54 protein-coding genes (2 of these 54 running past the window's edge) are annotated in these 56,359 nt (G+C 68.3%); 29 read left to right on the top strand and 25 right to left on the bottom strand.

The features are described 5' to 3' along the window. Positions 1-192 carry the 3' portion of a PH domain-containing protein gene (locus B9Y70_RS06785; protein WP_085549510.1) on the top strand. The gene continues 258 nt to the left of window position 1, outside the view, so the window shows 192 of its 450 coding nt (coding positions 259-450); the start codon falls outside the window, past its left edge; it ends in the stop codon at positions 190-192. Next, on the top strand, positions 189-1,520 hold the full coding sequence (locus B9Y70_RS06790; RefSeq protein WP_085549511.1) for a PH domain-containing protein: 1,332 nt from the start codon (positions 189-191) through the stop codon (positions 1,518-1,520). Before B9Y70_RS06785 ends, B9Y70_RS06790 begins: the two co-directional genes overlap by 4 nt. Here B9Y70_RS06790 and B9Y70_RS06795 read toward each other — a convergent pair. Further along, complete coding sequence (locus B9Y70_RS06795; RefSeq protein WP_085549512.1) at positions 1,493-1,963, bottom strand: tRNA (cytidine(34)-2'-O)-methyltransferase; 471 nt, start codon at positions 1,961-1,963, stop codon at positions 1,493-1,495. The genes B9Y70_RS06790 and B9Y70_RS06795 overlap by 28 nt on opposite strands. Positions 1,964-1,987: 24 nt before the next feature. Between B9Y70_RS06795 and B9Y70_RS06800 the strand changes: the two genes are divergently transcribed. Next, positions 1,988-2,842 carry a bifunctional methylenetetrahydrofolate dehydrogenase/methenyltetrahydrofolate cyclohydrolase gene (locus tag B9Y70_RS06800; protein WP_085549513.1) on the top strand — a complete coding sequence of 285 codons (855 nt, stop codon included), beginning with the start codon at positions 1,988-1,990 and terminating at the stop codon, positions 2,840-2,842. Further along, positions 2,835-3,155 (top strand): DUF3017 domain-containing protein, encoded by a 321-nt coding sequence (locus B9Y70_RS06805; protein ID WP_205410421.1) that lies wholly within the window; start codon positions 2,835-2,837, stop codon positions 3,153-3,155. The genes B9Y70_RS06800 and B9Y70_RS06805 overlap by 8 nt, the downstream gene beginning before the upstream one ends. A gap of 79 nt (positions 3,156-3,234) precedes the next feature. Here the strand turns inward: B9Y70_RS06805 and metX are convergent, their stop codons facing one another. The 3 genes from metX to B9Y70_RS06820 all read right to left on the bottom strand — a co-directional run bounded on the left by metX (position 3,235) and on the right by B9Y70_RS06820 (position 8,266). Beyond that, a complete protein-coding gene (gene metX / locus B9Y70_RS06810) occupies positions 3,235-4,371 on the bottom strand; it encodes a homoserine O-acetyltransferase MetX (protein WP_085549514.1) in 1,137 nt (378 codons plus the stop codon). A 149-nt stretch (positions 4,372-4,520) separates the two neighbouring features. Further along, positions 4,521-5,843 carry an O-acetylhomoserine/O-acetylserine sulfhydrylase gene (locus B9Y70_RS06815; RefSeq protein ID WP_085549515.1) on the bottom strand — a complete coding sequence of 441 codons (1,323 nt, stop codon included), beginning with the start codon at positions 5,841-5,843 and terminating at the stop codon, positions 4,521-4,523. Between the two features lie 206 nt (positions 5,844-6,049). Further along, positions 6,050-8,266, bottom strand: a complete 2,217-nt coding sequence (locus B9Y70_RS06820) for an NADP-dependent isocitrate dehydrogenase (RefSeq protein WP_085549516.1) — start codon at positions 8,264-8,266, stop codon at positions 6,050-6,052. 98 nt (positions 8,267-8,364) lie between these two features. Between B9Y70_RS06820 and B9Y70_RS06825 the strand changes: the two genes are divergently transcribed. The 6 genes from B9Y70_RS06825 (at position 8,365) to B9Y70_RS06850 (ending at position 13,666) form a co-directional block, all read left to right on the top strand. After that, on the top strand, positions 8,365-9,273 hold the full coding sequence (locus tag B9Y70_RS06825; RefSeq protein ID WP_085549517.1) for an exodeoxyribonuclease III: 909 nt from the start codon (positions 8,365-8,367) through the stop codon (positions 9,271-9,273). A gap of 7 nt (positions 9,274-9,280) precedes the next feature. Then, positions 9,281-10,111, top strand: a complete 831-nt coding sequence (locus B9Y70_RS06830) for a trimeric intracellular cation channel family protein (protein ID WP_085549518.1) — start codon at positions 9,281-9,283, stop codon at positions 10,109-10,111. 56 nt (positions 10,112-10,167) lie between these two features. Continuing rightward, positions 10,168-10,356: a hypothetical protein gene (locus B9Y70_RS06835; RefSeq protein WP_085549519.1), complete on the top strand. Its 189-nt coding sequence runs from the start codon at positions 10,168-10,170 to the stop codon at positions 10,354-10,356. A gap of 81 nt (positions 10,357-10,437) precedes the next feature. Continuing rightward, positions 10,438-11,469, top strand: a complete 1,032-nt coding sequence (gene trpS / locus B9Y70_RS06840) for a tryptophan--tRNA ligase (protein ID WP_085549520.1) — start codon at positions 10,438-10,440, stop codon at positions 11,467-11,469. Positions 11,470-11,592: 123 nt separating this feature from the next. After that, positions 11,593-12,672, top strand: a complete 1,080-nt coding sequence (locus tag B9Y70_RS06845; protein ID WP_085549521.1) for a YhjD/YihY/BrkB family envelope integrity protein — start codon at positions 11,593-11,595, stop codon at positions 12,670-12,672. A gap of 109 nt (positions 12,673-12,781) precedes the next feature. Then, positions 12,782-13,666, top strand: coding sequence for an RDD family protein (locus B9Y70_RS06850; protein WP_143337557.1), 885 nt, complete (start codon positions 12,782-12,784; stop codon positions 13,664-13,666). On the opposite strand, the gene B9Y70_RS06855 is transcribed toward B9Y70_RS06850, so the two are convergent. Next, positions 13,608-14,870 carry a serine hydrolase gene (locus B9Y70_RS06855; protein WP_085549523.1) on the bottom strand — a complete coding sequence of 421 codons (1,263 nt, stop codon included), beginning with the start codon at positions 14,868-14,870 and terminating at the stop codon, positions 13,608-13,610. The genes B9Y70_RS06850 and B9Y70_RS06855 overlap by 59 nt on opposite strands. A gap of 26 nt (positions 14,871-14,896) precedes the next feature. On the opposite strand from B9Y70_RS06855, the gene B9Y70_RS06860 reads away from it, so the two are divergent. Continuing rightward, a complete protein-coding gene (locus tag B9Y70_RS06860) occupies positions 14,897-15,835 on the top strand; it encodes an adenosine deaminase family protein (protein WP_159449793.1) in 939 nt (312 codons plus the stop codon). Between the two features lie 121 nt (positions 15,836-15,956). Here B9Y70_RS06860 and B9Y70_RS06865 read toward each other — a convergent pair whose 3' ends face one another. Genes B9Y70_RS06865 through B9Y70_RS06875 form a run of 3 tightly spaced genes read right to left on the bottom strand, consistent with a single transcriptional unit; the run spans position 15,957 to position 18,356 of the window. Further along, positions 15,957-17,186 (bottom strand): hypothetical protein, encoded by a 1,230-nt coding sequence (locus B9Y70_RS06865; protein ID WP_085549525.1) that lies wholly within the window; start codon positions 17,184-17,186, stop codon positions 15,957-15,959. Positions 17,187-17,208: 22 nt separating this feature from the next. Next, positions 17,209-18,090 (bottom strand): C40 family peptidase, encoded by an 882-nt coding sequence (locus tag B9Y70_RS06870; RefSeq protein WP_085549526.1) that lies wholly within the window; start codon positions 18,088-18,090, stop codon positions 17,209-17,211. Next, positions 18,087-18,356, bottom strand: coding sequence for a hypothetical protein (locus tag B9Y70_RS06875; RefSeq protein ID WP_085549527.1), 270 nt, complete (start codon positions 18,354-18,356; stop codon positions 18,087-18,089). Before B9Y70_RS06875 ends, B9Y70_RS06870 begins: the two co-directional genes overlap by 4 nt. 52 nt (positions 18,357-18,408) lie before the next feature. Between B9Y70_RS06875 and upp the strand changes: the two genes are divergently transcribed. From upp to B9Y70_RS06895, 4 genes are all read left to right on the top strand, one after another. Then, positions 18,409-19,044, top strand: a complete 636-nt coding sequence (upp, locus tag B9Y70_RS06880) for a uracil phosphoribosyltransferase (RefSeq protein WP_085549528.1) — start codon at positions 18,409-18,411, stop codon at positions 19,042-19,044. Positions 19,045-19,113: 69 nt separating this feature from the next. Then, positions 19,114-19,545 (top strand): helix-turn-helix domain-containing protein, encoded by a 432-nt coding sequence (locus B9Y70_RS06885; protein WP_085549529.1) that lies wholly within the window; start codon positions 19,114-19,116, stop codon positions 19,543-19,545. A 48-nt stretch (positions 19,546-19,593) separates the two neighbouring features. Then, the gene (locus B9Y70_RS06890; protein ID WP_085549530.1) at positions 19,594-20,802 is read left to right on the top strand and encodes a M20 family metallopeptidase; all 1,209 of its coding nucleotides are present in this window, start codon (positions 19,594-19,596) and stop codon (positions 20,800-20,802) included. A 68-nt stretch (positions 20,803-20,870) separates the two neighbouring features. Beyond that, on the top strand, positions 20,871-22,280 hold the full coding sequence (locus B9Y70_RS06895) for an NAD(P)H-quinone dehydrogenase (RefSeq protein ID WP_143337558.1): 1,410 nt from the start codon (positions 20,871-20,873) through the stop codon (positions 22,278-22,280). A gap of 165 nt (positions 22,281-22,445) precedes the next feature. On the opposite strand, the gene B9Y70_RS06900 is transcribed toward B9Y70_RS06895, so the two are convergent. Next, positions 22,446-23,768, bottom strand: coding sequence for a short-chain fatty acyl-CoA regulator family protein (locus B9Y70_RS06900; RefSeq protein WP_085549531.1), 1,323 nt, complete (start codon positions 23,766-23,768; stop codon positions 22,446-22,448). A gap of 171 nt (positions 23,769-23,939) precedes the next feature. Between B9Y70_RS06900 and prpD the strand changes: the two genes are divergently transcribed. The 4 genes from prpD to B9Y70_RS06920 all read left to right on the top strand — a co-directional run bounded on the left by prpD (position 23,940) and on the right by B9Y70_RS06920 (position 31,311). After that, positions 23,940-25,454: a 2-methylcitrate dehydratase PrpD gene (gene prpD, locus B9Y70_RS06905; RefSeq protein ID WP_085549532.1), complete on the top strand. Its 1,515-nt coding sequence runs from the start codon at positions 23,940-23,942 to the stop codon at positions 25,452-25,454. Continuing rightward, the gene (gene prpB, locus B9Y70_RS06910) at positions 25,454-26,383 is read left to right on the top strand and encodes a methylisocitrate lyase (protein ID WP_085549533.1); all 930 of its coding nucleotides are present in this window, start codon (positions 25,454-25,456) and stop codon (positions 26,381-26,383) included. The genes prpD and prpB overlap by 1 nt, the downstream gene beginning before the upstream one ends. A 39-nt stretch (positions 26,384-26,422) precedes the next feature. Continuing rightward, positions 26,423-27,595, top strand: coding sequence for a bifunctional 2-methylcitrate synthase/citrate synthase (locus B9Y70_RS06915; protein WP_420838437.1), 1,173 nt, complete (start codon positions 26,423-26,425; stop codon positions 27,593-27,595). A 302-nt stretch (positions 27,596-27,897) separates the two neighbouring features. Beyond that, positions 27,898-31,311 carry a pyruvate carboxylase gene (locus B9Y70_RS06920; protein ID WP_085549535.1) on the top strand — a complete coding sequence of 1,138 codons (3,414 nt, stop codon included), beginning with the start codon at positions 27,898-27,900 and terminating at the stop codon, positions 31,309-31,311. A gap of 215 nt (positions 31,312-31,526) precedes the next feature. On the opposite strand, the gene B9Y70_RS06925 is transcribed toward B9Y70_RS06920, so the two are convergent. Together B9Y70_RS06925 and B9Y70_RS06930 are read right to left on the bottom strand one after the other, a co-directional pair. Continuing rightward, positions 31,527-33,299, bottom strand: coding sequence for an acetyl/propionyl/methylcrotonyl-CoA carboxylase subunit alpha (locus B9Y70_RS06925; RefSeq protein ID WP_085549536.1), 1,773 nt, complete (start codon positions 33,297-33,299; stop codon positions 31,527-31,529). A gap of 274 nt (positions 33,300-33,573) precedes the next feature. Then, complete coding sequence (locus tag B9Y70_RS06930; RefSeq protein ID WP_085549537.1) at positions 33,574-34,455, bottom strand: sulfurtransferase; 882 nt, start codon at positions 34,453-34,455, stop codon at positions 33,574-33,576. A gap of 250 nt (positions 34,456-34,705) precedes the next feature. Here B9Y70_RS06930 and B9Y70_RS06935 point away from each other — a divergent pair, with 250 nt between their 5' ends. Continuing rightward, positions 34,706-35,770 carry a Cj0069 family protein gene (locus B9Y70_RS06935; protein ID WP_085549538.1) on the top strand — a complete coding sequence of 355 codons (1,065 nt, stop codon included), beginning with the start codon at positions 34,706-34,708 and terminating at the stop codon, positions 35,768-35,770. Between the two features lie 83 nt (positions 35,771-35,853). On the opposite strand, the gene B9Y70_RS06940 is transcribed toward B9Y70_RS06935, so the two are convergent. Beyond that, complete coding sequence (locus B9Y70_RS06940; protein ID WP_085549539.1) at positions 35,854-36,273, bottom strand: DUF3151 domain-containing protein; 420 nt, start codon at positions 36,271-36,273, stop codon at positions 35,854-35,856. Positions 36,274-36,354: 81 nt separating this feature from the next. On the opposite strand from B9Y70_RS06940, the gene B9Y70_RS06945 reads away from it, so the two are divergent. After that, positions 36,355-38,439 (top strand): acyltransferase family protein, encoded by a 2,085-nt coding sequence (locus tag B9Y70_RS06945; protein WP_085549540.1) that lies wholly within the window; start codon positions 36,355-36,357, stop codon positions 38,437-38,439. Positions 38,440-38,502: 63 nt separating this feature from the next. On the opposite strand, the gene B9Y70_RS06950 is transcribed toward B9Y70_RS06945, so the two are convergent. The 6 genes from B9Y70_RS06950 to B9Y70_RS06975 all read right to left on the bottom strand — a co-directional run bounded on the left by B9Y70_RS06950 (position 38,503) and on the right by B9Y70_RS06975 (position 44,385). Beyond that, entirely contained in the window at positions 38,503-39,099 is a 597-nt protein-coding gene (locus tag B9Y70_RS06950; RefSeq protein ID WP_085549541.1) for a Maf family protein, read from the bottom strand. After that, positions 39,099-39,317, bottom strand: a complete 219-nt coding sequence (locus tag B9Y70_RS06955; RefSeq protein WP_085549542.1) for an acyl-CoA carboxylase subunit epsilon — start codon at positions 39,315-39,317, stop codon at positions 39,099-39,101. The genes B9Y70_RS06950 and B9Y70_RS06955 overlap by 1 nt, the downstream gene beginning before the upstream one ends. A 10-nt stretch (positions 39,318-39,327) precedes the next feature. After that, entirely contained in the window at positions 39,328-40,866 is a 1,539-nt protein-coding gene (locus B9Y70_RS06960; RefSeq protein WP_085549543.1) for an acyl-CoA carboxylase subunit beta, read from the bottom strand. Positions 40,867-40,910: 44 nt separating this feature from the next. Beyond that, positions 40,911-41,501 carry a hypothetical protein gene (locus tag B9Y70_RS06965; protein ID WP_085549544.1) on the bottom strand — a complete coding sequence of 197 codons (591 nt, stop codon included), beginning with the start codon at positions 41,499-41,501 and terminating at the stop codon, positions 40,911-40,913. A gap of 4 nt (positions 41,502-41,505) precedes the next feature. Then, a complete protein-coding gene (locus B9Y70_RS06970) occupies positions 41,506-42,636 on the bottom strand; it encodes an AAA family ATPase (protein ID WP_240309159.1) in 1,131 nt (376 codons plus the stop codon). A 117-nt stretch (positions 42,637-42,753) separates the two neighbouring features. Continuing rightward, complete coding sequence (locus B9Y70_RS06975; RefSeq protein ID WP_085549546.1) at positions 42,754-44,385, bottom strand: acyl-CoA carboxylase subunit beta; 1,632 nt, start codon at positions 44,383-44,385, stop codon at positions 42,754-42,756. Positions 44,386-44,539: 154 nt separating this feature from the next. Between B9Y70_RS06975 and B9Y70_RS06980 the strand changes: the two genes are divergently transcribed. The 8 genes from B9Y70_RS06980 to B9Y70_RS07015 all read left to right on the top strand — a co-directional run bounded on the left by B9Y70_RS06980 (position 44,540) and on the right by B9Y70_RS07015 (position 50,271). Then, a complete protein-coding gene (locus B9Y70_RS06980; protein WP_240309160.1) occupies positions 44,540-45,310 on the top strand; it encodes a biotin--[acetyl-CoA-carboxylase] ligase in 771 nt (256 codons plus the stop codon). A gap of 24 nt (positions 45,311-45,334) precedes the next feature. After that, a complete protein-coding gene (locus tag B9Y70_RS06985) occupies positions 45,335-45,808 on the top strand; it encodes a PH domain-containing protein (RefSeq protein WP_085549548.1) in 474 nt (157 codons plus the stop codon). 64 nt (positions 45,809-45,872) lie between these two features. Then, positions 45,873-47,090: a 5-(carboxyamino)imidazole ribonucleotide synthase gene (locus B9Y70_RS06990; RefSeq protein ID WP_085549549.1), complete on the top strand. Its 1,218-nt coding sequence runs from the start codon at positions 45,873-45,875 to the stop codon at positions 47,088-47,090. Positions 47,091-47,099: 9 nt separating this feature from the next. After that, positions 47,100-47,600, top strand: a complete 501-nt coding sequence (gene purE / locus B9Y70_RS06995) for a 5-(carboxyamino)imidazole ribonucleotide mutase (protein WP_085549550.1) — start codon at positions 47,100-47,102, stop codon at positions 47,598-47,600. 48 nt (positions 47,601-47,648) lie between these two features. Then, positions 47,649-49,031: an NAD-dependent succinate-semialdehyde dehydrogenase gene (locus B9Y70_RS07000; RefSeq protein ID WP_085549551.1), complete on the top strand. Its 1,383-nt coding sequence runs from the start codon at positions 47,649-47,651 to the stop codon at positions 49,029-49,031. 58 nt (positions 49,032-49,089) lie between these two features. Next, entirely contained in the window at positions 49,090-49,356 is a 267-nt protein-coding gene (locus tag B9Y70_RS07005) for a hypothetical protein (protein ID WP_085549552.1), read from the top strand. Beyond that, entirely contained in the window at positions 49,353-49,793 is a 441-nt protein-coding gene (locus B9Y70_RS07010; protein ID WP_143337559.1) for a hypothetical protein, read from the top strand. The genes B9Y70_RS07005 and B9Y70_RS07010 overlap by 4 nt, the downstream gene beginning before the upstream one ends. A 4-nt stretch (positions 49,794-49,797) precedes the next feature. Further along, complete coding sequence (locus tag B9Y70_RS07015; protein WP_085549642.1) at positions 49,798-50,271, top strand: YdcF family protein; 474 nt, start codon at positions 49,798-49,800, stop codon at positions 50,269-50,271. Here B9Y70_RS07015 and B9Y70_RS07020 read toward each other — a convergent pair. From B9Y70_RS07020 to B9Y70_RS07050, 7 genes are all read right to left on the bottom strand, one after another. Beyond that, a complete protein-coding gene (locus B9Y70_RS07020; RefSeq protein WP_085549554.1) occupies positions 50,249-50,896 on the bottom strand; it encodes a DUF4352 domain-containing protein in 648 nt (215 codons plus the stop codon). The two genes, B9Y70_RS07015 and B9Y70_RS07020, sit on opposite strands and share 23 nt — an antisense overlap. A gap of 124 nt (positions 50,897-51,020) precedes the next feature. Then, the gene (locus tag B9Y70_RS07025) at positions 51,021-51,230 is read right to left on the bottom strand and encodes a hypothetical protein (protein WP_085549555.1); all 210 of its coding nucleotides are present in this window, start codon (positions 51,228-51,230) and stop codon (positions 51,021-51,023) included. Positions 51,231-51,233: 3 nt separating this feature from the next. After that, complete coding sequence (locus tag B9Y70_RS07030; protein ID WP_085549556.1) at positions 51,234-52,061, bottom strand: carbohydrate ABC transporter permease; 828 nt, start codon at positions 52,059-52,061, stop codon at positions 51,234-51,236. After that, entirely contained in the window at positions 52,058-53,068 is a 1,011-nt protein-coding gene (locus B9Y70_RS07035) for a carbohydrate ABC transporter permease (protein ID WP_085549557.1), read from the bottom strand. Before B9Y70_RS07035 ends, B9Y70_RS07030 begins: the two co-directional genes overlap by 4 nt. A 102-nt stretch (positions 53,069-53,170) precedes the next feature. Next, the gene (locus B9Y70_RS07040) at positions 53,171-54,484 is read right to left on the bottom strand and encodes an ABC transporter substrate-binding protein (protein ID WP_085549558.1); all 1,314 of its coding nucleotides are present in this window, start codon (positions 54,482-54,484) and stop codon (positions 53,171-53,173) included. 103 nt (positions 54,485-54,587) lie between these two features. Next, positions 54,588-55,592: an ABC transporter ATP-binding protein gene (locus tag B9Y70_RS07045; RefSeq protein WP_085549559.1), complete on the bottom strand. Its 1,005-nt coding sequence runs from the start codon at positions 55,590-55,592 to the stop codon at positions 54,588-54,590. Positions 55,593-55,724: 132 nt separating this feature from the next. After that, positions 55,725-56,359 carry the 3' portion of a TIGR03089 family protein gene (locus B9Y70_RS07050; protein ID WP_085549560.1) on the bottom strand. The gene runs 13 nt beyond the window's last position, so only the last 635 of its 648 coding nucleotides appear in the window; the start codon falls outside the window, past its right edge — the gene reads right to left on this strand; its stop codon occupies positions 55,725-55,727.

Raw genomic sequence — 56,359 nt, forward strand, 5'->3', positions numbered from 1 at the left:
CCCTACGGCCGTATCCAGTTCGTCGACGTCAGCGCCGGGCCGATCGAGCGGGCGCTGGGGATGAAGACGCTTAAGCTGCACACGGCGTCGGCGTCCTCGGATGCGACGGTGCAGGGCCTGCCCGCGGATACCGCCGACGCGCTGCGTGACCGCCTGGCTGTCCAGGCCCGGGAGAGGATGAGCGGGCTGTGAGCGCCGCGGAGTTCCGCCCGGTCCACCGTCTCACCCCGCTGTTGAAGTTCTGGACGGTCATCCTCGCCGTGCTGGCGGTGGTGGCGGTCAACATCAACCTCACGGTGCTCACCCGCGCCTGGACCTGGTTGGAGCAGGGGCAGTTTCTCCCGCTCCTCGGTGCGGCGGGTGCCTTCGGGCTGGCCTGCGCCCTGGTGTGGTTCGCCTCCCAGGTGTGGTGGAGGGCGATGGGGTTCCGCCTCGACGACGAGGAGGTCTCCCTGCGCCACGGCGTCCTGAGCCGGAATCTGCGCACGGCCCGCTACGACCGCATCCAGGCGGTCGACGTCGTGGAGTCCGTCATCGCGCGCCTCTTCGGGCTCGCGGCCGTCCGCGTGGAGACCGCCGGCGGCGGCAACTCCGTCATCGAGATCGCCTACCTGCCGAAGGCGGAGGCCGATGCCGTCCGCCGGGAGGTGCTGGCCCGCGCCCGCCGCACCCCTGACACCCCTGACGCCCCTGACACTCCTGCCCCCGTGCAGCCGGAGCCCGGGCGGGCCATCGTCCCGGAGATCCCCATCGGTCGTTCCCTGGCCGCCGCCGCCCTGCAGGGGAGCAGCATCGGCGGTGTCGTCGCGGTCGTCGCGATCCTGCTCTCCCCGCTGAGCTGGGCCACGCTCGTGCCGGTCCTCTTCGGTTTCGTGCCGGTCATCTGGAATCAGATCGACCGGGCCTGGCGTTTCACCGCGCGTCTCGACGACGACACCCTCCACCTCTCCTACGGTCTGGCGGACCGTCGGCGACAGTCCATCCCGCTGGAGCGTATCCACGGCGTCCGCCTCACCCAGCCGCTGCTGTGGCGGGCGACCGGCTGGTGGTTCATCTCCGTGTCCGTCGCGGGGTACGGCGTGACCGCGGGCCGCAACGCCGCGACCACCACCGTCCTGCCCGTCGGCTCCCGCGGGCAGGCCGATGCCCTCCTCGCCGTCATCGCCCCCGCCCCGCTTATCGACGCCCCCACCTTCACCTCCCCGGACCGAGCCCGGTGGGTCTCCCCCGTCGACCTGCGGCAGCAGTCGGTGACGGTGCGGGAGGACGCCGTGATCACCCGGCAGGGACGTCTGAACCGCCGGATCAGCATCATCCACCCGAGCCACATCCAGGAGCTCTCCCTTACACGCGGGCCCCTGCAGCAGCTCGTCGGCCTGTGCACCGTGCGTTTCGACCTCGTCCCCGGGCCCGTCCGCATGGCCGGCGAGGATCTCACCCCGGAGGACGGCCACGCCCTGCTCAACCGGCTGCGTCAGCGCAGTCTGCCCGCCTACACCCCGCCGGGGAACCCCAGCTGACGCCACGCCTCATACGTCGCGACGGCCGCCGAGTTCGAGAGGTTCATCGAGCGTCGCCCCGGCACCATGGGGATGCGTACCTCGTGTTCGAGGCGCGGATGGGCGAGGTGCTCCTCCGGCAGGCCCGTCGGCTCGGTGCCGAAGAGCAGGGCGTCACCCGCGCGCCACGCCACGTCGGTGTGCCACACGGTGGCGCGGGTGGTGAAGGGGAAGATGCGGGAGGAGGGGAGCGTCGATAAGCATTCCTCGAAGGAGGCATGGACGGTGACCTCGGCGAGGTCGTGGTAGTCCAGGCCGGCGCGGCGCAGTTGTTTCTCCGTGAGGTCGAAGCCGAGCGGTTCGACGAGGTGCAGATGCGCCCCGGTGCCCGCGCACATGCGGATCGCGTTGCCCGTGTTCGGGGGAATGACGGGATTATCGAAGATGACGTGCAGTCGGGCCATGCAGGAGAGTCTAGGATGAGGGGCGTGACTGCGATCAAACTTGACGGACAGCTGTATCGGAACGAGATCTTCGAGGATCTGGGCAAGCGCACCGCCGCGCTCAAGGAGAAGGGCATCGTGCCCGGCCTGGCGACGGTGCTGGTCGGCGACGACCCGGCCTCCCACTCGTATGTGAAGATGAAGCACCGCGACTGCGAGCAGATCGGCATCAACTCCATCCGTAAGGATCTGCCGGCCGACATCTCCCAGGAGGACCTGCTCGCCGTCATCGACGAGCTCAACAACGACGACGCCTGCACCGGCTACATCGTCCAGCTCCCGCTGCCGAAGCACCTCGACGAGAACGCCGTGCTCGCCGCCATCGACCCCGACAAGGACGCCGACGGCCTGCACCCGGTCAACCTGGGCAAGCTCGTCCTCAACGAGCCCGCCCCGCTGCCGTGCACCCCGAACGGCTCCATCCACCTGCTGCGCCGCTTCGGCGTCGAACTCGACGGCGCGAAGGTCGTCGTCATCGGCCGTGGCGTCACCGTCGGCCGCCCCATCGGCCTCATGCTCACCCGCCGTTCCGAGAACTCCACCGTCACCCTGTGCCACACGGGCACGAAGGACCTGGCCGCGGAGACGAAGAACGCGGACGTCATCATCGCCGCCGCGGGCGTGCCGCACATGCTCACCGCCGACATGATCAAGCCGGGCGCCGCGGTGCTCGACGTCGGTGTCTCGCGTCTCGACGGCAAGCTCGCCGGCGACGTCCACCCGGATGTCTGGGAGGTCGCCGGTTTCGTCTCCCCGAACCCGGGTGGTGTCGGCCCGCTGACCCGCGCCTTCCTGGTGTCCAACGTCGTCGAGAGGGCGGAACTGCTCGCAGGTGAGTAGACCGCTGGACAATCCCCACGACCTGTCGGTGGCACCCTCGCGGCTGCCCCGCTGGGTGCAGTGGGGATTCCTCGGGTGGTTCGTGCTCGGGGTGATCGTGGCGAGTGTCTTCGCCCTCACCGAGCACTGGCGCCGCGCCACGTTCGTCCTCGGGGCCTCGCTGCTGTGGCTGGCCGTCGTGCGCTACACGTGCGACTCCCGCATCGTGGGCGTGTTCGCCGTGCGCTCCCGGCGTTTCGACGCCGCCTTCTGCACCGTCCTCGGGGGGACGATGGCGTTCCTGGCGGCGTCGGTGGACGCGCTGGGGTCCTAGTGCGGCGCAGGCCCGGCGAAAGATACCTCGAAGGGGGGTCCGGGTGCCTCCGGACCCCCTTCGGAGTATGAAATGCCGCCTAGATGAGGTAGCCGTCGTCCTCGTGGTCGTCGTCGTTCAGCACGCTGAGGACGAAGAAGCGGCGGATGATGCGGTCCATCTGCCGGAACTCGGCGAGGAACGCGTCGTGGCCGACGGGGGAGGAGATCCGGGCGATGCCCATGAGCTCCGGGATGTTGCGGGAGAGGTGCTCCTGCTGGTGGTACGGGTAGAGGATGTCGGTGTCGACGCCGACGATCATCGTCGGCACCCGGCAGGCGCCGAGGGCCTTGTTGAGTCCGCCGCGGCCGCGGCCGATGTTGTGGCGGTTGAGGGACTCGGTGAGGACGACGTAGCTGCCGGCGTCGAAACGCTCGACCAGTTTCCTCCCGTGGTACTGCAGGTAGCTCTCCACGGCGAAGCGCTGCTCCGGGTCCCGGAACTCGCCGTGGGGGTTCTCCCCGTCCTGGCGGCCGGCACCGAAGCGCTCGTCGAGCTCCTGCTCGCCACGGTAGGTGAGGTGCGCGATGCGGCGGGCGGCGGCGAGGCCGGCGTCGGGGGAGGAGCCGGTGTCGTAGTAGTCGCCGCCCTGCCAGGCCGGGTCGCGTTCGATCGCGGAGATCTGCGCGGTCTGGATGCCGATCTGCCAGGCGCTCGCCCGGGCGGAGACGGCGATGACGCACGAGGCGTTGAGCTTGTCCGGGTACATCAGCGCCCACTCGAGCGCGCGGGCACCGCCCATGGAACCGCCGAGGACGGCGTGGAAGCGGGAGACGCCGAGGGCGTCGAGAAGCATTTTTTCGGCGGAGACCTGGTCGCGGATGGAGATCGCCGGGAACCGCGAACCCCAGCGGCCGCCGTCCGGGTGCTCGGAGGCGGGGCCGGTGGAGCCCTGGCAGCCGCCGATGACGTTGGTGCACACGATGCACCAGGCGTCGGTGTCGAGCGCGCGGCCGGGGCCGAGGAGGTCGCCCCACCAGTCGGCGACGTTGGTGTCGCCGGTCAGGGCGTGCTCGATGAGCACGAGGTTGTTGGTGCCGTCCGGATCGCCCCGGAACTCGCCCCAGCGCCGGTAGGCGATGGTGGCGTCACGGACGACGCCGCCGGCCTCCGTGGGGAGGTCACCGATGCGGATCTGCGCGAGTTCGCCCTGCGGGGCCAGAGTGAGGTTAGCGATGGGAGGTCACCTTCCTGGTGCGCTGGGGGAAACGGCGGGCATCTTGTTGAAAGACTAGATATCCGTGCCCGCCCGCGCAAACAGCAAAGGCGCCAGAATCCACGTCCCCGCAGTTCAAGGACGTGGATATATATGGACCAAGCTGTCTTTTAGACGGCGTCGAGGGCGCGCTCGAGGTCGGCGATGATGTCGGTGACGGCCTCGATGCCCACCGACAGGCGGATCGTCTTCTGCGTCACCTGTGCCCGCGCCAGGCCCGCCTCATCCGACTGGGAGTGGGTGGTGGACGCCGGGTGTACGACCAGGGAGCGCACGTCGCCGACGTTCGCCAGGTTGGAGTGCAGCTGCAGCGAGTCGATGAAGCGCCACGCGTTCTCGCGGTCGTCGCCCGGGGCGTCGAGCTCGAAGGTGAACACGGAGCCGGTGTACTCCAGGCCCAGCTTCTCCTTGACGGCGCGGTAGGGGGAGTCGGCGGCGCCGGCGAAGTTCACCTTCGACACCTTCGGATGATTCCGCAGGAACTCCACCACCTGGACGGCGTTGGAGTTGTGGCGCTCGATGCGCAGCGGCAGGGTGTCCAGGCCCTGCAGCGTCACCCACGCGTTGAAGGGGCTTATCGACGCCCCCGTGTCACGCAGCAGGCCCACCCGCGCCTTGAGACCGTAGGCGGCCGGGCCGAGGTCGGCGTACTTCAGGCCGTGGTAGGCCGCGTCCGGGGTGACGAACTGCTCGTGGACCGGCTGGCCGTCGCGCTCGACGGCCCAGTCGAAGGAACCGCCGTCGACGAGGATGCCGCCCAGGGCGGAGCCGTTGCCGGTGTAGAACTTGGTCAGCGATGCGACGACGACGTCGGCACCCAGCTCCAGCGGGCGGACCAGGGCGGCGGTGGCGATGGTGTTGTCCACGATGAGCGGGACGTGGTTGCGGTGGGCGACCTCGGCGACGGCCGGGATGTCGAGGATGTCGGCGGCCGGGTTGCCGAAGGTCTCGCCGTAGAAGGCCTTCGTGTTCGGCTGCACGGCGGCCTGCCAGGACTCCGGGTCATCCGGATTCTCGACGAAGGTGACCTCGATGCCCAGGCGCTTCAGGGTGACCTGGAAGAGGGTCTCGGTGCCGCCGTAGAGGTGCGGGGAGGTGACGATGTGGTCGCCCGCGCCCGCGACGTTGAGGATCGCGGCGGTCTCCGCGGCCTGGCCGGAGGCGAAGGCCACGGCGTGGACACCACCCTCGAGGGAGGCGATGCGGTTCTCCAGGGCCTCCACCGTCGGGTTCGTCAGGCGGGTGTACACCGGGCCGAGGTCCTCCAGTGCGAAACGCTGCTTCGCGTGTTCGGCGGAGTCGAAGACGTAGGAGGTGGTGAGGTGGATCGGCTGGTTGCGGGAGTTGTTGTCCGAGTCCAGGGTGGAACCGGCGTGGATGGAGCGGGTGGCGAAGTCCCACTGGGCGGCTGCGGAGTTGTCGTATTTAGTCATGCGCGGAAGAGTAGAACGGATTCGCCCTGGAAGTAAACCGAGTGGTCTGTGGCAGGGATGTTTCCGCTGCTGAGTTGCGTTGAATAAAAATAATCCACCGCTAGACCAAGTGGTCCACTCCAGGGGGTGTGGTGAGGGGGACGACAACACCGCCCTGGCCCGGAAATCCGGGCCAGGGCGGCGTCGTCAAGCGGCGGAAGCGGAGGTTACTTCTTCAGACCGTCGATGATCTCGTTGAACTTAGAGGACGGACGCATCACGTCGGAGGTCTTCTCATCGGACGGGTTGTAGTAACCACCCAGGTCCACGGCGGAACCCTGGTTGTCGATGAGCTCCTGGTCGATGGTCGCGGCCTCGGCGGCGAGAGCCTCGGCGACCGGCCGGAAGGTCTCGGCCAGCGCGGCGTCCTCGGACTGTGCGGCCAGCTCCTCGGCCCAGTAGGAGGCCAGGTAGAAGTGGGAACCGCGGTTGTCGATCTCGCCGACCTTTCGGGACGGGGACTTGCCCTCGGCCAGCAGCTTCTCGGTGGCCTTGTCCAGGGCGTCGGCCAGGATGGCGGCCTGGGCGTTGTCCTGGGTGCGGGACACGTGGCGCAGGGACTCGGCCAGGGCGAGGAACTCACCGAGGGAATCCCAACGGAGGTGGTTCTCCTCCTGGACCTGCTGGACGTGCTTCGGGGCGGAGCCACCGGCACCGGTCTCGAACAGACCGCCGCCGGCCATGAGCGGCACGACGGAGAGCATCTTGGCGGAGGTGCCCAGCTCGAGGATCGGGAAGAGGTCGGTGTTGTAGTCACGCAGGACGTTACCGGTCACGGAGATGGTGTCCTCGCCGCGGCGGATGCGCTCGACGGAGAGCTTGGTCGCCTCGATCGGGGAGAGGATGCGGATGTCCAGGCCCTCGGTGTCGTGGTCGGCCAGGTACTTCTCCACCAGGGTGGTGAGGTTGCGGTCGTGGGCGCGCTCCGGGTCCAGCCAGAAGACGGCCGGCATGCCGGAGATGCGGGCGCGGTCGACGGCCAGCTTGACCCAGTCCTGGATCGGGGCGTCCTTGGTCTGGCAGGCGCGCCAGATGTCACCTGCGGAGACCTCGTGCTCGAGGAGGACATCACCCGCGGCGTTGCGGACCTCGACCTTGCCGTCGGACTCGATCTTGAAGGTCTTGTCGTGGGAGCCGTACTCCTCGGCCTTCTGGGCCATGAGGCCGACGTTCGGGACAGTGCCCATGGTGGTCGGATCGTAGGCGCCGTTGGCCTTGCAGTCCTCGATGACGGCCTGGTAGACGCCGGCGTAGGAGGAGTCCGGGATGACGGCCAGGGTGTCCTGTGTCTTGTCGTCCTTGTTCCACATCTGGCCGGAGGTGCGGATCATGGCCGGCATGGAGGCGTCGACGATGACGTCGGACGGGACGTGGAGGTTGGTGATGCCCTTGTCGGAGTTGACCATGGCCAGGTCCGGGCCGTTCGCCAGAGCCTCGTCGAAGGCGGCGCGGATCTCTGCGCCGTTGTCCAGGTCCTCGAGGCCGGAGTAGATGGCGCCGAGGCCGTTCTCACCGTCGAGGCCCGCGGCGAGCAGCTCCTCGCCGTACTTGTCGAAGACGTCGGAGAAGAAGGAGCGCACGACGTAGCCGAAGATGATCGGGTCGGAGACCTTCATCATGGTGGCCTTGAGGTGGACGGAGAAGAGGATGCCCTCCTCCTGGGCGCGCTTGACCTGCTCGTCGAGGAAGGACTGCAGGGCGGAGGCGCGCATGACGGTACCGTCGACGACCTCACCGGCCTGGACCTTGAGGTCGTCGCGCAGCTTGGTCTCGGTGCCGTCGGCGGCGACGTGGATGAAGGAGAGGGTGTCCTCGGCCGGCAGGATGACGGACTGCTCGTTGTGGCGGAAGTCGTCGGCGTCCATGGTGGCGACGTTGGTCCTGGAGTCGGCGGACCACTCGCCCATGCGGTGGGGGTTCTTCTTGACGAAGTTCTTCACGGCCTCCGGCGCACGACGGTCGGAGTTGCCCTCACGGAGTACGGGGTTCACGGCGGAACCCTTCACTACGTCGTAGCGCTTCCGGGCGTCCTTCTCCTCGTCGGTCTGCGGGGAGTCGACGTACTCCGGGAGGTCGTAGCCCTGCTCCTGCAGCTCCTTGATCGCGGCCTTGAGCTGCGGGACGGAGGCGGAGATGTTCGGGAGCTTGATGATGTTGGCTTCCGGGGTCTTCGCCAGCTCGCCGAGCTCGGTGAGAGCGTCATCGACGCGCTGCTCCTCGGTGAGGCGGTCCGGGAACTGCGCCAGGATGCGGCCGGCGAGGGAGATGTCGCGGGTCTCGACATCAATTCCCGCGGTGCCGGCGAAGGCCTCCACAATAGGCTTGAACGAGTAGGTCGCGAGCAGCGGGGCCTCGTCGGTGCGGGTCCAGATGATCTTTGCCATGTAACTCCCTAACGCTTTCTTCAATTTCGGCAGTGTCAACGGCTAAGGATACCTGCCTGTACCTAACCACTGCCACCGTCGGGGATATGGTGGTCCCTATGAGTCTGACCATCACCTCCGTCAACGTCAATGGAATCCGCGCCGCCGTGAAGCAGCGGAACGAGGACAATCCGGGCATGCTCGCCTGGCTCGCGGAGTCCTCCGCTGACGTGGTGCTGCTCCAGGAGGTGCGCGCCACCGTCGAGGAGTCGATCAAGGCCCTCCAACCCGCCCTCGACGCGGGCTGGCACTACGTCGGCGCTCCGGCGGCCGCCCGGGGCCGGGCGGGGGTGGGCATCCTCTCCCGCGCCCCGCTTGACGACGTCCGCGTCGGCGTCGGTTCCTTCCTCGATTCCGGTCGCTGGATCGAGGGCACCTACGAGGGCGTCCGGGTGGCCTCCCTCTACCTGCCGAGCGGCTCGGCGGGTTCCGCCAAGCAGGACGAGAAGTACGCCTTCCTCGACGAGTTCGGCCCCTACCTCGACACCCTCGCGGCCGAGTACCCGGACATGGTCATCGGTGGTGACTGGAACATCTGCCACCGCCGGGAAGACCTGAAGAACTGGAAGGGCAACATGAAGAAGTCCGGCTTCCTCGCCGACGAGCGGGCCTTCATGGACTCGGTGTTCGGGTCCTTCCCGGACGACGCCCCGCAGGACAAGCCCGGACTGGGGGAGTACTTCGGAGTGGTCGACTACGCAGGGCGTACCATCCGAGGTGCGGCCACCGAACCGAGGTGGTTCGACGTGGCCCGTCGCCTCCAGCCGGAGGGGGATGGACCGTACACCTGGTGGACCTACCGCGGGCAGGCCTTCAACAACAACGCCGGCTGGCGCATCGACTACCAGGCGGCCACGCAGAGCATGCTCCACCGGGCCGAGCGCAGCTGGGTTGACCGCGCACCCACCGTGGAGACCCGCTGGTCCGATCATTCCCCCCTGAATGTAACCTACTCCACCGACTCCTAGGACGCCCATGGATGCCGTCGATACCGCGCAGCTGCTCGTCGTCACCTTCGTCATCGGCATCACCGCCGAGGCCATCACCGCCGCCCTGGCCGCCGGCAAGCAGAAGATGGATCTCTTCGGCGTCGTGGCACTCGCCGCGCTCACCGCGCTCGGCGGCGGCACCATCCGCGACATGGTGCTCGACACCTACCCCCTGACGTGGGTGGAGCAGCCGATCTACCTCATCATCGTGGTCGTCACCGCGCTGGTGACCGTGTCGTTGTCCTTCCTCATGCACCACTTCCGGAAGGTGTTCCTGCTCGCCGACGCCGTCGGCCTGGCCACCTTCTCCGTCATCGGCACCCAGATGGCCCTGGGGCTCGGGCACGGCTTCGTCATCGCCTGCGTGGCGTCGGTGGTCAACGGTGTGTCCGGCGGCGTCCTCCGTGACCTCATGAGCGACCGCGTGCCGCTGGTGTTCTCCAAGGAGCTCTACGCCACCATCTCCATCTTCGTCACCTGCATCTACATGGGGCTGCTGCAGATCGGAGTGGGGGAGAACTGGACCATCGTCATCACACTCGTCGCGGCCTTCGTCATCCGCGTCATCGCCATGTACTTCGGGCTCTCCCTGCCGGTGTTCGAGTACCAGACGGAGGGGGCGTCGAAGAACCCCCGGTCCTCCCTGCACTACCAGTCCACCCGCCGCAGCCTGCGTCGGTCCCGCAACCACGTCAGCTTCGACATCTCCCGCTATACCCTGCTGGGGAAGAAGCGGGCGAAGGGCCAGAAGAAGCAGCGTTGGGCGCTGCCGGAGGACGAGGAAGGCCCGGATCCGCAGGACAGCCCCCGGGCCTAACCCCGGGTGCTACAGTGTTGCACGACTGTCGAACTTTCAAGAGAAGTGGAACTCACATGCGCGCTCTCATTTACCTGGTCCTCGGTGCCGTCATCCTCGCCGCAGGCATCTTCTGGTACATGGCCGTCGGTTTCTCCGTCATGGCCATCATCGCCGCTCTCGTCATGGGTGCCGGCGGCGCCCTCATGACGGCCGGCATTGCCGACGCCCTGGACAAGCACAGCCCCACCTCCCGCAAGCTCTGAGCGGATTCCGTGGGGAGAAGGCGGCGTCGATAAGCAGGTGATCGACGCCGCCTTCGGCGTTGCGGGCTACACTCAACATCCATGAACGAGCAGAACCCGTCGACCGACTCCCGCCAGCGCGTCCTCTCCGGCATCCAGCCGACCGCGGACTCCTACCACCTGGGCAACTACCTCGGCGCCCTCAAGCAGTGGATCGATCTGCAGGACAACTACGACGCGTTCTACTTCATCCCCGACCTGCACGCCATCACCGTCGAGCAGGACCCGGAGGAGCTGCGCCAGCGCACCATCGCCGGCGCCGCCCAGCTCATCGCCCTGGGCATCGACCCCGCCAAGTCCACTCTCTTCGTGCAGTCGCACGTGCCGCAGCACGCCGAACTCACCTGGGTGCTGGGCTGCCTCACCGGCTTCGGCGAGGCCTCCCGCATGACCCAGTTCAAGGACAAGTCGGCCAAGCAGGGCGCGGACCGGGCCACCGTCGGCCTGTTCACCTACCCGGTGCTCATGGCCGCCGACATCCTCCTCTACAAGCCGCAGCTCGTGCCCGTCGGCGAGGACCAGCGCCAGCACCTCGAGCTCACCCGCACCCTCGCCGAGCGCTTCAACTCCCGCTACGGCGAGACCTTCGTCGTGCCGGAGAGCTTCATCCCGGAGGGCTCCGCCAAGATCCAGGATCTGCAGAACCCCACCGCGAAGATGTCCAAGTCCGGCGAGAACCCCAAGGGCTGCGTCAATCTTCTCGACGATCCGAAGACCTCCGCCAAGCGCATCCGCTCCGCCGTCACCGACAACGACGGCATCATCGCCTACGACAAGGACAACAAGCCGGGCGTGTCCAACCTGCTCGTCATCCAGTCGGCGCTCACCGGCACCCCGGTGGAGCAGCTGGTGGCCGGCTACGAGGGGGCCGGTTACGGTGCGCTCAAGGCCGACACCGCGGATGCCCTCGAGGCGTTCACCACCCCGCTGCGCGCGCGTTTCGACGAGCTCATGGCCGACCGCGGCGAGCTCGAGCGCATCCTGGCCGTCGGCGCCGAGCGCGCCCGGGAGGTCGCCGAGCCGCTCGTCCAGGACATCTACGACAAGGTCGGATTCCTCCGCCCCCTGCGCTAGCCGGCCCGGGGCGGGTGCCCACAGGTAACGGTTCAGCCGCAGCAGGTGCACTGCGCCACGATTTTCCCTACCGTTGAAGTCATATCAACACTGTGATGGTTTCAACGTTATCGAGGAGATCCCGTGGCTACGAGCACACATTCCGACCAGCGGTACACCGACGAGTTCGGCATTGAACGGGTCCGCGACGACGAGCCGGGCGCCGTCGACAAGGTGCGGGACAGATCCGAAGCGGTCGACCACCTCATGCGCATGCAGGACCGTTACTCCTCCATGGGCGGCAACCAGTACTCCGCCGGCATCACCTACTTCTCGGTGCTGGCGATCTTCCCCATCCTCATGCTCGTGGTCGCGGGTATCGCCACCTTCCTGGCGAACCGCCCCGAGGTGCTCTCCCAGGTGCAGGAGCAGATCGCCGGCTCCGTCGACGGTGAGGTGGGCACCCTCCTCAACGACATCCTCGAGACCGCCATCGAGCAGCGTGGTGCCGTCGCCGGCATCGGTGCGCTGACCGCCCTGTGGTCCGGGCTCGGGTGGATGAACAACCTCCGCTACGGCGTGTCCAAGATGTGGAAGGTCGACCCGACGGCGGTGGGCAACTTCGTCAAGAACAAGGCCTCCGACCTGCTCGGCCTCATCGGCCTGCTGCTCGCCCTCGTCCTCGCGTTCGCCATCACCGCGATCTTCAACTCGGGGCTGACCACCTACGTCCTCGAGTTCTTCGGCCTCGGCGACGTCCCGGGTATCCGCTTCGTCACGTTCCTCGTCTCCATCGTCGTCGGTGTCCTGGCGAACTTCCTCGTCATGGCGTGGTTCGTGTTCTACCTGCCGCGCACCAAGGTGCCGCGCCGTTCCGGCCTGCAGGCGGCGCTCATCGGCGCCATCGCCTTCGAGGTGATCAAGCAGCTCGGTTCGCTGTTCGCCTCGAACGCCCTGTCCAACCCGGCGGGTGCGACCTTCGGCCCGATCATCGGTCTCATGGTCCTGCTCTACCTGGTGTGGCGCCTGGTGCTCTACGTGTCCGCCTGGGCGGCGACCTCCGAGGAGTCCATGGCACAGGCCCAGATGCCGGCCCCGGAGCCGGCCGTCATCCGCGTGCGCCAGGAGGTCAACCGGGGACCGGGGGCCGGCACCGCCGCCGGCCTGGGTGCGGCGGCCGCGGCGATCGGTGCCGGTGCCATCGCCCTGCTGCGTCGGAAGTAGACCTTCCGGTCATCAGGGTCAGGATCAGGGCTTCACCCGATGTGGTGGGGCCCTTCCCTTTTCTATCCTGGGCCTAACAAGAGACAACACACAGGATAAAGTGACCGTCATGAACTCGATGCCCAACCTCTACGAGATCCACAACCTCGACCGTTCCGCCTCCTCCGAGGACCTCGGCTACGCACTGGTCCAACGCGACCTGGAGATGGAGCAGCAGTTCATCTCCGAGACCGATGATCGTCGTCGCCGGCTGCAGACGGCTTTCGCCGTGCTCGCCGACGACCAGCGTCGCGCCACCTATGACGATGCGCTCAACGCCTCCCTCCGGATGTCGTGGAGCGACCTGGAACACCTGGGCAACTTCGGCACGTTCCCCGACGCCAGCCTGCGCCCCGAGCCGTACCCGGAGCCGCAGCAGCAGCCGGGGGCGAACGCGTACAACTACCCGACCTACACGCCGGATTCCCCGCAGTCGGGCCCGGTGGGCAACCCCTTCGGACACCCGTCCCCCTACACCGCGTCGGTACCGGCCCCGCAGGGCTACGGTATGACCGGTGCCGTGCCGGGGGCCTACGTCGACCGCCCCTCGGCCCTCAAGCGCCTGGGCCTGCTCATCATCGACGGACTGGCCTTCTCCCTGGTGGCCAGCGTCGTGCTCGTCGGCATGGACACCGAGGCCGCACTCGGGGCCATGCTCTACGCCCTCCTCGGCGCCGCATGGTTCGTGGGCTTCGAGGTTCTCACCGGTGCCTCCCCGGCGAAGCACCTGTTCGGCTACGAGGTCCGGGACCGGGAGACCGGTGACAAGCTCAGCTGGGAGCAGTCGGCGAAGCGCCAGTGGTGGCGCCTCATCAACATCGTCCCGGGCATCGGTTCGCTCATCAGCTTCTTCGGCATGATCGCCATCGGCATGTCCATCAAGCAGGACAACGGCTTCATCGGTTCCCACGACCGCTGGGCCGGCGCCGAGGTCGCCCGGAAGTCCGGACGCTGATCACGGCCGCCACCAGCGCGAGCAGACTGACCACCACCACCGCGATGATCCCCGGTTCCTCCCAGGGCCGGGGATCGTCCGCGTCGTGGACACCCGGGACCTCTGCCGGGTCCTGCTCCGGGGCCGGGGTGGGGGCGGGCTCCTCCTCGTCGACGACCACCGGTTCCAGCAGGCCGACGCCCTCGCCGGCGGGGACGGGCAGGGCGGCGTCGATGAGCAGGCGGGCCTGCTCCCATGGGCGGGCCTTCTCCGTGGTGGTGTCGAGGATGACGGTGAACACCCGGCGGCCGTCCTGCTCCTTCGCGCCGACGAAGGTGTGGTTGGCGTCGTCGGTGAAGCCGGTCTTGCCGCCGAGTCCGTGCTCGTCGTTCATGAGCAGTCCGTTGTCGTTCCACACCTCGAACCCGGGCAGGTCGTCGAAACCGGGGAAGGGGATGTGGTCGGTGTTCATGATCTCCGCCAGCCGCGGGGTGGCGTAGGCCGCGCGGTAGATGAGTCCCATGTCGAAGGCGGAGGTGGACATGCCGGGGGCGTCGAGGCCGGAGTAGCTGGCCGCGCGGGTGTCCGTGGTGCCCAGCTCCCGGGCCAGCCTGTTGACCTTCTCCAGCGTCGCCTCGTCGCCGCCGAGCTCCTGCGCCAGGGCGTGGGCGGCGTCGTTGCCGGAGGCCAGCATGAGCCCGTGGAGCAGCTCGTCGACGGTGTAGGTGCCGCCCTCGCCGATGCCTACGGCGGAGCCGATCTGCTCCGCGGACGCCCGGTCGATGACGACCTCCCGCGCCGGGTCGAGTTCCTCGAGCGCGACCATCGCCAGCAGGACCTTGATGATGCTCGCCGGACGGTAGCGCCCGTGCGGGTCCTTCGCCGCGATGACCTCGCCGGTGTCCATGTCCGCCACGAGCCAGGCGCTGGCGTGGACTTCCTCGGGCACGTCGAAACCGCGCGGCGCGGTGACCCCGCAGGGCCCGTCGACGACGACGGGCAGGGGAGTGGGGTCCGCGCCGGGCTGCGGCACCTCGGAGGTGGTCCGCGGTTCCGGTGGGGTGAGCACGTTCGGGCAGTTGTCGGTGTCGGGGGCGTGCTCGCGCGTGGTGATCTCCGGTTCCGTGGATTCGGGGGTCTCCGGCGCGTCGGGGGCGGGCATGGGCGGCAGCGTGAGCGCAACCGCCAGCGTGAGTGAGGCGAGCATCTTCATGACGAAAGACATCGTATGCCCCCGTTAGGATGGTCCCCATGAGCGACATTTCCGACCTTCCCAAGGTCCTCCTCCACGACCACCTCGCCGGCCCGCCCGCGCAGACCCCCGCCGAGCTGACCGCCCAGGTCAGGGCGCATCTCGAGCGGCTCGTGGAGGACCACGTGGTCTACGTCGAGCTGCGCATCTCGCCGCACCTGCACACCACCGGTGGGCTGACCCTCCAGGAGGTCGTCGACTGCGCCGTCGCTGGCCTCGACGTCCCGCTTATCGACGCCCGCCTGATCCCCACCGCCCACCCCGGACAGGATCCCACCGCCCTCGCGGAGCTGGTGGTGCGCAACCACGGCCCCCACATCGCCGGTTTCGACGTGGCCGGCGAATTCACCGGTCTGTCCGAGTTCGCGGACGCCTTCCTTCTGCTCCGCGAGAACTACGTGCCCTTCTCAGTCCACGCCGGCCTCCACGGCGGCATCGACGAGATCGGCGAGGCGGTGCAGGCCGGTGCGGTGCGCCTCGGGCACGCCGTGGCGCTCATCGACGACTTCCACATCGACACCGAGGGCTTCGAGGGCGTGCTGCCCGGGAAGATCTCCGGCTGGGTACGCGACCGCCACCTCACCATCGAGACCGCCCCGTCTCTCGAGGTCTCCCTCGGCGTCGTCGACGAGTACTCCGAGCACCCGCTCACCCTGCTGCAGCAGCTCGGTTTCACCTGCACGGTCAACACCGCGCAGCTCGAGGCGGCGGGCAGCCTGAGCGCCGAGTTCGAGCGGCTGGAGCAGATCTTCGGCTACGGGCTGGAGGAGTTCTTCGACCTCACCGTCAACGCCGTGCGTGGTGCCTTCCTCACGGAGGTCGAGCGTCAGGACCTCCTCGAGCGCGTCATCCTCCCCGCCTACGAGTCCCAGGATCTGCAGGCCGGGCTCGATGAGTTCGCCGGCGCCGACACTGACGCTGACACGGACGACTCGTAATTACGTGAGGTCGGACCTCCGTTAGGTCGGAGGCGGCACACGTGAAACGCCACCCTCCTCCCGTAAATACGAGCGACGTATTTACGAGAGGAGCGTGGCGTCGATAAGCGACCGTCGGCCGTCAGAACTTCGAGAAACGCTTGACCAGCATCTCCTCCAGCTCCTTCCACGCGTTCGCGTGATCGGAGTAGGGCTTGGAGGGCACGTAGCCGGCGGTCTCGGTGGAGCCGAGCATGTAGGACAGGTAGTCCTGGGTGCGCGGGTTGGCCAGCAGGTAGGAGTTGAGCGAGTCGTCGGCGGCCCAGTCGGCGGCGTCGGCGAACAGCTCGTAACCGCGGCCCATCTGGGCCGTGTCGACGGCGTCCGGTCCCTTGCCGATGTCGGAGACCAGGCCCTGGAAGGAGTACTGGTTGTCCGGGTGGACGGTGACGTCGAGTTCACCGGCGTTGGCGTGGGTCATGACGGTCTCCCATGTGGCCAGACCCGCCATGTCGTGCTCGTCGTTCTCCACCAGCCAGCGGGCGAGCTGACGGGTGGTGGGGAAGGTGAAGATCTCGCCGTGGCGGCCGAGGAACACGGGCGCACCGTCGACATAGGTGCGCAGGGTGTAGACGGACTTGCCGTCGAGGGTGATCTTCACCGGGTCGATGCCGGCGACGCCCCACACGGAGGAGTCGTACGGGTCGGCCTGCTCCTCGGCCTCCTTGGCGGCGGCCTCCGCGGCAGCGCGGGCCTCGGCGGTGCGGACGCGGGCGTCGTCGATGAGCTTCTGTGCCTCGGTGGTGGCGGCGTCGTCGACGTCGATGACGCGCACCTGCTCGTCGAGGGAGGCGACGACCTTGTCCCAGTTGCTCAGCACCGCGCGGCCGACGGCGGACCACTCGCCGAGACCGTGCTCACCGGCGTAGTGGTCGGCGCCGCGCTGGACGTTGCCGAGGACGGAGTGGGAGGCGAAGAAGAGGACGGCGTCGTCGGCGCCCGTGACCTCCGCGAGGGACTTGGACACCTGGAAGACGCGGCCCAGGGTGGAGACGTTCTCGTAGGAGGGGCGCCCGGCCAGCACCGCGGGGGCGCCGATGATGTCGAAGGACTCCTTCTTGTCCGGCACGATCTGATCCGCCGGCTGCGCGTCGAACGCGCCCCACTTCGGGTGGGAGGTGAGGTCGTGGCGCTTCCCGGAACGCAGGAAGGCGTACATCTTCGCGGGGGAGGTGAAGAGGAACAGCCCGGCGTCGTCGCCGAGGAAGGCCTGCCACTCGGCTCCGTGCTCCTTCCAGGTCGGTGCCCACAGGGTGTAGAAGTCGCCCTCGGTCAGAGACAGTTTCACGGGGATGATCGCACGGGAGGTCATGGGGCGGGATTCTACCGGAGACCTACCCTGTCGGCCGCCAGAAGCCCTTGAACGCCATGCCCATGTTCGTCGTGCGCACCGGATTGAGCGACACCGGGTCACCCGCCTCGATGAGCTGCCCGTCGCCGGCGTACATGGCCACGTGCCCGTCCCACACCGCGAGATCCCCGGGTTGCAGCTGGTCCGCCGATACCTGCACGCCGACGTTCTGCTCCTGCGCCAGGCGCGGCAACTCCACCCCGGCCTGGCGGTACGCCCACTGGGTCAACCCGCTGCAGTCGAAGCCCGCCGGCGTCGTGCCGCCCCACACGTACGGGGTGCCCAGGGCGCTCATCGCCGCCGCGACGGCGGCCTCACCGGCCTGCTTATCGACGCCCCCGTCCGTCCCCGCCTCCACCACCGGCACCGGTGCCTCCGGGTCGGCGGGGGCCGTCGGCAGCGCGGCCGCGTGATGGGTGGCCGTCACCCGGTCGAGGTCGTCGGCCAGCGGATCGAGCACCGCGTCGAGGTCGGTGATCCGGCCGGTGGCCTCCCCTAAGAACGTCGCCGCCAGGTGCTGCAGTTCCAGGAGGGCCCCGAGCTGCGCGCCGGGCACCGGGGAGAAGAACCTCGGCAACACCCCCACCGCCTGCTGGAGCAACCCCTGCGTCAGATGGGTGAGCTCCGCACGGGTCGCCTCCACGTGCGCGGCGGCGTGGTCGCTGATCCGGGAGACCAGATCCCGGTCCCCGCTGAGATGCCCCGCCACCTCCACCAGCGTCGTCCCGCCGGGGGAACCGTGGGCGATCATCTCCGCCAACGGCACCGCCGCCCCGAAATCCGGCAACGGCGGGAGGTGAACCGGTGAGACCTCCGCCGGGGCGAGGTCCACGATGTGCTGCACGGCCTGGACGATCTCCCTCATGACAGCCCCGCCAACTGTGCCGCCAGGGCACGGTCCTCGTGATCGACCGCCTCGATGACGCGCCGGGAACGCTCACCGAGTACGTGGGCGCGGGCGTGGACCTGCCGGGTCTGGTCGTCGAGGTGGTGCAGGGCGTCGACAAGTGAGGTCGCGAAGCGGCCCGGACCGGAGACGGTGACGGGGGTGAGGGGCGGGCGGGAGGCGGCGTCGAGAAGCTCGGTGGCCAGGAGACGGGCATGGGCGGGATCGAGGCGGAGAGTGCTCATGCCTTTATTGGACTGTGAAAACGGGCGAAAGGTTCCCGCTATTCTGGGGCGCATGGAGATCACCATCGTCGACCACCCGCTCGCCGCCTCACGACTGACCATCATGCGTGACGCACGCAGCGACAACGCCGCCTTCCGCGCCGCCCTTGCCGACCTGGGCACCATGCTCGTCTACGAGGCGTCCCGCGACCTGCCCGTGGAGCACTTCGACTGCCAGACCCCGGTGGCCGTCGCCGACGGCACCCGCCTGCAGGACCCGCCGATCGTCGTGCCGGTGATCCGCGCCGGGCTGGGCATGATCGACCCGGCGCTGTCGATGATCCCGGACGCCCAGGTCGGTTTCATCGGCCTGGCCCGCAACGAGGAGACCCACGAGCCGGTGCCGTACCTGGAGGCGCTGCCGCACGACCTGACCGGACGCACCGTCTTCGTCGTCGACCCGATGCTGGCCACCGGTGGTTCCCTGCTGCACGCCATCCGCCTGCTCGCCGATCGTGGCGCCACCGACATCACGGCGATCTGCATGGTCTCCGCACAGCCGGGTGTCGACGCCCTGGCCGACTCCGGGCTGCCCGTCCGCCTGGTCACCGCGTGCGTGGATCCCTCCCTCAACGAGGACGCCTACATCGTCCCTGGTCTCGGCGACGCCGGTGACCGTCTCTACGGCCCGCGCAACATCGACCTCTAGGATCCTCCCCGCCTTCTCCGCCCACTGCAGTGGGCGGAGTTTTCCTATTGCAGTGGGCACCGTGGAGGAATGTCGCACGAGGAGGAGTGGAAGGGGTGGCCGAGTTTCGGCCTCTGCCTCGGCCGTACCCTCCGCGCGGTGCGCAAGAAGCGGGGACTCACCCAGGATGATCTGGCGGCGTTGACGGGCCTGGCCCGGAACACCATCTCCAACATCGAACGTAACCTGGGCAACTCGGACACCCCGGCCGATCCGCAGCTGTCGACGCTCTACCGCCTGGCCCGCGCCCTCGACGTCCCGCCCGCCGTGCTGCTGCCCGCGGGTGGGGAACCGGTGGCCGACATCTGCCCGCCCTCCGACCTCGGCCTCCACCTGGAATCCTTCCGCGACGCCTATGTCCTGCACGGACAGTTGCCGCGTTATGAATCCGAGGTGGCCCGGGAGATCCGCCCCGGGCAGCCCCGCCACGCGATCGAGGGGGAGGGGACTGCGAGCGAGTAGGATCGATAGGCGTTGACCCCCGGTTGTGGTCTGCGGAAAGGACAGTTCGTGAAGGGAATCGCCGCGCGCGTCGATGAGTGGCTCATCGCCCACAAGGAGGAGGTGCTCGGCTGGCGCCGTCACCTTCACTCCCACCCTGAGCTGTCGCACATGGAGTACGAGACGACCGAGTTCCTCGAGGAGACGCTCCGTGCCCACGGGCTCACCCCGACCCGCTTCCCGGGCACCGGCCTCATGGTGGACATCGGCCCGGAGACCCCCGACCGTCTGGCCTTCCGTGCGGACATCGACGCCCTCGCCGTCACCGAACTGACGAAGCTGCCCTTCGCCTCCGCGGTGCCGGGCGTCTCGCACTCCTGCGGCCACGACGTCCACACCACCATCTCCCTCGCCCTGGCCTGCGCCTTGGCCGACAGCGCCGACACCCTCACCCACGGCATCCGCGTCCTGTTCCAGCCGGCGGAGGAGGTCATGGACGGCGGTGCCACGGACGTCATCGCCTGGGGTGGCCTGGAGGGGGTCGGGTCGATCTTCGCGGTGCACGTCGAGCCGAAGCTCAAGGTGGGCAAGATCGGTGTGCGCACCGGCGCGATCACCTCGGCCGCCGACGTCCTGCGCATCAAGGTCTCCGGCCCCGGCGGGCACTCCTCGCGTCCGTACCTGACCAACGACGTCGTCTACGCGCTGTCCTCCCTGGCCACGCAGCTGCCGGCGCTGCTTTCTCGCCGCATCGACCCGCGCACGGCGACGGTCCTCGTCTTCGGTTCCCTCAACGCCGGTTACGCGCCCAACGCCATCCCGGAGTCGGGCCAGCTCACCGGCACGATCCGGACGGCGGACATCGCCACGTGGCGCATCCTGCAGGAGCTGCTCGAGGAACTCGTTGCCCAGGTCCTCGCCCCGACCGGATGCACCCACGAACTCGCCTACCAGCGGGGTGTCCCGCCGGTGCTCAACGACGACGTTGCCACCGCGCTGCTTGCCGACGCCGCCCGCTCCATCGACCCCCAGGCCGTCGTCCAGGCCCCGCAGTCCTCCGGCGGCGAGGACTTCTCCTGGTACCTCGAGCACGTGCCGGGATCGATGGCCCGTCTGGGCTGCTGGTCCGGCGAGGGGCGCATGGGTGATCTGCACCAGGGGGACCTGCTTGTCGACGAACGCGCCATCGGCGTCGGCGTCCGCCTCTTCGCCTCCGTCGTCGAGCAGTACGGCGAGGGGACCGGAACGGGTGCAACCACCGGCGGCTTCCTCTCCTAGCGACTAAACTCGGGGACCAGTTGTTCACGGAACCTGTGGACGGTCCAATCGCGCGTGGAGGAGACCCCTTGAAGAATCGCATCGTCATCATCGGCGGAGGCCCCGCCGGCTACGAGGCAGCCCTGGCCGGAGCCAAGTACGGAGCGGATGTGACGATCATCGAGGAACGCGGCATCGGCGGTTCCTCCGTCCTGCTCGACTGTGTGCCCTCGAAGTCCTTCATCGCCGGCACCGGCATCAAGACCGACCTCCGCCGCGCCGACGACATGGGCCTCAACTCCCTCCTCGGCCGCGCCCGCATCCACCTGCCCGCCCTCAACCAGCGTGTGAAGAACCTGGCGGAGGAGCAGTCCGACGACATCGCCGTGCAGCTCGAGCGCGCCGGCGTGAAGTTCGTCAACGGCCGGGGCCGCTTCGCGGAGTCCCAGATCGACCAGGTCCACCACGAGATCACCGCCACGCTCGCCGACGGCTCCGAGGAGGTCTACGAGGCGGACCTCGTGCTCATCGCCACCGGCGCCACCCCGCGCATCCTGCCCAACGCCAAGCCGGACGGTGAGCGCATCCTCACCTGGCAGCAGGTGTACGACCTGGAGGAGACCCCGGAGCACCTCATCGTTGTCGGTTCCGGTGTCACCGGTGCGGAGTTCGTCTCCGCCTTCGCCGAACTGGGCGTCAAGGTGACCATGGTAGCCTCCCGTGACCGCATCCTCCCGCACGACGACGCCGACGCTGCGGACGTCCTCGAGCACGTCCTCTCGCAGCGCGGTGTCTCCCTGGAGAAGCACGCCCGCGTCGAGTCGGTCACGCGCACCGACGACGGCGGTGTCTGCGTCCGCACCTCCGACGGCCGGGAGATCTTCGGCTCCCACGCCATCATGTCCATCGGCTCCATCCCCGCCACCGAGGGCCTGTGCCTGGAGAACGTCGGCGTGAAGACCGCGGACTCCGGCCACATCAAGGTCGACCGCGTCTCCCGCACCAACGTCGCCGGCATCTACGCCGCCGGTGACTGTACCGACCTGTTCCCGCTGGCCTCCGTCGCCGCGATGCAGGGCCGCATGGCGATGTACCACGCCCTCGGCGAGGGTGTCACCCCGATCCGCCTCAAGACCGTGGCCACCGCCGTGTTCACCCGCCCGGAGATCGCCGCCGTCGGCGTCACCCACGCGCAGGTGGAGAACGGCGACGTCTCGGCCCGCGCCGTCGTCCTGCCGCTGCAGTCCAATCCGCGCGCCAAGATGCGTTCGCTCAAGCACGGCTTCGTCAAGCTGTTCTGCCGCCGTAACTCCGGCCTGGTCATCGGCGGTGTCATCGTCGCGCCGACCGCGTCCGAGCTCATCCTGCCGATCGCCATCGCCGTGTCCAACAACCTCACCGTCAAGCAGCTGGCGGAGGTCTTCGCCGTGTACCCGTCGCTGTCGGGTTCCATCACCGAGGCGGCCCGTCGCCTGGTGGCCACCGACGACCTGGCGTAGGTTCCGCGGGTCCCGGCGCGGGGCTCGGGGCTCGGGGCTCGGGGCCGCCCCCTCGCATTCGTCCCCTCGGCATCGCGGGTATCCGGCCCCCGTGGGCTCGGGGTCGCCCTGATCCCTACTCCACGATCGCGAGCCCCGAGCCCCGAGCCCAAGCAGCGGGGCGGATCAGTACGTCGTGTAGGAGAAGTCGAGGGTGGCGTCGAGGTCGACGACCACCTGGCGGCCCGCGAGGGGGAAGGCGCGCTGGGGGCAGCGTTCGCGGGGGCAGGTCGTGCAGCCCGGCCCGATGGGGGTGGCCGAGGCGGGGGAGAGGTCGAGGCCCTGCGCGTAGACCAGCCGCTCCGCCTGCTCGAGGTCGCAGCCGAGGCCGACGGCGAACTCCTTGCGGGGTTGGCCGAAGCCGTGGATCTGGCCGGCGACGGTGCGGGCGATCCACAGGTAGTGGCGGCCGTCGGGCATGCCGGCGACCTGGCGGGTGACCCGCCCCGGGGTCTCGAAGGCGCGGTGGATGACCCACAGGGGGCAGGAGCCGCCTGAGCGGGAGAAGTGGAAGCCGGTGGCGGACTGGCGTTTGGAGATGTTGCCGGCGCGGTCCGTGCGGACGAAGAAGAAGGGGACGCCGCGGTTGCCGGGGCGGTTGAGCGTCGATAAGCGGTGGCACGTGGTCTCGAAGCCGGTGCCGAAGTGGACGGCGAGGCGGTCGATGTCGTAGCGGACGTCCTCGGCGGTGGAGAGCATCTGCTCGTAGGGCATGACGACGGCCGCGGCGAAGTACTGGGCCAGGGCGAGGACAGCGATCTCGCGGGCCTCCTCGGTGGGCAGGTCGGCGGCGATCCCGTGCAGCACGTCCGCGTGGCCGGTGAGCGCGTACTGGAGGGAGAGTTCGAAGCACAGCTGCGCCTCGGAGAGACCGGTGCGCAGGTGCAGTTCACGGGTCTCCGGGTGGTAGACGCGGCGGGGGCCGGAGGTGAGTTTGCGGAAGCGGACGACGACGCCGAGGTCGCGGTCGAGGGACGTCGATAAGCGGGTGAGGCGCAGCTGGGGGTCGCCGAGGCGGCTGGCCAGCTCCTCGCCGAGGAGGTCCAGTTCGTGGACGTAGTTATGGGCCTCGTAGAAGAAGTCGCGGACGAGGCGGTAAGGGGAGTCGTCGACACGCGAGGGGGCGCGGTCGGCCAGTTCGAGGACCTCGGCGACGAGGTCGGGGTAGCGGGCGACGAGGTCGGCGAGCTGGTCGTCGGGGACGGAGGGGAAGGCGTCGCGGAGTTCACCGATGGTGCGGGCGTCGTGATCGGGGGAGAAGAAGGCGGGGTCGACGTCGAAGTGCTGCGACAGGGCCATGAGCACGGTGACGGTGAGGGGGCGCTGGTCGTTCTCCAGCTGGTTGAGGTAGCTCGTCGAGAGGTTGAGGCGGCGGGCCATCTCCTGCTGCGTGAGGTTGCGGCCCCTCCGCAATGTGCGGATCCGTGCCCCCGCGAAGTGCTTGCTCATGTGTGTGCCTCTCGGACGTTTACCGCTCTGAACAGGTCTTTCTGCAAGTTTTGCAGAACCCGGGATGTGATGCCACAAGTTTACACAGGCTTCACTGTGACACCCAACACACGATTCGCATTACTGTGATGGGCAACGCAGTCACCGCTCACAAGGAGTAGCCCGAGAACCATGATCAACCACACCGTGCGTACCTACCGCTCCGCCGAGGACTTCCCCCGCGAGGAGCACCTGGCCCACAAGATCGCCCGCGTCGCCGCCGACCCCGTCGAGGTTCCGGAGGAGACCAGAGAGATGATCATCAACCGCATCATCGACAACGCCGCCGTCCAGGCAGCGTCCGTCCTGCGCCGCCCGGTCACCTCCGCCCGCGCCATGGCCGCCGCACGCCCCGTCACCGACGGCCGCGGTGCCTCCGTCTTCGGCCTCAAGGGCAAGTACGCCGCCGAGTGGGCCGCCCTGGCCAACGGCACCGCCGTCCGTGAGCTCGACTTCCACGACACCTTCCTCGCCGCCGACTACTCCCACCCGGGCGACAACATCCCGCCGATCCTCGCCGCCGCCCAGCAGGCCGGCAAGGGGGGCCGCGAGCTCATCCGCGGCCTGGCCACCGGCTACGAGATCCAGGTCGACCTGGTCCGCGGCATCTGCCTCCACGAGCACAAGATCGACCACGTCGCCCACCTCGGCCCCTCCGCGGCGGCCGGCATCGGCACCCTCCTCGACCTCGACGTCGAGACGATCTACCAGGCCATCGGCCAGGCGCTGCACACCACCACCGCCACCCGCCAGTCCCGCAAGGGCGAGATCTCCTCCTGGAAGGCCTTCGCCCCGGCCTTCGCCGGCAAGATGGCCATCGAGGCCGTCGACCGTGCCATGCGCGGCGAGGGTGCCCCGTCCCCGATCTGGGAGGGTGAGGACGGCGTCATCGCGTGGCTGCTCTCCGGCCCGGGCCACGAGTACACCGTCCCGCTGCCGGCCGATGGCGAGGAGAAGCGCGGCATCCTCGACACCTACACCAAGGAGCACTCCGCCGAGTACCAGTCCCAGGCCCCGATCGACCTGGCCCGCCGTATGGGCGAGAAGCTGGCTGCGGAGGGCAAGGACCTGGCCGACGTCGAGTCCATCGTCCTGCACACCTCGCACCACACCCACTACGTCATCGGCACCGGTTCGAACGACCCGCAGAAGTTCGACCCGCAGGCCTCCCGCGAGACCCTCGACCACTCGATCATGTACATCTTCGCCGTGGCACTCGAGGACCGCGACTGGCACCACGAGCGCTCCTACGCCCCGGAGCGCGCCAACCGCCCGGAGACCATCGAGCTGTGGCACAAGATCTCCACCGTCGAAGACCCGGAGTGGACCCGCCGCTACCACTCCACCGACCCGAACGAGAAGGCCTTCGGTGCCAAGGCCGTCATCACCTTCACCGACGGCACCGTCGTCGAGGATGAGCTGGCCGTCGCCGACGCCCACCCGCTCGGCGCCCGCCCCTTCGCCCGCGAGCAGTACATCGCCAAGTTCCGCACCCTGTGCGAGGGTGTCGTCTCCCGGGAGGAGCAGGACCGCTTCCTCGCGGCCGCGGAGAACCTGGAGAACCTCACCGACCTGGCCGAGCTCAACATCGAGATCGACGAGGACGTCCTCGCGCAGGCTCCCACCGTGGGCGAGGGTCTGTTCTGATGGCCGGCCTGTTCTCCTCGACGGTGACCCCGACGGAGCGTCGTCAAGCATTCCGGGACGGCCTCAACAGCGGGAAGATCCAGAAGTTCCCGGGCGCGTTCTCGCCGCTGGTGGCGCGCGCCATCCAGGAGGCCGGCTTCGAGGGCGTGTACGTCTCCGGCGCCGTCGTCGCCGCCGACCTGGCCCTGCCGGACATCGGACTGACCACCCTCACGGAGGTCGCCCACCGCTCCCGCCAGATCGCCCGCGTCACCGACCTGCCCGTGCTCGTCGACGCCGACACCGGCTTCGGTGAGCCCATGTCCGCGGCCCGCACCATCTCCGAGTTCGAGGACGCCGGGGTCGCCGGCTGCCACCTCGAGGACCAGGTCAACCCGAAGCGCTGCGGCCACCTCGACGGCAAGGAGGTCGTGCCCACCGAACTCATGCTGCGGCGGATCACGGCGGCGGTCAACGAGCGGCGCGACGACCAGTTCGTCATCTGCGCCCGCACCGACGCCGCCGGCGTCGAGGGCATCGACTCCGCCATCGAGCGCGCCAAGGCCTACGCCGACGCCGGCGCGGACCTCATCTTCACCGAGGCGCTGCACACCCCGGCGGACTTCGAGAAGTTCCGCGCGGCCGTCGACGTGCCCCTCCTGGCGAACATGACGGAGTTCGGCAAGTCCGAACTGCTCAGCGCGAAGCAGCTGGAGGACCTCGGCTTCAACGCCGTGATCTACCCGGTGACCACCCTGCGCATCGCGATGGGCCAGGTGGAGGAGGCGCTCGCCGAGATCGCCGCCACCGGCACCCAGACCGGGTGGGTCGACCGCATGCAGCACCGCTCCCGCCTCTACGAACTGCTCCGCTACAACGAGTACAACGCCTTCGACCAGGAGGTGTTCACCTATTCGGCGGACACCTACCAGCCCACCTTCCAGAACTGACACCCACCACGAAACAGCCCTTGAAAGGGGATGAGCACCATGTCCGATAAGTCCGCGAAGTCCGAGAACAACAACCCTGAGGTCCGCAAGGGACTCTACGGAGTCATCGCCGATTACACCGCCGTGTCCAAGGTCATGCCGGAGACCAACTCCCTGACCTACCGCGGGTACGCCGTCCAGGATCTGGTGGCCGAGTGCTCCTTCGAGGAGGTCTTCTACCTGCTGTGGAACGGTGAGCTGCCGACCGAGGAGCAGCTCGCCGAGTTCAACAAGCGCGGCCGTTCCTACCGCAAGCTCGATCCGGGCCTCATCGCCCTCATCCACTCCCTGCCGACCGACTGCCACCCGATGGACGTCATGCGCACCGCCGTGTCCTACATGGGCACCAAGGACGCGGAGCACTTCACCCCGGACGCCGACCACATCACCCACGTCGGCCACAACCTCCTCGCCCAGCTGCCGATGGTGCTGGCCATGGACATCCGTCGTCGCCAGGGCAAGGACATCGTCGCCCCGGACCCGGACAAGTCGGTCGCCCACAACCTGCTGTCCATGGTCTTCGGCAACGACGAGGATTCCCCGGCCTCCAACCCGGATGACGTCCGCGACTTCGAGAAGTCCCTCATCCTCTACGCGGAGCACTCCTTCAACGCCTCCACCTTCACCGGTCGCGTCATCACCTCCACCCGTTCGGACGTGTACTCCGCGATCACCGGTGCCATCGGCGCCCTCAAGGGCCCGCTGCACGGCGGCGCCAACGAGTTCGTCATGCACACCATGCTCGAGATCGACGATCCGGCGAAGGCCACTGACTGGATCAACAACGCCCTGGACAACAAGAACCTCATCATGGGCTTCGGCCACCGCGTGTACAAGAAGGGCGACTCGCGCGTGCCGTCCATGGAGAAGTCCTTCCGCGACCTCGCCGAGCGTCACGACGGCGCCAAGTGGGTCGAGATGTACGAGAAGATGGCCGCCGCCATGGACGAGCGCACCGGCATCAAGCCGAACCTCGACTTCCCGGCCGGCCCGGCCTATCACCTGCTCGGTTTCCCGGTGGACTTCTTCACTCCGCTGTTCGTCATCGCCCGCATCGCCGGCTGGACCGCCCACATCGTGGAGCAGTACAACGACAACTCCCTCATCCGCCCGCTCTCCGCGTACAACGGCCCGGAGCAGCGTCAGGTCACCCCGCTGGCCGCCCGCAAGTAACTGGCGGACAGGTGCGACGGAACCCACGGCACTGCCCACACATTGGGGTGGCTGGCGTGGGTTTCGCCGTGCGTGCGGCCGCGCCCGCAGTTCCGCTGTGCGGAACAAAATATCGCTTATCGACGCCCCGTGAACGGTGTCCGGAAACGGGCATCAACCTGGCCGTATGTGTCCGGTTGGCCGTGTTCCACAGGGCGAATCCCCCCGGTGACCCTCCATTTTGTTGCGATACTGTGGTGAACAAGAGAGCGCACCCCTCTCGGACGCACCCCCGACATGACGTTCGGAAAGGACCCCCCAACGTGGCCACAACCACTCTGCCTGCCTTCAAGAAGGTACTCGTCGCCAACCGTGGCGAGATCGCTGTTCGTGCCTTCCGCGCCGCCTTCGAGACCGGCGCCTCCACCGTCGCGGTCTACCCCAAGGAGGACCGCAACTCCCACCACCGTTCCTTCGCCTCCGAGGCCGTGCGCATCGGTACCGAGGGTTCCCCGGTGAAGGCGTACCTCGACATCGACGAGATCCTCCGGGCCGCGAAGAAGACGCACGCCGACGCCGTCTACCCCGGCTACGGCTTCCTCTCCGAGAACGCGCAGCTCGCCCGCGAGTGCGCCGAGAACGGCATCACCTTCATCGGCCCGCCGCCGGAGGTCCTCGACCTCACCGGTGACAAGTCCGCCGCCGTCGAGGCCGCGAAGAAGGCCGGCCTGCCGGTCCTGCAGGACTCCGAACCGTCCACCGACATCGACGAGCTCGTCGAGATGTCCAAGGACTTCACCTTCCCGATCTTCGTCAAGGCCGTCGCCGGTGGCGGCGGACGCGGCATGCGTTTCATCGAGAGCCCCGAGGACGTCGCCCAGCTCGCCGCCGAGGCCTCCCGCGAGGCGGAGGCCGCTTTCGGTGACGGTCATGTCTACCTCGAGCGCGCGGTGATCAACCCGCAGCACATCGAGGTGCAGATCCTCGCCGACCACACCGGTGATGTCATCCACCTCTACGAGCGCGACTGCTCCCTGCAGCGCCGCCACCAGAAGGTCGTCGAGATCGCCCCGGCCCAGCACCTGGACCCGCAGCTGCGCGACCAGATCTGTGCGGATGCGGTGAAGTTCTGCCGCTCCATCGGCTACGTGTGCGCCGGCACCGTCGAGTTCCTCGTCGACGAGAAGGGCAACCACGTCTTCATCGAGATGAACCCGCGTATCCAGGTCGAGCACACCGTCACCGAGGAGGTCACCTCCGTCGACCTGGTTAAGGCGCAGATGAACATCGCCGCCGGCGCCACCCTCAAGGACCTGGGCCTGACCCAGGAGTCCATCACCCTCAACGGCGCGGCCCTGCAGTGCCGCATCACCACCGAGGACCCGGCGAACAACTTCCGCCCCGACACCGGCACCATCACCGCCTACCGCTCCCCGGGCGGCGCGGGCGTGCGCCTCGACGGCGCCGCCTCCCTCGGCGGCGAGATCTCCCCGAACTTCGACTCCCTGCTGGTCAAGATGACCTGCCGTGGTGCGGACTTCGCCACCGCCGTCGCCCGCGCCCAGCGCGCGCTCAACGAGTTCACCATCTCGGGTGTGGCCACCAACATCGGCTTCCTGCGCGCTCTGCTGCGCGAGGAGGACTTCCAGACCCGCCGTATCTCCACCGGCTTCATCGCCGAGCACCTCCACCTGCTCGCCGCCCCGCCGGCGGACGACGAGGCCGGCCGGATCCTCAACTACCTGGCGGACGTCACCGTCAACCGCCCGCACGGCAAGCGCCCCACCGAGATCCGTCCGGTGACCAAGCTGCCGATCCGCGACGACAGCCCGCTGCCGCGCGGTTCCCGCGACGTGCTGCGCGACCTCGGCCCGAAGAAGTTCGCCGAGGAGCTGCGCAATCAGGACGCCCTGGCCGTCACCGACACCACCTTCCGTGACGCCCACCAGTCCCTGCTGGCCACCCGCATCCGTTCCTCCGCGCTCGTCGCCGCCGCCCACCACGTCGGCCGCATGACCCCGGAGCTGCTCTCCGTCGAGGCGTGGGGCGGCGCCACCTACGACGTCGCCATGCGCTTCCTCCACGAGGATCCGTGGGAGCGTCTCGACGAGCTGCGCAAGGCCATGCCGAACATCAACATCCAGATGCTGCTGCGCGGCCGCAACACCGTCGGCTACACCCCGTACCCGGACAGCGTCTGCCGCGCCTTCGTCAACGAGGCCGCCGATTCCGGCGTGGACATCTTCCGCATCTTCGACGCCCTCAACGACGTCTCCCAGATGCGCCCGGCGATCGAGGCCGTCCTGGAGACCAACACCACCGTCGCCGAGGTGGCCATGGCGTACTCGGGCAACCTGCTGGACCCGAACGAGAAGCTGTACACGCTCGACTACTACATGCACCTCGCCGAGGAGATCGTCGAGGCCGGCGCCCACGTCCTGGCCATCAAGGACATGGCCGGCCTGCTCCGCCCGAACGCGGCCTCCCGCCTGGTGAAGGCCCTGCGCCGCAACTTCGACCTGCCGGTCCACGTGCACACCCACGACACCGCCGGCGGCCAGCTGGCGACCTACCTGGCGGCCGCGCAGGCCGGTGCCGACGCCGTCGACGGTGCCTCCGCCCCGCTCGCCGGAACCACCTCCCAGCCGTCGCTGTCCGCGATCGTCGCCGCCTTCGCCGACACCCACCGCGACACCGGCCTGTCCCTGCAGGCGGTCTCCGACCTGGAGCCCTACTGGGAGGCCGTCCGCCAGCTCTACGCCCCCTTCGAGGCGGGCGTGCCCGGCCCGACCGGTCGCGTGTACAAGCACGAGATCCCCGGCGGCCAGCTGTCCAACCTGCGTGCCCAGGCCAGCGCCCTGGGTCTCGAGGATCGTTTCGAGCTCATCGAGGACTACTACGCCGCCGTCAACGAGATGCTGGGCCGGCCCACCAAGGTCACCCCGTCCTCCAAGGTCGTCGGCGACCTGGCCCTCCACCTCGTCGGCGCGGGCGTCGATCCGCACGACTTCGCCAACGACCCGCAGAAGTACGACATCCCGGACTCGGTGATCGACTTCCTCCGCGGCGACCTCGGCAACCCGCCCGGTGGCTGGCCGCTGCTGCGTGAGAAGGCCCTCGCCGGTCGTTCCGCCACCCGGTCCAAGCTTGTAGACGTCCCCGCCGAGGACGAGGAGGCCCTCCACAGTGAGGACCGCCAGACGCGCCGCTCCACCCTCGACAAGCTGCTGTTCCCGAAGCAGGCCGCCGAGTTCGCCGAGCACCGCCGCCAGTACGGCAACACCGCCGCACTCGAGGACCGCGTGTTCTTCTACGGGCTCAAGGAGGGCGAGGAGAACGTCATCCGTCTCCTCGGCGAGAAGGATCAGCCGCCGATGGTCGTGCGTCTCGACGCCGTCGGCGAGCCCGACGACAAGGGCATGCGCCAGGTCGTCGCCAACGTCAACGGCCAGATCCGTCCGATGAAGGTCCGCGACCGCAACGTCGAGTCCGTCACCGCCTCCGCGGAGAAGGCCGACACCTCCAACCAGGGTCATGTGGCCGCCCCGTTCGCCGGCGTGGTCATGGTCCACGCCAAGGTCGGCGACGAGGTCAAGGCCGGCGACCCGGTCGCCGTCATCGAGGCCATGAAGATGGAGGCCACCATCACCGCCACCAAGGACGGCGTCATCGAGCGTGTCGCTCTCCCGCAGGCCACGAAGGTGGAGGGCGGCGACCTCATCGTCGTCATCGCCTAGACTGGGGGTAGGGAAAAACCGTGAACCCGGGGTGCTCGCCGCGAGGCCGCCCCGGGTTCCGTTGATTCCGGGGTCCGCTGCACTTATTCCCTCATAATTCGACCGGTGGACCCCGTGTTGACGGGTCCGCAGTCGGGGTGACAGTGCACCTGCCCCGCGCACGCCGAGGCCCCGTCGCTCCACGGGGGAGCGACGGGGCCTGCGGGAGGGGAGAACTACTTGATCTCGAGGAGCAGCTGACCCTTGGTCACGCCGGCACCGGCCTCGACGGCCAGACCCTCGACGACACCGGACTTGTGGGCCTTGACGGGGTTCTCCATCTTCATGGCCTCGAGGACGACGATGACCTCGCCCTCGGTGACCTCCTGGCCGTCGGTGACGTTGACCTTGATGACGGTGCCCTGCATCGGGGCGGCGACGGTGTCACCGGAGGCACCGGCGGCGCCACCGGAGGCGCGGCGCTTCTTGGCCTTCTTCTTCGGGGCGGCACCGCCACCGATGGCCAGATCGCCCGGCAGGGAGATCTCGACGCGGCGGCCGTCGACCTCGACGACGACCTTGTGGGCCGGGGTGGACTCGTCCTCGGGCAGGTCGGCCGGGTCGACGAACGGCTCGATCGGGTTGTCCCAGACCTCCTCGATCCACTTGGTGTAGACCTCGAAGCCGGATTCGTCACCGACGAACGCCGGGTTCTCGACGATGTGGCGGTGGAACGGGATGACGGTGGGCATGCCCTCGACGACGTACTCGTCCAGGGCGCGGGCGGCCCGCTGCAGGGCCTCCTCGCGGGTCTCACCGGTGACGATGAGCTTGGCCAGCATGGAATCGAACTGACCGCCGATGACGGAGCCCTCGCGGACGCCGGAGTCGACGCGGACACCCGGGCCGTCCGGCTGGTGGTAGCGGGTCACGGTGCCCGGGGCGGGCATGAAGTTCATGCCGGCGTCCTCGCCGTTGATGCGGAACTCGAAGGAGTGGCCGCGCGGGGTCGGGTCCTCCTTGTGGCGCAGCTCCTGGCCCTCGGCGATGCGGAACTGCTCGCGGACGAGGTCGATGCCGGTGGTCTCCTCGGTGACCGGGTGCTCGACCTGGAGGCGGGTGTTGACCTCGAGGAAGGAGATGAGGCCGTCGGAACCGACGAGGTACTCGACGGTGCCTGCACCGTAGTAGCCGGCCTCGCGACAGATCTGCTTGGCGGACTCGTGGATCTCGGTGCGCTGGGCCTCGGTGAGGAACGGGGCCGGGGCCTCCTCGACGAGCTTCTGGAAGCGGCGCTGCAGGGAGCAGTCACGGGTGCCGGCGACGATGACGTTGCCGTGCTGGTCGGCGAGCACCTGGGCCTCGACGTGGCGGGCCTTGTCGAGGTAGCGCTCGACGAAGCACTCGCCGCGGCCGAAGGCGGCGACGGCCTCACGGGTGGCGGACTCGTAGAGCTCGGTGACCTCGTCCATGGTGTAGGCGACCTTCATGCCGCGGCCACCGCCACCGAAGGCGGCCTTGATGGCGATCGGCAGGCCGTGCTCCTCGGCGAAGGCGACGACCTCCTCGGCACCGGAGACCGGGTCCTTGGTGCCGGGCACCATCGGGGCGTTCGCGCGCTGGGCGATGTGACGGGCGGTCACCTTGTCGCCGAGGTCGGCGATGGCGGACGGCGGCGGGCCGATCCAGGTGATGCCGGCGTCGATGACGGCCTGGGCGAAGTCGGCGTTCTCGGCGAGGAAGCCGTAGCCGGGGTGGATGGCGTCGGCGCCGGCCTTGGTGGCGGCGTCGATGATCTTCTCGATCACGAGGTAGGACTCGGCGGAGGACTGGCCGCCCAGAGCGAAGGCCTCGTCTGCCATTCCGACGAACGGGGCATCAGCGTCCGGCTCGGCGTACACGGCGACGCTGGCGATTCCCGCATCCTTGGCGGCTCGGATCACACGGACCGCGATCTCGCCGCGGTTGGCCACGAGGACCTTGGTGATCTTCTTGGTCTCTACTGCCACTTGGGGGTCCCTTTCATGTGCTGCGTTGGTGGTTCGCGTCGGCCCGCCCGCGTGAGGCGGCCGCGCGACGCATGCGACTATTCTTGCACACAAAAACGTGAGCATTCCGTCAGGTTCGTGATTTTGCCCCAAATAGCCGCGAATCGCCAGTAGAAGGGCGTCGAAATCATTCTGTTATCTCCGGCGCGCCGCGGTGGGCGGGTCGAAAACATGACACTTTCGGGGGCGAAAACGACGCCCGCGGTGGGCACGGCGGGCGTCGATAAGCGAGTTTCTAGGCGTGCGGCGCCTCGCCGCGCGCGATGGGCATGCGCACCATGTTGCCCCACTCGACCCAGGAGCCGTCGTAGTTGCGGACCTTCTCGAAGCCCAGCAGGTACTTGAGCACGAACCACGTGTGGGCCGTGCGGTCGCCGACGTGACAGTAGATGGTCGTCTCGGCCTTCGGGTCGAGGGCGGAGTAGAGCTCGGCGAGCTCCGCGCGGGAGCGGAAGCGCGAGTTCGGGTGGACGTTGTCCTGCCACGGCAGGTTCACCGCGGTGGGGATGTGGCCGCGGCGCAGGGCCGGGGCGAGGGCGGGGGAGTCGTCGGAGCCGACGAGGCCGTGGAACTCCTCGGTGGAACGCACGTCGACGATCGTGGAGGAGCCGATCTTGTCGAGCATCTCGTCGACGAAGACGCGGTACTCGGCGTCGTTGCGCTCGACGACGGGGTAATCGGACTCGGGGAAGTCGGGGACGACGAAGGAGGTGTCGCGCTCCTCGGCCATCCAGGCGTCCCGGCCGCCGTCGAGAAGCCGGACGTCCTCGTGGCCGAACAGGTCGAAGACCCACAGGGTGAACGCCGCCCACCAGTTGGACTGGTCGCCGTAGATGACCACCGTGTCGTCGCGGTTGATGCCCTTGGACCGCATGAGGGCGGCGAAGGCCTCCCCGTCGACGATGTCGCGGGTGACGGGGTCGTTGAGGTCCTTCTGCCAGTCGATGCGCACCGCGCCGGGGAGGTGGCCGATGTCGTAGAGAAGGGAGTCCTCGTCGGACTCGATGACGCGCAGGCCCGGCGTGCCCAGGCGTGCGGACAGCCAGGAGGCGGAGACGAGTCGCTCCGGGTGGGCGTACTCCTGGAACTGGGGGTGCGGATCGAAGGGAGCGGCCACGTGGTCCCGCCTTTCTGGGCGACAGTCCGGCGGTCTGACACCGGGGTCTAAAGTGTGATGAATCGGCTTATGGGTCAGTCCCAACAGTAGTTTAGAGGAGTGCAGGGGGTCACGCGGGGGAGTGTGGTGTGTCCTTAATTACTAGTTGTCTCGCCAGTGGGCAGGCCACACATGCAGACACTAAAATTGCATGTTAACGGCGTAAAACACACCCGCCGGAGGTCTTTTTACTCCCTGAAAGGGGTGCTTCGTGCACAAGGCAATCGTCGTCTTCGAGGTCGAGGGCGGATCCGACAAGTTCATCGACGGTCACCGCAAGGACACCATGCCCATCGTCAAGGCCATCCAGGACGCCGGCTGGCACGCCGAGGTGGTCTTCTACCGCCCCGAGTGGGCCGAGCACCTCTTCGAGTACGTCTCCGAGAACTTCGACGGTTACATCTCCCGTGTCAACCCGGGCAACATCCCCGGCGGCGAGGACGGCTACTTCGACCTCCTGTCCCGCCTCTCCGAGGTCGGCCTCGTCGGCATGTCCACCCCGGAGGAGATGATGGCCTACGGCGCCAAGGACGCCCTGGTCAAGCTCAAGGACACCGACCTCGTGCCCACCGACACCGCCGCCTACTACGAGGTCGACGAGTTCCACGAGACCTTCCCTACCTCCCTGTCCTACGGCGAGCGCGTGCTCAAGCAGAACCGCGGCTCCACCGGCACCGGCATCTGGCGCGTCCAGCTGGCCGACAAGGATCTCGCCGCCTCCGTCGAACCGGGCACCGCCCTGCCGCTCGACACCCGCCTCAAGTGCACCGAGGCCGTGGACAACCACACCGAGACCCGTAAACTCGGCGAGTTCATGGACTTCTGCGACCAGTACATCATCGGCAACAACGGCATGCTCGTGGACATGCGCTTCATGCCGCGCATCGTCGAGGGCGAGATCCGCATCCTCCTCGTCGGCCCGCACCCGGTGTTCGTCGTGCACAAGAAGCCGGCCGAGGGCGGCGACAACTTCTCCGCCACCCTGTTCTCCGGCGCGAAGTACACCTACGACTCCCCGGAGAAGTGGCAGGACCTCGTCGACATGTTCGCCGCGGCCCGCCCCGTCATCGCCGAGAACCTCGGCGGCGACAACATCCCGCTCATCTGGACCGCCGACTTCATGCTCGACACCGACGAGGACGGCAACGACACCTACGTCCTCGGTGAGATCAACTGCTCCTGCGTCGGCTTCACCTCCGAGCTCGACATGGGCATCCAGGAACTGGTCGCCAAGGAGGCCATCGGCCGCGTCGAGGCCAAGCACGCGGAGGCCTAGTCGCCCCCGAACGCCGGGACCGGCCCCAGATGATCCTCTGGGGCCGGTCCCGTCCGTCTGTCGGTTGCTTATCGACGCTCCCGTCACACCGCGTCGATGAGACGCCCCACGGACTCCGGGTCGGCGTCGGACAGCATCTGGCGGCAGCGGTCGTACTCGTTGTCCTCCCCGATGAGTCGCGCGGCCCGGGCCAATGCCGCGATGGCGCGCAGGACCGGCTGGTTGGGCTCGTGGACGAAGGGCACCGGGCCCCAGCCCTTCCACCCGTTGGCGCGCAGGCGGTCGAGCGAACGGTGGTAGGCGGTGCGGGCGTGGGCGTAGGCGGTGAGCTTGGCCACGTCGTCGAGGTGGCCGGCGGCCAGCAGCATCTCGGCGCGGGTGGCCCACACGAGCGGGCTGTCCGGGTGGGCGAAGGCGGTCTCCGCTGCGGCGGGGTCGGAATCGGCGGCGGGATCGGCGGGAAGGTGGACGGGCGGCGGGGCCATCATGTCGTTGATCTTCATGCCTCGCCAGCCTAGTGACGTTTCTCCCCGCGGGCGGGGCCTTGTTACCCTGTCTGGGTACTTCGGCAGGGAAGAGGTGTCATGCAGGCGACCACGACGGCAACGCCGGCAGCCCCGGTCCGCTCGGTGTCCTACCGATACGACCTGGACGGACTGCGCGGCATCGCCATCGCCTTCGTGGTGGTCTTCCACGTGTTCGTCGGCAAGGTCTCCGGCGGCGTGGACGTGTTCCTGCTCCTCAGCGGCTACTTCTTCCTGGGCTCGCAGCTGCGCTACGCCCAGCGCGACAACCCCTCCCGCAACCCGTGGTGGCCGTTCTGGCGCACGTTGCGCCGCCTCTACCCGGCCCTGCTCGTGGTGCTGGGCACGACGGCGGTGGTGGCGTTCCTGTGGGTGCCGCAGATGCGGCGCCTGGAGATCATCGACCAGTTCACCGCCAGCCTGCTGTACTACCAGAACTGGGAGCTGGCCAGCCAGAACGCCGACTACAACGTCGCCTCCGGCTCGGTCAGTCCGCTGCAGCACCTGTGGTCGATGGCGGTCCAGGGTCAGTTCTACGTCCTGGCGATCGCGGTGGCGATGGTCGTCATCTGGACGGGCCGGTCCCGGTGGGTGACGCCCTTCCTCATCGCCGTGACGCTGGCGTCCTTCGCGTACGCCTGCTGGCTGTGGTGGGAGAACCAGCCGCTCAACTACTACTCCACGTGGACGCGCATGTGGCAGCTCACCCTCGGTGCGCTGCTGGCCCTGCACGCCCATCGTCTGACGCTGCACCCGTGGGTGCGGCAGGCGTTCACCGTCATCGGCCTGGCGATGGTCCTGTCGACCGGTTTCCTCTTCGACGGCGCCTGGTACTTCCCGGGCGCGGCGGCGCTGTACCCGATCGGTGGTGCCGTGCTGGTCATCCTCGGTGGGGGAGCGGGCCCGGTGGCGGGCGTCCTGGCGCACCGTGCCATGCGCTGGCTCGGTGACATCGCCTACCCGCTGTACCTGTGGCACTGGCCGATCCTCATCCTGGCGCTCATCCTGCTGGGCATGGACGACGTCCCGCTGTGGCTCGGGCTCGCCGTCATCGCCGGTTCACTGGTGCTGGCGGACCTGACGCACCGGATCGTCGAGAAGCCGCTGCGACAGCACGCCCGGCGCCCCATCCGCGGGGAGCGACGGGGGGCGGCCGCCCGCGCGCAGCTGCTCACCTCCGGGGCCGCGCGCGCCCGCGCCGCCGCCGGCACCGTGCTCGCCGCCGTCCTCGTCGGCCTGCTCACCGTCCAGGGCATCTGGCAGGTGCGCCTTCACAACGCCGGAGGCGTGCTTCTCGACGCCGAGCTCTACCCCGGGGCCCGCGCCCTCACCGGGGCGGACGTCCCGGACCGCACGCCGGAACCGGACCCCGACCTCATCACCTGGATCCTCTCGCCCATCTGGACGGAGGAGTGCATCTCGCGCTTCGGCGACGACCCGACGGTCCTGCCCGTCGACGTCCGCGGCCAGGACTGCATCTTCGGCGACCGGGAGGCCACCCGCGACGTCTACCTCGTCGGCGGCTCCCACGCCGAGCAGTGGGTCATCCCGCTCGATGTCCTGGGCCGCGAGCACGGCTTCCGCGTCGTGCCGCTCGTCCGCCAGTCCTGCCCCACCTTCGCCACCGAGCGCGACGGGCTCTTCGAGCCGGACTGCGAGACCTTCAACGAACACGTCCTCGAGCGCCTCGCGGAGGCCGACCCGGAGCTGGTGATCTCCACGACGTCGCGCCCCCGCTTCGAGCACGGCGGCCGCACGGAGGAGATCCCCGCCTCCTACCCGACGTTCTGGCGTTTCCTCGCCGAGCACGACATCCCCTTCGCGGGCCTGCGTGACAACCCGTGGAGCACCTTCCCCGACGGCACGGAGCTGTCCGTGCCGGTGTGCATGCTGGACATCGACGACCCCGTCGTCTGCGGCATCGTCGCCGACGAGTTCTACCAGCCCCGCGACCCGGCCGCCCGGTACCTCAACCGGATGCCGCACGCCAAGGCCATCGACACCCGCGACTGGTACTGCGTCGACGACCTGTGCCCGGCGGTCATCGGCAACATCTACGTCTACCGCGACGCGCACCACCTCTCGGCACCCTACGTGCTCTCCCTGGCGCCGCAGCTGTGGGAGGAGATCGAGGAGTTCCTCTAGACAGGCCACGGCACGTCGTCCCGCGAAGGCCCTCTGCACAGCCCTACAGAGGGCCTTCGCGGCCTACTTTTCCGCGTTCCAGAAGTCGCTGGCGTCGAGGCCGAAGCCGTAGAGCGCGCGGCGCACCACCGGCAGACTCAGACCGATCACCGACGACGGATCCCCCTCGATCCGGTCGATGAACCAGCCGCCTAGGGCCTCCAGGGTGAAGGCCCCGGCGCACTGCCACGGCTCCCCGGAGGCGGCGTAGGCCGCGATGTCCGCGTCCGAGGCCTGCGCGAAGTGCACGGTGGTGGTGGAGGTCTCCACGAACTCCTGCCCCCGGTGGAGGATGCAGTGGCCCGTGAGCAGGTGGGCCACCTTACCCGCCTGCTCATGCCAGCGCGCGACGGTGGTCTCGGGGGTGTGGGGCTTGCCCTGGAGACGGCCGTCGATAAGCAGCATGGAGTCGCCGCCGATGACGACATCGTCATGGAACTGGCTGGCCACGGCGCGCGCCTTGGCGCGGGCCAGCGTCGCGACGGCCTCCTCCGGGGAGCCGTCGGTGGCGGCGAGCAGGGCGTCCTCGTCGACGTCGGCCGGCTGGATCACCGGGTCGACCCCGGCGTTCTGCAGAATCATCCGACGCGAGGGCGAGGACGACGCGAGAACGATCCGCATCAGTAGAAGGTGACGTTGCGGAACGCGTTCGGGTTGTAGAGGGTGGTGCGCTGCAGGCGGTCCTCGGGACGGCCCCACATGTTGCGCTCGCCGGACTCCTCCTCCGGGCGCTTCTTGGCCAGGGCGGTGAGAACGGCGGTGAGGGCCGCGAGCTCGGTGGCGTCCGGGTTGCCCTTGAGCACGCGGAACAGCGGCTTGTCGGTGAGGGTGGTGGTCACTTGTCGCTCCTTAGAGGGGGATGTTTCCGTGCTTCTTCGGCGGGGTCTGGATGACCTTGCGGTCCAGCAGACGCAGACCCTCGATGAGCTGCGGACGGGTGGTGGACGGTTCGATGACCGCGTCCACCAGGCTGCGCTCGGCGGCCAGGTAGGGGTTGATGTGGTTGTCGGCGTAGGCCTGCTCGTCGATCTTCCCGTCGAGGGCGGCCACGGCGGCCGGGGCCTCGGTGACGGCGATCTCCGCGGTCGGCCACGCGAAGACGAGATCGGCGCCGAGATCCTTCGAGCCCATGAGCACGTAGGACGGGCCGATCGCCTTCCGGATGATGACGGTGATCTTGCCGACGCTCGCCTCGGCATAAGCGTAGGCCAGCTTGGCACCCCGGCGCAGCACACCGGCGTGCTCCTCCTCGTGCGAGGGGAGGAAACCGGGGGAGTCGACGAACTCGACGACCGGCAGGTTGAACGAGTCGCAGGTGCGGATGAAGCGGGCGGCCTTCTCGGACGCGGCGGCGTCGAGGCAGCCGGCCAGCTCGGAGGGCTGGTTGGCCACGATGCCCACGGCCCGGCCCTCGACGCGGGCGAAGGCGGTGACGATGTTGCCCGCGTACTGCGCCTGCAGCTCGAGGATCTCGCCGTTGTCGACGACCGCGCGCACGACGTCGCGGACATCGTAGGCGTGGGCGTCGGCGTCCGGGATGAAGGAGTCCAGGGCCCGGTCGGTGTCGGTGAGCTCCAGGGAGGTCTCGGTCTCCGGGCGCGGGGCCTCGGCGCGGTTGTTCGCCGGCAGATGGGCGACGACGTCCTTGACCAGGGCCAGGGCGTCGAGGTCCGTCGGGGCGGACAGGTGCGCGGTGCCGGAGGTGGTGGCGTGCACGGTGGCCGACCCCAGGGATTCCGGGGTGGCGGCCTGCCCGGTGACCTTCTCCACGACGTCGGCGGCGGCCAGGTGCAGGGAGGCGTCCTCGACCATGACGACGACGTCCGCGAACACCGGGGCCAGACCGTGCATGCCCGCGGTGTGGCCGGTGACCACGGAGATCTGCGGGATGAGGCCGGAGGCGGTGGTGGTCCGCGCCAGGATCTTCGAGTACATCGACAGGGTGACGATGCCCTCGGCGACCCGGGCTCCCGCGCCCTCGTGGATGCCGATGATCGGCACGCCGGTCTTGATGGCCAGGTCGTAGACCTTGATGATCTTCTCGCCGTAGACCTCACCCAGGGCACCGTCGAAAATGGTGGAGTCCTGGGAGAACACGCACACCTTGCGGCCGTTGATCGTGCCGTAGCCGGTGACGACACCGTCGGTGAGCGGGCGCTCGGCGTCGAGGCCGAACTGGGTGGAGCGGTGACGGGCGAGGGCATCGGTCTCGACGAACGAGGCGTCGTCGAGGAGCGCCAGGACGCGTTCGCGGGCGGTGGCGCGGCCGGAGGCGTGGGTCGCCTCGACGGCGTCGGTCCCCACCGGGGCCTCGGCCTCCGCCAGGCGGGCGCGCAGGTCTGCGAGCCTTCCGGCGGTGGTCGTGAGATCAGGGGAGGTGGAAGTCATGGTCCTTTAGTCTAGGTTGGTCCCAGCGTGGAATTGAAATGAGTCTAATGCAGTTGGTTGAGCCGGTCGAGAGCACGCCGCAGGCTCGGAACTTTCCCTGCGGCCCGACGTATGTCCCAGTGATGGCGGGCGAAGTCATTCATCATCGTCGTGAACTCTGGGCCGGGGGAGACATCCTTGCGGACGAACCGCTGTCGGAGAGTTTGCGGTGAGTGCTTCAGGCTGAGCTGCAGGAGCAGTCGCTTCGGATCGGAAACATCCTCCGGTGCGTGGGGAATCTTGTTCTGCGGCACCCGGAAATACGCCGCGACGCCCTCCGGGTCGCCCAGATACCAACCCTCCGACATGGTGTGCACGATCCGTAGGAGGAAATTATCGGGTTCTGGTTCCTGGTCTGCGGAACCGAACAGCGAAGAGCGCAGGTGTACGGGGCATTCACCATCCGAATCGCGGAGAATCAACCATGCGCGATCCGGGCCGTAGCGTGCGGCCATGGCGTACTTTGGGATGTCCGGGTCAAACCGAGTTTTCCCGCCCTTCTCATACTCAGTGCCAACCTCGTGCCCCGAGGCGACGATAAGGGCGTGGGCGACGCCGATATCGGATGAACCTTCGACGACAGCATTGACGATCATTCTCTCACCCCGCCAGGGTCCGGGGCAGGATACTGAGATCGAGGGGGTTGATCAGGCCGGCCACAATTTCCGCGCGCGGAAGACCCGCCTTCAGTAGGGGCTGTGCTTCGTCGATACCCGACAGCAGATCGGCCTCAGTACCATTGCTGCCAACCGTGAGGACGAGAACCTCGGATGGGTGGACGCCCTCGTCATCCAAGAGATCAGGCGAGTGTGTCGACATGAAAACCTGCAGATCATTACCTCGCTGGGCGGATGCCATCATAGTTGGCAGGGACCGAACGATAGCCGCGTTGAGGGAGAGCTCGGGTTCTTCCAGCAGCAGCAGGCCTCCTGAGGTGCGGGAAGAGATCACCGCCCACAGCAGACCGATGAGTCGGAGAGTTCCGTCTGAGAATTCCGACTCCTGCTGGAGGGCGGGACTCTGACGCCAGTTCCGGTAACCGGCGATAAGGTGCGGCTGGCCGGAATCGTCGACTTCGAGATTCAGCGACTCGAATTGCGGTACCGCCGACTGGAGAGCTTCCTGGATCGTCGACAACCACTTGGTACGGGTTTTCGGCTTCGTGGAATTGATGGCGCTGAGAAAGCCACTTCCGTAGGGCTCGTCGTGATGGGAGCCTGGTGCGGGTTCCCGGATCGCCTGAGGGGACAGGTGGAAGTACCGGATCGACTTGAAGTAGTCGGCGATCGCCCGGAAAGACTTGTTGGTGAAAATTTGCTCCAGGTGGGTCTGTGTGAGAAGCTCCGGATCCTGGTTATCGTCGTCATCCGGACGGGTGAGAATGACGTCCCCGTTTCGTGTCACTATCTCCGAATCGACCAGGGGACGGTGGTGGCCACGAGGCTCACTCTTGATCGACAGCTCGTAGTCCCAGGACACGTCACCGTCGAGAAGTGAGACCCGGATCCGCAGCCTCCCGTTCGCATTGTTGCGCCCGAACAAACTCCTGACCTTTGACATCCCGCCCCGGCTGTCCAGCGCAGCGGCGAGCCCACCGCCGTCAGCAGCGATATCACCCAGGAAACGGAACAGGTCGAGGAAGTTTGACTTGCCAGACGCGTTGGGGCCCACGACGATCAGGCGATCTCCGATGGCGAAGTCGACCGAGCGGAAATTGCGCCAGTTGTCCACGGACAGTGACGTGATCTTCAATGCGACTCCTTACCGGGTGAGGGGGTCAGGAAAAGCCCGGTTCCTCCGCCAGTGTAGCCGGGGAACCGGGCTCCGAGCTTGCTCTGAAGAGCAGGTTTACAGCGGGATGTTGCCGTGCTTGCGGGCCGGACGGGACACGTTCTTGTCCTTGTACAGGCGCAGGTTACGGGCGATCATGCCGCGGGTCTCCGACGGGAGGATGACCGCGTCGATGAGGCCACGCTCGGCCGCCTTGTACGGGTTGAGCATGTGGTCCTCGTACTCGCGCTCGAAGGACTTGGCCAGCTCGACCACGTCGAGGCCCTTGTCGGAGGCCTCCTTGAGCTCCTTGCGGTAGATGAAGCCCACGGCACCGGCGGCACCCATGACGGCGATCTGGGCGGTCGGCCACGCCAGGTTGACGTCGGCACCGAGGCCCTTGGAACCCATGACGCAGTACGCGCCGCCGTAGGCCTTGCGCATGGTGACGGTGATCTTCGGGACGGTGGCCTCGCCGTAGGCGTAGAGCAGCTTCGCGCCGCGGCGCAGGATGCCGCCGTACTCCTGGCCGGCGCCGGGCAGGAAGCCGGGGACGTCGACAAGCAGGACGATGGGGATGTTGAAGGCGTCGCAGGTGCGGATGAAGCGGGCGGCCTTCTCGGAGGAGTCGATGTCGAGGCAGCCGGCGTAGACGGACGGCTGGTTGGCGACGAAGCCGACGGACTGGCCCTCGATGCGGCCGAAGGCGATGACGACGTTCTCGGCGCGCTCGGCCTGGATCTCCAGGTACTCGCCGTCGTCGGTGAGGCACTCGATGACCTCGCGCACGTCGTACGGCTGGGTCGGGGAGTCCGGGATGATGCCGTCCAGCTTGAGGTCGTCGGCGGTGATGTTGTCACCCACGGCGCCCTCGTCGGCGGAGAACTCCTCGTACGGGGCGACGGTGCGGTTGTTGGACGGCAGGAAGCCGACCAGGTCGTGGACCCAGTCGAGGGCCTCTTCGTCGGTCTTCGCGGTGAAGTGGGAGTTACCGGCGGTGGACATGTGGGTGGTGGCGCCGCCCAGCTCCTCCTGGGTGATCTCCTCGCCGGTGACGGTCTTGATGACGTCGGGGCCGGTGACGAACATCTTGGAGGTCTGGTCGACCATGACCACGAAGTCGGTCAGGGCCGGGGAGTAGGCGTTACCGCCGGCGCAGGCGCCCATGATCACGGAGATCTGCGGCACAACGCCGGAGGCGTGGATGTTCTGGTAGAAGGTGCGGGCGATCTGGTCGAGGGAGACCGCGCCGTCCTGGATACGGGCGCCAGCGCCCTCGTACAGGCCGATGAGCGGACGGCCGGTGGTGACGGCCAGGTCCATGATCTTGATCATCTTCTCGCCGTACACCTCGCCGAGGGCGCCACCGAAGACGGTGCCGTCCTGGGAGAAGATGCATACCTCGCGGCCGTCGATGGTGCCCCAGCCGGTGACGATGCCGTCGGTGGTCGGGCGCTTCTTGCCCATGCCGAAATCGGTGGTGCGGTGCTTGGCCAGCATGTCGGTCTCGACGAAGGACCCCTCGTCGAGGAGGTAATCGAGGCGCTCACGCGCGGTGAGGCGCTTCTGGGAGTGGACGCGCTCGACGGCCTTCTCACCCATCGGGTAGGTGGCCTCGGCACGGCGACGCTTCAGGTCGGCGATCTTGCCGGCGGTGGTGGTGACGTCGGTCAGCTCGGACAGGTCCGTCAAAGGTGAGGAAATGGTCATGTTTGGGGAGTGTAGACCGGTTTGCCGCTAGTTTCCATAACGAAAGTGGTGTGATGCGTATCACTATTAGTGTTTCTGCAGGTGATGGTTGTTTTTTCCGCAAAACATCGGCGTGTCGGAAGTGACGTGTGTGACGCGGGTTATGGTGGGCGGCGTGAACTCCCTCGCCTCCCGCCTCCCCGGGTACGCCGCGGTCCGCCGGGTGGATTCCACCGGATCCACCAACGCCGACCTGCTTGCCGACGCCGCCGCCCCCGCCTTCACCGTCCTCGTCGCCGGTGCGCAGACCGCCGGGCGTGGGCGCCTGGGGCGCCCCTGGGCCTCTCCGCCGGGCACGCAGTCCATCATGTCCGTGCTGCTCCGGCCCGGGAAGGCGGAGCTCGACCGCCTCGGCACCGTCCCCCTGGCAGCCGGCCTGGCCGTGCTCGACGCGGTGCGCGAGATCTCCGGGGTCACCGACGGGCCGGCCCTCAAATGGCCCAATGACGTCCTGTGGAACGGGAGGAAACTGTGCGGCATCCTCGCCGAGGCCGCCGGCTTCCCCGAGGACCCCCGGGTGGTCGTCGGCCTGGGCGTCAACGTCTCCCTCACGCAGGAGCAGCTGCCGGTGCCGCACGCCACCTCCCTGGCGCTGGAGGGTGTCGCCGTCGAGGTGGACGACATGACGGTGGCGGTCCTCGGGGCCCTGCACCGCCGCATCGGGCAGTGGGCCAGCGGCGACCGCACATTCATGGACGACTACCGGCGGGAGTGCATCACCATCGGCAAACCCGTCCGCGTGGCCACCGCCACCGGCGATCTCTTCGGCGAGGTCACCGACGTCGCCCCCGACGGCCGGATCGACCTGCTCACCACCGACGGCGAGCGGCACCTCATCTCCGCCGGCGACGTCACGCTCCTCCGCCGCTCGGATACCTCCTATTAGACGGCGCGGGTAGGATCCCCACCCATGGGACTGTTCCGACCGGTACGAGGAGAAGTGGTGCGCGCCGACCTCACGGCGCCGCTCCACTCGCTGACCTTCCCTGCCCTGGAACTGATCCTGGTCACCGGTCTGAGCTGGATGCTCATCGGCTGGCTCGACCAGCCCGGCTCCGTCGTCGACCCGCAGCTGCGCAACGCCGTCGTCCTGGTCTGGCTGGTGCTGGCGTTCTGGCGCTTCGTCTGGCCGCTGCTGAAGTCCCGCCGCCGTCGTTTCGTGGTCACCGACCAGCGTCTGGTGGTCCGCGCCGGGGAGTTCAACGCCCGCACCGACTCCATCCCCTTCCGGGACATCCGATCCGTGCAGCGTCGTCGCAACGGGATCTACCTGGCCATCGTCGGCTATGAGCGGCCCCTGTACTTCCCCGACGTGCCGCGCGCGAAGCGGGTCACCGCCATGATCGAGGAGTCCCTCCCGCCGGCGCCGGTGCGCTACTGGTGACGGGCGGAGATCGCCGCCCCCGCGCGCTTCGGGGAACGCGGGCCCGCTGGCTATAGTTAAGGCCGTGACTGATCCCGCAGGTAACCCGAACGCCCACGTACCCGGCATGCCGATCGTCGCCGTCATCGGTGACGGTCAGCTGGCCCGCATGATGCAGACGGAGGCGATCGAGCTCGGCCAGTCGATCCGCCTGTTGGCCGGCGCGCCCGACTCCTCCGCGGCGCAGGTCGCGGCCGACGTCGTCCTCGGTGACTACACCGACCTCGCTGATCTGCGCATCGCGGTCGAGGGCGCCAGCGTCATGACCTTCGACCACGAGCACGTGCCCACCGAGCACCTGCACCAGCTCATCGCCGAGGGTGTCAACGTCCAGCCCGGCCCCGACGCCCTGGTCAACGCCCAGGACAAGCTGGTCATGCGGAAGAAGCTGCGTGAGATCGGCGCCCCGGTCCCGCCGTTTGCCGCCATCGAGTCGGTCGAGGACGCCCGCGCGTTCTCCGCGGCCGTCGACGGCGCGGTGTGCCTCAAGGCCCGCCGCGGCGGCTACGACGGCCACGGCGTGTGGTTCCCGTCGCCGTCCGAGCTCGACTCCCTCGTCAGTGAGCTTCTCGACGCCGGCACCCCGCTCATGGCAGAGAAGAAGGTGGCGCTCGTCCGCGAACTGTCCGCCATGGTCGCCCGCCGCCCCTCCGGGGAGGTCGTGCCGTGGCCGGTCGTCGAGTCCGTCCAGACCGACGGCATCTGCACCGAGGCCGTCGCCCCCGCCCCGGACCTGTCCCCGGAGCTGGCGGAGCGCGCCCAGCAGCTGGCCGTCACCGTCGCCGAGGAGCTCGGCGTCACCGGTGCCCTCGCCGTGGAGCTCTTCGAGTACCGCGACGAGAACGGCCAGCCCACCATCGCCGTCAACGAGCTGGCGATGCGCCCGCACAACACCGGTCACTGGACCCAGGACGGCTGCGTGACCAGCCAGTTCGAGCAGCACCTGCGGGCCGTCCTCGACTGGCCGCTCGGCTCCGTGCGCCAGACCGCCCCCGTCACCGTCATGGCCAACGTCCTCGGCGGTGACACCGACCCGGAGAAGCCCATGGCCGAGCGCATGCTCGACGTCCACGCCCGTTTCCCCGAGGCCAAGATCCACATGTACGGCAAGACGTACCGCGCCGGCCGGAAGATCGGCCACGTCAACCTCGCGGGCGCGGAGCTGGAGCGCGTTCGTCGAGAAGCTCGTCTGGCCGCCCACTACCTCGTCACCGCCCGCTGGGCGGACGGCTACATCGCTTAAGGAGAAATCATGTCCCCGCTTGTCGGCATCATCATGGGCTCGGATTCGGACTGGCCCACCGTCGCCCCCGCCGCTGAGGCGCTCGCCGAGTTCGGCGTGCCCTTCGAGGTGGGCGTCATGTCCGCGCACCGCACCCCGGAGCGCATGCTCAGCTACGCCAAGTCCGCCCACGAGCGCGGTCTCAAGGCCATCATCGCCTGCGCCGGTGGTGCCGCCCACCTGCCGGGCATGGTCGCCGCGGCCACCCCGCTGCCGGTCATCGGCGTGCCGCGTGCGCTGGCCGACCTCGACGGCCTTGATTCGCTGCTGTCCATCGTGCAGATGCCCGCGGGTGTGCCGGTGGCGACTGTCTCCATCGGCGGAGCGAAGAACGCCGGTCTGTTGGCCGTGCGCATCCTCGGGGCCGGTGACCAGGCGCTGACCGAGAAGATGGCCGAGTACCAGCGGACAATGGCCGCCGAGGTGGAGGCCAAGGACGAGCGCCTGCGGAAGAGCCTCCTCGAGGGCTGACCCCACCCGTCATTGCCGTGCCCCCTGCATCGAAGGTATGCAGGGGGCATGACTACTTTCGCAGTGGAGAACCCCAGCACCGGCGAGTCCGAGGACTCGTTCACCCGCATCGACGACGCCGACCGCGACGCCATCCTCGACCGCGCTACCGCCGCCCAGCGCGAGTGGCGCACCACCACCCTCGAGGAGCGGGCGCAGATCCTGCGCCGTACCGCCGAGATCTACCGGGAGCGGGAGGACGAACTCGCTGCGTTGATCGGCCGGGAGATGGGCAAGCTGCGCCGTCAGGCAGTGGGGGAGCTGGGCACCGTCGCGAAGATCTACGAGTGGTACGCCGACCACGCCCACGATGTCATGGCCGACCGGGAGCTTCCCGCCGAGGGCTCCCTGCGGACCTTCGTGCGCAAGGACCCGCTGGGTGTGGTGGTGGGCATCATGCCGTGGAACTACCCCTACTACCAGGTGGCCCGCTGGGCGGCGCCGAACCTGCTGGTGGGTAACGCGCTCGTGCTCAAGCACGCGTCGATCTGCCCGCTGTCCTCGCAGGCGTGCGAGGACATCCTCGTCGAGGCCGGGCTGCCGGAGGGGGTGTTCCAGAACATCTACGCCGCCGGGTCGCAGATGGACGCCTTCATCGCGGACAAGCGCGTGGCGGCGGTGTCCCTGACGGGTTCGGAGGACGCGGGTGCGGCCGTCGCGAAGACCGCCGGTGAGCACTACAAGAAATCCCTCCTCGAACTCGGCGGCAACGACCCGTTCGTGGTGCTCGACGACCACAATCTCGACCAGGTGCTGCGCCGCTACGTCGGGGCGCGCATGTCCAACGCCGGACAGTCCTGCACCGCGCCGAAGAGGCTCATCGTCCTCGACGAGTTCTACGACCGGGCGCTCGAGTACCTCACCGACAAGATCGGTGGTCTCACGGTGGGGCCGTGGGATGACGAGTCGGCGAAGGTGGGTCCGCTGTCGTCGATAAGCGCCCGCGACGAGATCGTCGAAAGGATCGAGGACGCGGCGCAGAACGGTGACGCGACGGTCGTCGTCGGCGGGCGGGCCCTCGACCGCGACGGCGCGTACATGGAACCGGCCCTGCTCACCGACGTCGACCCGCGCGCGGACATCGGTCGCAACGAGATCTTCGGCCCCGTCGCGCTGCTCTACCGGGCGGCGGATGTGGAGGAGGCGGTGGCGATCGCCAACGACACCGACTACGGGCTCGGCAGCTACGTGTACTCCGCCGACCTCGATCTGGCCCGCGATGTCGCCTCCCGCATGGAGGCCGGCATGACGTGGATCAACGAGGCGGGCGGCGGCGCGCCGGGCCAGCCCTTCGGCGGGATCGGCCGCTCCGGTTACGGCCGCGAGCTGGGACAGTGGGGTGTCGACGAGTTCGCCAACGAGCATCTCTTCCGGGTGAACGAAGCACCGTAGGTACAGCAGTTCGATCATGGGTAGGGTTCATGTCCGGGCCGCCGGATACGGTGCGGGTATGAATGACATGAACCCTGCCCCGGTCATCAGCGCCGCGGACGTCACGTGGCTGCGCACCCGTCGCCGCACCGCCGTCACCGATGCTGACCGCGCCGCCGTCCGTACCAGCCTGCGTCGCCTCGCCCTCGACCTTGAGCGCCGCCCCACCCCGACGAGCCCGCTCGTGCCGATCCTCCTCGGGGTGGGCGCCATCGCGCTCGGATTCATTCTCGGCTGGGGCCTCTACCTGCTGGCCGACTCGATGTGGGTGTGGCTGAACTCATGAACCGGAACAGTGGTTGCGGCATGCTGCTTGTCGGCGTGCTCATTCTCGGTGCGATCCTGTGGCTGATCGGCGTGGCCCTGTGGGTTCTCGCTGTGGCAGCACCGCTGGCCGGCCTGGCCGCGGGTGTCCACTTCTTCCTCCAGGCCGCCACCTGCCGCGGCGCGGCGGAACGCAACGCCGCCGCGGACGCGGAGGTCGAGGAGCTGGTCCGCGACGCCTCCTTCGACCTCAGCGAGACCCTCAGCCGGTGGGAGATGCTCCGCCTCACCAAGGGCATCGGCACCCCGCTCCACGGCCGGGATGAGGAGACCTCCTCCCTCCACCGGCAGCTCATCGCCGCGCAGGAGGCCCTGCAGGCCGCCACCACACCGGCGAATAGGATTGAGGCGGTCATCCACGCCGACACGGTCCGCGAATCCGCGGAGCGTTTCCTCTAGGAGCCTGATGCCCCTTCTCGTTCTCGGCGCCCGCACGCTGCACGGCTACCCGAGTCGTATCCTCGTTGACCGGCTGCGCGCGGCCGTCTCGCTTATCGACGCCGCCCCCGACCCCGTCCAGGTCGTCGTCTCCGGCGACGGCGAGGCCGCCGCGATGGCGCACTGGCTGGTGGAGCACGGGGTCGACCCGGACCTGGTGGTGCGGGAGCCGTACGCCCGCTCCACCAACGAGAACCTTGAACGGGCCCACGCCCTCATCCCCGGTGTCGAGCGGTGGACCGTGGTGACCTCCGACTTCCACGTCCCTCGCACGCGGCTGTGGGCCTGGCACCTGGGCATCCCCGTGCACGTGGTGGGCGCAGAGACACAGCGCCGCGACCTGGTGGTCGCGGCGCTGCGGGAGTGCCTGGCCCTGCCTCACTCGGCCCTGCGGATCGGGTGGCGGAGATTACTGGCTAGAGCGTCACGCTCCAGCTGACGGGGGTGTCGAAGAAGCCGCCCTTGTAGAGCGCCTTGTACTCGCCCGGCGTGTTGTCGCCATCGAAGCAGACGGTTCCGTTGGTGTTACCACCCGGGTTCAGCTCGGCAGTCTCCAGGTTCCTGATGTCCAGGCCGGTGAAGGTGGTGTCGGCGACGACGCCGTTGGGCTTCTCCAGCTCGAAGTCGAACTGGCTGAAGTGCTTCTTGCTGTCGGCGACGTTGGCCAGGTCCACGTCGACGCAGACGTAGCTGCCGAAGTAGTCCGAGGCGAAGCGGGCGTTGCTCACCGTCACCTGCATGCCGCCGAGTTCGGTGGTCTCGCCGATCTGCAGATCGCCCGGCTGCTCGGCGGGGGCCTCCTCGACGGGAGCCTCTGCCTCCGCCTCAGCCTCCGCGGCAACCGGCTCGGCTGCCGGGGCCTCGGCAGCCTCGACAGCCTCGACGGTGTCGGTCGTCGCGTCGTCGGAGTCACCGCCGGTGGCGGCACCGAAGACGACGAGGGCGGCGACGATGCCGACGATCCACGGCCACTTCTTCTTTTTCTTCGGCTGCTCCACCGGCGGGGCCTGGTAGGGCTGCCCCTGGGGGAACTGGTTCTGGTCGAAATTCTGCGGGGTGCTCATCTCTGAGGCTCCTTGCGTGCTGGGCCACCCGAGTTGGTGACACCCCAGAAGCTATCGGGCACCCCGGACATGACCTGGGAAACCTAGTCCATGTGTTCGATCGCACACATAAACTACACGGGTGTCATTTACGACGCCGCCACACCCACCACGTCAGACCGACGAGGACCGCGGCCAACACACCCGGCCACAGCGCGGGTTCGGGCGCGAAGAGGTTGGCCACCGCCTGCACCAGGGAGAGGAACGCGAAAAAGCCGAGGAAACCGAGCAGGGTCTCATGCTGCAGCTCGCGCCGCTGACCCCGCCCGGAATCGCTCGGCTCCGGGTTCGACATCGTCTACGCCTTCACACCGCCGGCGGTGAGGCCGGAGACGATACGGCGCTGGAAGATCAGCACCATGATGATGAGCGGCACGGTGACGAGGGCACCCGCGGCCATGATGGAGGCGTAGGGGTACTCGAAGGCGCTCGGCCCGGAGAAACGGGCGATGGCCACGGTGACGGGCTCGGTGGCGGTCGTCGACAGCTGGCGGGCGAGCATGAACTCGTTCCAGGTGGCGATGAACGCCAGGATCGCCGTGGTGAACAGGGCGGGTGCGGCCAGGGGGAGCAGGACCAGGCGGAAGGCCTGACCGCGGGAGGCGCCGTCGACACGCGCGGCCTCCTCGAGCTCCCACGGCAGCTGTCGGAAGAAGGAGACCAGCGTGTAGATGGTCAGCGGCAGGGCGAAGGAGATGTTCGGGATGATCATCGCCCGGTAGGTGCCGATCCACCCCAGGTCACCGAAGAGCTGGAACAGCGGGGTGACCAGCGCGATGCCCGGGAACATGGAGGCGGCGAGGATGATGCCGGTGACCAGGCCCTTGCCCGGGAAGTTGAGGCGGGCGAGGGCGTAGGCGGTGAACACGCCGACGAGGACGGCGAGCGACGTCGTCGCGATCGAGATGAGCAGTGAGTTGCCGATCGCCCCGAGGAAGTCGTTGCCCTTGTCGGTGGCCAGGGCGTCCTGGAAGTTCTCCAGGGTGACGTGCGTGGGCCACGGGGTGGTGTCGAAGGTGTAGCGCTTGTCGCGTAGCGCGACGATGACCATCCAGTAGAAGGGCGCCAGGCCCCAGAACATGATGAACAGCACTCCCAGGTAGTGCCACAGCGTTGCGCGTCTCATGCCACGACCTCCTCTTCCTTCATCTTCACCTGTTGACGCTTCTTCACTCCCGGGACCTTCCGGCCCTTGACGCCGCGCTGCCCGGACACGTCCGCCCCGAGGAAGCGGATCATGATGAACGCCACGGCGAAGATGAGCAGGAAGATGAGCGTCGACAGGGCGGAGGCGGAGTTGAAGTTGTTCTGCCGCATGTCCTCGACCACCAGCTGGGAGATGGTGGCGGTGGGGGAGTTGGAGGACGCGGAGATCATGATGACCGGCAGGTCGTACATGCGCAGCGCGTCGAGGGTGCGGAACAGGACCGCCACCATGAGGGCGGGCTTCACCAGCGGCATGGTGATCTGCCAGAACTGCTGCCAGCGGGAGGCGCCGTCGACACGCGCGGCCTCGTAGACGTCCTTGGGGATCATCTGCAGCCCGGCGAGGATGAGCAGCGCCATGAAGGGCGCCGTCTTCCACACGTCGGCGATGATGACGGCGGAGCGCGCCGCCCAGGGGTCCGTCGTCCACGAGATGCTCGTGTCGAACAACGAGTTGACGATGCCGCGGTCGGCGAAAATGAACTGCCACAGCTTCGCGGTGACGGCGGTGGGGATGGCCCACGGGATGAGCACGGCGGCGCGGACCAGACCACGGCCGCGGAACTCGCGGTTCATCACCAGCGCCATGAACATGCCCAGGATGGTCTCCAGGGTGACGGTCACCACCGTGAAGAATAGGGTGATCCGCACGGCCGGCCAGAAGTCGGTGGCCAGGACACCCGGGGGGCACGTCGAGACGTTTCCGGAGGGGGACATGCACCGGTTGGACAGCCAGTACAGGTAGTGGTCGAAGCCGGCGAAGCCACCCTCGACGAAGAGACCCGTGGTCGGGTCGAGGGATCTGTCCGCCTGGAAGGACAGGAAGACCGCGCGGAGGATCGGGTAGCCGATGACGATGGCCAGGACGATGAGCGCGGGGGCGATCAGCCAGGCCGCCGAGCGGGCCTGACCGGCACGTGTGTTCATGTGCGGCTCCTTCGGATAAGTGTTACATCCCACAGAACCACAAAAGACCCGCCCGAGGGGGCAGGTCTTAGCGGTGTTGCTTATCGACGCTTACGCAGTCGCTTAGTTGGAGGCCTGCTCGATGGCTGCCTTCATGTCGGCGGTGGCATCGTCGACGGACTTACCGGCGGTCAGGGCAGCGTAGGCGTTGTCCTGGATCGCCTTGGAGATGGCGGTGTAGAACGGGGAGACCGGACGCGGGGCGGCGTTCTCCAGGGACTCCTTGAGGGCCGGCAGGTACGGGAACTGCTCGACCAGGGCCTCGTCCTCGTAGATGGAGGCGAGGACCGGCGGGAAGGAGGCCTCGGCGAAGGAGGTCTGGTTCTCCTCGTTGATGATGAACTGGATGAAGTCGAGAGCGGTGAGCTTGTTCTCGGAGTTGATATTGATGCCGTTGTTGTAGCCACCCAGGGTGGAGACACCGACACCGTCCTGGCCGACCAGCGGCTGGACCTCGAAGTTGTCCGCGACCTCGGAGGTCTCGCCCTCCGCGTTGGTGAACATGTACGGCCAGTTGATGGCGTAGGCGGTTTCGCCACCGACGAAGGCCAGGTTGGTCTCCTCCTCCGTGGCGGAGGTGGAGGCGGAGGCGATGGTGCCGTTCTCGTAGGCGTCGACCAGTGCCTGCAGGCCTGCCTTGGCCTCGTCGGAGTCGACGGTGACCTCACCGGCGTCGTCGAGGACGGAGCCGCCCCAGCCCTCCATGAAGCCGACGGTGTTGACGGTCAGGCCCTCGTACTGCTTGAGCTGCAGGGTGAGGCAGTCGCTCTCGATGTCGGCGCAGGACGCCTCGAGCTCGGCCCAGTTGGTCGGGGCCTCCGGGATGATCTCGGTGTTGCGGAACAGCAGCTGGCCGTTGGTGTTCTGCGGCAGAGCGTAGAGGGTGCCGTTGTAGGTGGCGGAGTCGACGGTGGACTGTAGCAGGTCGGAGGTGTCGACCTCGAGGTCACCGGTCAGCGGGGCCAGCCACTCGTTGGCGGCGAAGTCGGCGGTCCAGATGACGTCGAGAGCCATGACGTCGTAGTCGGAGTTGCCGGCCTGCAGGGACTGGACCAGGGTCTCACGCTGAGCGTCGGCCTCACCGGCGAGCTCGGAGAGGGTGACCTCCTCGTCCGGGTGCTCCGCGTTCCACTTCTCGATGATCGGGATGATCTTGTCGGTGTCGTTCTTGCCCATGGCGAAGGTGATCGGGCCGCGACCCTCCTCGGAGTCCGAGGCCGCCTCGGTGGCGGTGGTGGTGTCCGTGGCGGTCGCGGTGTCGGTGGCCGTGGTGGTCTCGTCGGTGCCGCCGTCGTCGGCGCAACCTGCGAGAACCACGGTGGAGACGATGGCGAGGGCAGCCAGGGAACGGCCCGGACGCTTCAGTGCGATGTTCATCTGTGATTCACCTTTCAGGAACTATGTGTGCCCCCAAATGTAGTGATTCAGGTAATACCTCCGGCCGCATTTGGCCTGGATCACCCCCTGCCGGGGGGGGGAATCAGAGTCGATTCCCGGAGGACGGATCGAAGCGGTGGGCCTGCGCCGGATCGAAGGCGAACGTCACCGGCGCACCGCGCGGCGGCACGTCCTGCTCGGCCAGCCGGGCGACGAGGCGGACCCCCTCGCTGGAGGCGTAGACGTAGGACTCTGACCCGAGCTCCTCGACGAGGTCGACGATGCCCTCACGGCTCACCCAGCCGTCGGGAACCTGCCCGTCGGCGACCACGCGCATCGCCTCCGGGCGCACGCCGAGGGTCAGGCCGTCGCCGGGGAAGAGGTTCATGGAGGGGGAGCCGATGAAGCCGGCGACGAACTCGTTGACCGGGGCGTCGTACAGCTCGCGTGGGGGAGCTACCTGCTGGAGGATGCCGTCCTTGAGCACCGCCACGCGGTCGCCCATCGTCATGGCCTCGACCTGATCATGGGTGACGTACACGGTGGTGGTTCCCAGGCGACGCTGCAGGGCGGCCAGCTCGGCGCGGGTCTGCACGCGCAGCTTGGCGTCGAGGTTCGACAGCGGCTCATCCATGAGGAACACCTTGGGGTCACGCACGATCGCGCGGCCCATGGCCACGCGCTGGCGCTGACCGCCGGACAGGTCCTTCGGCTTGCGGTCGAGGAACTCCTCGAGGCCCAGCATCTCCGCCGCGTTCTGCACCCGCTGCCTGATCTCGCTCTGCGGCATCTTCGCCAGCTTGAGGGCGAAACCCATGTTCTTCGCGACGCTTAGGTGCGGGTACAGGGCGTAGTTCTGGAAGACCATCGCGATGTCCCGGTCGCCCGGCTCCACGCCGGTGACGTCCTTGCCGTCGATGAGCAGGTGTCCGGAATCCACCGGCTCCAGCCCCGCCAGGGCGCGGAGCGTCGTCGACTTACCGCAGCCCGAGGGGCCCACCAGCACGAGAAACTCGCCGTCCGCGATCTCCAGATCCAGGTCCTGGACGGTCGGGCGCTCAGCACCGGGGTAGCGGATGGACACCTTGTCGAATGTGACCGTTGCCATGTGTGAACGATAACACCGTGACTGCCTGCGGCGGCGTCGATAAGCGCGGGTCAGGGTGATCGCCGGTACGTTCGCCTCTTCCGGAGGTCCGGAAAACCCACTATGTACCGGCGATCTCCCTCCGGCCCCCGACTACAGCCGCACGGTCACCTTCTCGGCGGCCGCGATCTCCGCGAGGCGCTCCGCGTCGACCATGCCGGCGACGACCACGGCGGATCCCCCGGCCGAGAGCGGCTCCAGAACGGAGCGGACGAGGCCGTCCTCGGAGGTCCACCCGGTGGAGAGGACGCGCTCGGGGCCACCGGCGGCGACGACGACGTCGATGAGCGCGGGGGCGGGGCCGTAGAAGTCGTCGCCGTAGAAGCGGACGGTGGGGCCGAAGTCGACGGCGCCGGCGGGCAGCTGGCCGCCGGATTCGACGACTCCGCGGCCAAAGGGGTCGTCGGTGACCAGGACGATGTCACGCCCCTGCCCGGTCCACCGCTCGAAGGAGTCGGGGGAGGTGAAGACGACGTCCCCGTCGCCGTCGAAGCCCCACTCCACCTCGGCGGCCAGCGCCCCGAGGGTGATGGCGACGGACTGCCAGCTCACGGGCAGATCGATGACGATGCGGGAGGTGGTGTCGAGGTCGAGTTCCTCGAGCAGCATGTTGCCGACCTTCGCTGCCCAGTTGTCCAGCGTCAGGGCCGAGAAGTCGAGTCGGGCGCCGGTGGATTCGTTGTAGACGGTCAGGCGCGGCGCGGAGGGATCGGTCCGAAGCAGGTGTG

The organism is Corynebacterium pollutisoli, assembly GCF_900177745.1.
Taxonomy (GTDB): Bacteria; Actinomycetota; Actinomycetes; order Mycobacteriales; family Mycobacteriaceae; genus Corynebacterium; species Corynebacterium pollutisoli.

Coding starts and splice junctions, on each gene's coding strand:
- prpB (WP_085549533.1), top strand. CDS start 25,454: ATGGCCGGCCTGTTCTCCTCGACGGTGACCCCGACGGAGCGTCGTCAA.
- B9Y70_RS06985 (WP_085549548.1), top strand. CDS start 45,335: ATGGGACTGTTCCGACCGGTACGAGGAGAAGTGGTGCGCGCCGACCTC.
- B9Y70_RS06855 (WP_085549523.1), bottom strand. CDS start 14,870: ATGTCTTTCGTCATGAAGATGCTCGCCTCACTCACGCTGGCGGTTGCG.
- B9Y70_RS06885 (WP_085549529.1), top strand. CDS start 19,114: ATGTCGCACGAGGAGGAGTGGAAGGGGTGGCCGAGTTTCGGCCTCTGC.
- B9Y70_RS06860 (WP_159449793.1), top strand. CDS start 14,897: ATGAGCGACATTTCCGACCTTCCCAAGGTCCTCCTCCACGACCACCTC.
- B9Y70_RS06915 (WP_420838437.1), top strand. CDS start 26,423: ATGTCCGATAAGTCCGCGAAGTCCGAGAACAACAACCCTGAGGTCCGC.
- B9Y70_RS06815 (WP_085549515.1), bottom strand. CDS start 5,843: ATGACTAAATACGACAACTCCGCAGCCGCCCAGTGGGACTTCGCCACC.
- B9Y70_RS07045 (WP_085549559.1), bottom strand. CDS start 55,592: ATGGCAACGGTCACATTCGACAAGGTGTCCATCCGCTACCCCGGTGCT.
- B9Y70_RS06960 (WP_085549543.1), bottom strand. CDS start 40,866: ATGACTTCCACCTCCCCTGATCTCACGACCACCGCCGGAAGGCTCGCA.
- B9Y70_RS06965 (WP_085549544.1), bottom strand. CDS start 41,501: ATGATCGTCAATGCTGTCGTCGAAGGTTCATCCGATATCGGCGTCGCC.
- B9Y70_RS07030 (WP_085549556.1), bottom strand. CDS start 52,061: ATGAGACGCGCAACGCTGTGGCACTACCTGGGAGTGCTGTTCATCATG.
- B9Y70_RS06820 (WP_085549516.1), bottom strand. CDS start 8,266: ATGGCAAAGATCATCTGGACCCGCACCGACGAGGCCCCGCTGCTCGCG.
- B9Y70_RS06865 (WP_085549525.1), bottom strand. CDS start 17,186: ATGACCTCCCGTGCGATCATCCCCGTGAAACTGTCTCTGACCGAGGGC.
- B9Y70_RS07025 (WP_085549555.1), bottom strand. CDS start 51,230: ATGTCGAACCCGGAGCCGAGCGATTCCGGGCGGGGTCAGCGGCGCGAG.
- B9Y70_RS06830 (WP_085549518.1), top strand. CDS start 9,281: ATGGATGCCGTCGATACCGCGCAGCTGCTCGTCGTCACCTTCGTCATC.
- B9Y70_RS07010 (WP_143337559.1), top strand. CDS start 49,353: ATGAACCGGAACAGTGGTTGCGGCATGCTGCTTGTCGGCGTGCTCATT.
- B9Y70_RS06850 (WP_143337557.1), top strand. CDS start 12,782: ATGAACTCGATGCCCAACCTCTACGAGATCCACAACCTCGACCGTTCC.
- B9Y70_RS06945 (WP_085549540.1), top strand. CDS start 36,355: ATGCAGGCGACCACGACGGCAACGCCGGCAGCCCCGGTCCGCTCGGTG.
- B9Y70_RS06900 (WP_085549531.1), bottom strand. CDS start 23,768: ATGAGCAAGCACTTCGCGGGGGCACGGATCCGCACATTGCGGAGGGGC.
- B9Y70_RS06975 (WP_085549546.1), bottom strand. CDS start 44,385: ATGACCATTTCCTCACCTTTGACGGACCTGTCCGAGCTGACCGACGTC.
- B9Y70_RS06795 (WP_085549512.1), bottom strand. CDS start 1,963: ATGGCCCGACTGCACGTCATCTTCGATAATCCCGTCATTCCCCCGAAC.
- B9Y70_RS06825 (WP_085549517.1), top strand. CDS start 8,365: ATGAGTCTGACCATCACCTCCGTCAACGTCAATGGAATCCGCGCCGCC.
- prpD (WP_085549532.1), top strand. CDS start 23,940: ATGATCAACCACACCGTGCGTACCTACCGCTCCGCCGAGGACTTCCCC.
- B9Y70_RS07000 (WP_085549551.1), top strand. CDS start 47,649: ATGACTACTTTCGCAGTGGAGAACCCCAGCACCGGCGAGTCCGAGGAC.
- upp (WP_085549528.1), top strand. CDS start 18,409: ATGGAGATCACCATCGTCGACCACCCGCTCGCCGCCTCACGACTGACC.
- B9Y70_RS07005 (WP_085549552.1), top strand. CDS start 49,090: ATGAATGACATGAACCCTGCCCCGGTCATCAGCGCCGCGGACGTCACG.
- B9Y70_RS06940 (WP_085549539.1), bottom strand. CDS start 36,273: ATGAAGATCAACGACATGATGGCCCCGCCGCCCGTCCACCTTCCCGCC.
- B9Y70_RS06870 (WP_085549526.1), bottom strand. CDS start 18,090: ATGAGGGAGATCGTCCAGGCCGTGCAGCACATCGTGGACCTCGCCCCG.
- B9Y70_RS06835 (WP_085549519.1), top strand. CDS start 10,168: ATGCGCGCTCTCATTTACCTGGTCCTCGGTGCCGTCATCCTCGCCGCA.
- B9Y70_RS06950 (WP_085549541.1), bottom strand. CDS start 39,099: ATGCGGATCGTTCTCGCGTCGTCCTCGCCCTCGCGTCGGATGATTCTG.
- purE (WP_085549550.1), top strand. CDS start 47,100: ATGTCCCCGCTTGTCGGCATCATCATGGGCTCGGATTCGGACTGGCCC.
- B9Y70_RS06875 (WP_085549527.1), bottom strand. CDS start 18,356: ATGAGCACTCTCCGCCTCGATCCCGCCCATGCCCGTCTCCTGGCCACC.
- trpS (WP_085549520.1), top strand. CDS start 10,438: ATGAACGAGCAGAACCCGTCGACCGACTCCCGCCAGCGCGTCCTCTCC.
- B9Y70_RS07040 (WP_085549558.1), bottom strand. CDS start 54,484: ATGAACATCGCACTGAAGCGTCCGGGCCGTTCCCTGGCTGCCCTCGCC.
- B9Y70_RS07035 (WP_085549557.1), bottom strand. CDS start 53,068: ATGAACACACGTGCCGGTCAGGCCCGCTCGGCGGCCTGGCTGATCGCC.
- B9Y70_RS07020 (WP_085549554.1), bottom strand. CDS start 50,896: ATGAGCACCCCGCAGAATTTCGACCAGAACCAGTTCCCCCAGGGGCAG.